This is a genomic window from Shimia sp. R9_2 (genome assembly GCF_017743735.1).
Classification (GTDB): Bacteria; Pseudomonadota; Alphaproteobacteria; order Rhodobacterales; family Rhodobacteraceae; genus Shimia.
Map to the genome: position 1 here is coordinate 1 of NZ_JAGHRO010000014.1, position 46191 is coordinate 46191.

Annotated in this window: 41 protein-coding genes; 17 read left to right on the plus strand and 24 right to left on the minus strand. The window is 53.3% G+C overall.

Annotation, left to right across the window (positions count from 1 at the left end):
* Positions 1-321: 321 nt before the first annotated feature.
* The 11 genes from J7400_RS20395 to J7400_RS20445 form a co-directional block, all read right to left on the minus strand.
* A complete protein-coding gene (locus tag J7400_RS20395) occupies positions 322-2673 on the minus strand; it encodes an acylphosphatase (protein WP_209065969.1) in 2352 nt (783 codons plus the stop codon).
* On the minus strand, positions 2666-4087 hold the full coding sequence (locus J7400_RS20400) for a hypothetical protein (RefSeq protein ID WP_209065971.1): 1422 nt from the start codon (positions 4085-4087) through the stop codon (positions 2666-2668). The genes J7400_RS20395 and J7400_RS20400 overlap by 8 nt, the downstream gene beginning before the upstream one ends.
* A 704-nt stretch (positions 4088-4791) precedes the next feature.
* Positions 4792-5022 (minus strand): hypothetical protein, encoded by a 231-nt coding sequence (locus J7400_RS20405; protein ID WP_209065972.1) that lies wholly within the window; start codon positions 5020-5022, stop codon positions 4792-4794.
* A 460-nt stretch (positions 5023-5482) separates the two neighbouring features.
* Positions 5483-7096 carry a chemotaxis protein CheW gene (locus J7400_RS20410; protein WP_209065974.1) on the minus strand — a complete coding sequence of 538 codons (1614 nt, stop codon included), beginning with the start codon at positions 7094-7096 and terminating at the stop codon, positions 5483-5485.
* Positions 7097-7099: 3 nt separating this feature from the next.
* The gene (locus J7400_RS20415; RefSeq protein ID WP_209065976.1) at positions 7100-7585 is read right to left on the minus strand and encodes a chemotaxis protein CheD; all 486 of its coding nucleotides are present in this window, start codon (positions 7583-7585) and stop codon (positions 7100-7102) included.
* Positions 7582-8430, minus strand: a complete 849-nt coding sequence (locus tag J7400_RS20420) for a protein-glutamate O-methyltransferase CheR (protein ID WP_209065978.1) — start codon at positions 8428-8430, stop codon at positions 7582-7584. Before J7400_RS20420 ends, J7400_RS20415 begins: the two co-directional genes overlap by 4 nt.
* 31 nt (positions 8431-8461) lie before the next feature.
* A complete protein-coding gene (locus tag J7400_RS20425; protein ID WP_209065979.1) occupies positions 8462-10351 on the minus strand; it encodes a PAS domain-containing methyl-accepting chemotaxis protein in 1890 nt (629 codons plus the stop codon).
* A gap of 159 nt (positions 10352-10510) precedes the next feature.
* Entirely contained in the window at positions 10511-11266 is a 756-nt protein-coding gene (locus J7400_RS20430) for an IS5 family transposase (protein WP_209065980.1), read from the minus strand.
* A 199-nt stretch (positions 11267-11465) separates the two neighbouring features.
* Entirely contained in the window at positions 11466-11795 is a 330-nt protein-coding gene (locus J7400_RS20435) for a hypothetical protein (RefSeq protein ID WP_209065981.1), read from the minus strand.
* Between the two features lie 81 nt (positions 11796-11876).
* Positions 11877-12236 carry a nuclear transport factor 2 family protein gene (locus J7400_RS20440; RefSeq protein ID WP_209065982.1) on the minus strand — a complete coding sequence of 120 codons (360 nt, stop codon included), beginning with the start codon at positions 12234-12236 and terminating at the stop codon, positions 11877-11879.
* Positions 12237-12292: 56 nt separating this feature from the next.
* The gene (locus tag J7400_RS20445) at positions 12293-12469 is read right to left on the minus strand and encodes a TetR/AcrR family transcriptional regulator C-terminal domain-containing protein (RefSeq protein WP_209065983.1); all 177 of its coding nucleotides are present in this window, start codon (positions 12467-12469) and stop codon (positions 12293-12295) included.
* A 426-nt stretch (positions 12470-12895) separates the two neighbouring features.
* Here J7400_RS20445 and J7400_RS20455 point away from each other — a divergent pair, with 426 nt between their 5' ends.
* The 4 genes from J7400_RS20455 (at position 12896) to J7400_RS20470 (ending at position 15855) form a co-directional block, all read left to right on the plus strand.
* Complete coding sequence (locus J7400_RS20455; protein ID WP_209065984.1) at positions 12896-13957, plus strand: hypothetical protein; 1062 nt, start codon at positions 12896-12898, stop codon at positions 13955-13957.
* 69 nt (positions 13958-14026) lie between these two features.
* Positions 14027-14539 (plus strand): hypothetical protein, encoded by a 513-nt coding sequence (locus tag J7400_RS20460; protein ID WP_209065986.1) that lies wholly within the window; start codon positions 14027-14029, stop codon positions 14537-14539.
* Positions 14540-14548: 9 nt separating this feature from the next.
* On the plus strand, positions 14549-14866 hold the full coding sequence (locus tag J7400_RS20465) for a hypothetical protein (RefSeq protein ID WP_209065988.1): 318 nt from the start codon (positions 14549-14551) through the stop codon (positions 14864-14866).
* A gap of 23 nt (positions 14867-14889) precedes the next feature.
* Positions 14890-15855, plus strand: a complete 966-nt coding sequence (locus J7400_RS20470; protein ID WP_209065990.1) for an SDR family oxidoreductase — start codon at positions 14890-14892, stop codon at positions 15853-15855.
* 163 nt (positions 15856-16018) lie between these two features.
* On the opposite strand, the gene J7400_RS20475 is transcribed toward J7400_RS20470, so the two are convergent.
* The gene (locus tag J7400_RS20475) at positions 16019-16945 is read right to left on the minus strand and encodes an alpha/beta fold hydrolase (protein WP_209065991.1); all 927 of its coding nucleotides are present in this window, start codon (positions 16943-16945) and stop codon (positions 16019-16021) included.
* A gap of 99 nt (positions 16946-17044) precedes the next feature.
* Positions 17045-18091: an AraC family transcriptional regulator gene (locus tag J7400_RS20480; RefSeq protein WP_209065992.1), complete on the minus strand. Its 1047-nt coding sequence runs from the start codon at positions 18089-18091 to the stop codon at positions 17045-17047.
* A 270-nt stretch (positions 18092-18361) separates the two neighbouring features.
* On the opposite strand from J7400_RS20480, the gene J7400_RS20485 reads away from it, so the two are divergent.
* On the plus strand, positions 18362-18697 hold the full coding sequence (locus tag J7400_RS20485; RefSeq protein WP_209065993.1) for a TetR/AcrR family transcriptional regulator C-terminal domain-containing protein: 336 nt from the start codon (positions 18362-18364) through the stop codon (positions 18695-18697).
* Between the two features lie 149 nt (positions 18698-18846).
* On the opposite strand, the gene J7400_RS20490 is transcribed toward J7400_RS20485, so the two are convergent.
* From J7400_RS20490 to J7400_RS20510, 5 genes are all read right to left on the minus strand, one after another.
* Positions 18847-19356, minus strand: coding sequence for a hypothetical protein (locus tag J7400_RS20490; protein ID WP_209065994.1), 510 nt, complete (start codon positions 19354-19356; stop codon positions 18847-18849).
* A 167-nt stretch (positions 19357-19523) separates the two neighbouring features.
* Positions 19524-19697 carry a TRAP transporter large permease subunit gene (locus J7400_RS20495; RefSeq protein WP_209065995.1) on the minus strand — a complete coding sequence of 58 codons (174 nt, stop codon included), beginning with the start codon at positions 19695-19697 and terminating at the stop codon, positions 19524-19526.
* 296 nt (positions 19698-19993) lie between these two features.
* Complete coding sequence (locus tag J7400_RS20500; protein ID WP_209065996.1) at positions 19994-20389, minus strand: carboxymuconolactone decarboxylase family protein; 396 nt, start codon at positions 20387-20389, stop codon at positions 19994-19996.
* 31 nt (positions 20390-20420) lie between these two features.
* Positions 20421-20708, minus strand: a complete 288-nt coding sequence (locus J7400_RS20505) for a DUF1330 domain-containing protein (protein WP_209065997.1) — start codon at positions 20706-20708, stop codon at positions 20421-20423.
* 2 nt (positions 20709-20710) lie between these two features.
* Complete coding sequence (locus J7400_RS20510; RefSeq protein ID WP_209065998.1) at positions 20711-21397, minus strand: GntR family transcriptional regulator; 687 nt, start codon at positions 21395-21397, stop codon at positions 20711-20713.
* A gap of 104 nt (positions 21398-21501) precedes the next feature.
* Here J7400_RS20510 and J7400_RS20515 point away from each other — a divergent pair, with 104 nt between their 5' ends.
* From J7400_RS20515 to J7400_RS20545, 7 genes are all read left to right on the plus strand, one after another.
* The gene (locus J7400_RS20515; protein WP_209065999.1) at positions 21502-22104 is read left to right on the plus strand and encodes an amino acid synthesis family protein; all 603 of its coding nucleotides are present in this window, start codon (positions 21502-21504) and stop codon (positions 22102-22104) included.
* Entirely contained in the window at positions 22076-22909 is an 834-nt protein-coding gene (locus tag J7400_RS20520) for an alpha/beta hydrolase (RefSeq protein ID WP_209066000.1), read from the plus strand. Before J7400_RS20515 ends, J7400_RS20520 begins: the two co-directional genes overlap by 29 nt.
* Entirely contained in the window at positions 22906-23823 is a 918-nt protein-coding gene (locus J7400_RS20525; protein ID WP_209066001.1) for a flavin reductase, read from the plus strand. Before J7400_RS20520 ends, J7400_RS20525 begins: the two co-directional genes overlap by 4 nt.
* Positions 23824-23828: 5 nt before the next feature.
* Positions 23829-24866, plus strand: a complete 1038-nt coding sequence (locus J7400_RS20530) for an LLM class flavin-dependent oxidoreductase (protein ID WP_209066002.1) — start codon at positions 23829-23831, stop codon at positions 24864-24866.
* 23 nt (positions 24867-24889) lie between these two features.
* Entirely contained in the window at positions 24890-26353 is a 1464-nt protein-coding gene (locus tag J7400_RS20535) for an aldehyde dehydrogenase (RefSeq protein ID WP_209066003.1), read from the plus strand.
* 90 nt (positions 26354-26443) lie between these two features.
* Positions 26444-28114, plus strand: coding sequence for a BCCT family transporter (locus J7400_RS20540; protein ID WP_209066004.1), 1671 nt, complete (start codon positions 26444-26446; stop codon positions 28112-28114).
* Between the two features lie 80 nt (positions 28115-28194).
* Positions 28195-29643, plus strand: a complete 1449-nt coding sequence (locus tag J7400_RS20545; protein ID WP_209066005.1) for an NAD-dependent succinate-semialdehyde dehydrogenase — start codon at positions 28195-28197, stop codon at positions 29641-29643.
* Positions 29644-29928: 285 nt separating this feature from the next.
* Here the strand turns inward: J7400_RS20545 and J7400_RS20550 are convergent, their stop codons facing one another.
* From J7400_RS20550 to J7400_RS20570, 5 genes are all read right to left on the minus strand, one after another.
* The gene (locus J7400_RS20550; protein WP_209066006.1) at positions 29929-31527 is read right to left on the minus strand and encodes a GMC family oxidoreductase; all 1599 of its coding nucleotides are present in this window, start codon (positions 31525-31527) and stop codon (positions 29929-29931) included.
* 42 nt (positions 31528-31569) lie between these two features.
* A complete protein-coding gene (locus J7400_RS20555) occupies positions 31570-32553 on the minus strand; it encodes an enoyl-CoA hydratase/isomerase family protein (protein ID WP_209066007.1) in 984 nt (327 codons plus the stop codon).
* 5 nt (positions 32554-32558) lie between these two features.
* Positions 32559-33332, minus strand: a complete 774-nt coding sequence (locus J7400_RS20560; protein ID WP_209066017.1) for an enoyl-CoA hydratase-related protein — start codon at positions 33330-33332, stop codon at positions 32559-32561.
* 98 nt (positions 33333-33430) lie between these two features.
* Positions 33431-34708, minus strand: coding sequence for a CoA transferase (locus tag J7400_RS20565; protein ID WP_209066008.1), 1278 nt, complete (start codon positions 34706-34708; stop codon positions 33431-33433).
* Between the two features lie 26 nt (positions 34709-34734).
* Positions 34735-36228 carry a CoA-acylating methylmalonate-semialdehyde dehydrogenase gene (locus J7400_RS20570; RefSeq protein ID WP_209066018.1) on the minus strand — a complete coding sequence of 498 codons (1494 nt, stop codon included), beginning with the start codon at positions 36226-36228 and terminating at the stop codon, positions 34735-34737.
* Positions 36229-36330: 102 nt separating this feature from the next.
* Here J7400_RS20570 and J7400_RS20575 point away from each other — a divergent pair, with 102 nt between their 5' ends.
* The 3 genes from J7400_RS20575 to J7400_RS20585 all read left to right on the plus strand — a co-directional run bounded on the left by J7400_RS20575 (position 36331) and on the right by J7400_RS20585 (position 42132).
* Positions 36331-37251: a LysR family transcriptional regulator gene (locus tag J7400_RS20575; protein ID WP_209066009.1), complete on the plus strand. Its 921-nt coding sequence runs from the start codon at positions 36331-36333 to the stop codon at positions 37249-37251.
* 382 nt (positions 37252-37633) lie between these two features.
* On the plus strand, positions 37634-40000 hold the full coding sequence (locus J7400_RS20580; RefSeq protein WP_209066010.1) for an EAL domain-containing protein: 2367 nt from the start codon (positions 37634-37636) through the stop codon (positions 39998-40000).
* 179 nt (positions 40001-40179) lie between these two features.
* Positions 40180-42132 (plus strand): ATP-binding protein, encoded by a 1953-nt coding sequence (locus tag J7400_RS20585; protein ID WP_209066011.1) that lies wholly within the window; start codon positions 40180-40182, stop codon positions 42130-42132.
* Between the two features lie 176 nt (positions 42133-42308).
* On the opposite strand, the gene J7400_RS20590 is transcribed toward J7400_RS20585, so the two are convergent.
* Complete coding sequence (locus tag J7400_RS20590; protein ID WP_209066012.1) at positions 42309-42599, minus strand: hypothetical protein; 291 nt, start codon at positions 42597-42599, stop codon at positions 42309-42311.
* Between J7400_RS20590 and J7400_RS20595 the strand changes: the two genes are divergently transcribed.
* Both J7400_RS20595 and J7400_RS20600 read left to right on the plus strand, forming a co-directional pair.
* Entirely contained in the window at positions 42580-43485 is a 906-nt protein-coding gene (locus J7400_RS20595; RefSeq protein WP_209066014.1) for a MurR/RpiR family transcriptional regulator, read from the plus strand. The two genes, J7400_RS20590 and J7400_RS20595, sit on opposite strands and share 20 nt — an antisense overlap.
* Positions 43486-43720: 235 nt before the next feature.
* Entirely contained in the window at positions 43721-45526 is a 1806-nt protein-coding gene (locus J7400_RS20600) for a hypothetical protein (RefSeq protein ID WP_209066016.1), read from the plus strand.
* Positions 45527-46191 lie beyond the last annotated feature (665 nt).

Genomic DNA, 46191 nt, shown 5'->3' on the forward strand with positions numbered 1-46191 from the left:
TACAACACCAAACGACCGCATAGTGCTCTGGGTTACCGCCCACCAGCGCCGGAAACCGTCGTCCCGATGGATCAGAGGCCAGTCATGCACTAACAATCAAACCGGACCACTTGGGTGGGGCTGATCAAGCAGCTCGGGCCATATAGACGATAAATTCATCGATGCCAGCTAAGTCCAGATCGTGTCATCGGTAGCCGAATGACCGTCAAAATGACAATTCCGAATGGTGCCTTATTTTTAGTGCTCTGTGATGGGCGAGAAGTCTACGTGGCAAATCGATATACCTCTTGTTTCAAACCTGTCGTTTCGAGGCTGGATGAATCAGTGAATTTGTAAGCTTTCTAGTTGGATAGGATAGGTTTGGCACCGCTTGAGCACCAAGCCTGCTTGTATACAAGCCAAATTTATTGGCTCCCCAACATCGGGGATTAGGAATGGTCGCGGATCAATGTCAGGCCTAATCTCGGAAACGCCCCAATCTCCTGTTTCGGTTTCTCGGAACACGACGGTGGCTGTCTGCAGACCAGGTAAAATTCTCAGAATTTTATCACACGCAGACTTAAGATCTTCGGTGAGCTTTACGTCCGCGTTGATGGCACTCAACATACGAGCGTAGGTTCTCGGCTGAGGGAGAAACGTGCCCCTTGGCAGCACGTCGTCAGGAGCCAAAAGCTCCCTTCTGGATTGCCTTTGAGACAAAGAGATCGATCCGCGTCGAAAGAAAAGGGTTCTCTCGAGTTGCTCCAATGTACTTTCTTCGCCGGTCGCACGCACTGGTCGGTATTCAAGTTGCGCAGCGGCGATTGCTGCGCCTCCCATAATGGCGACTTCCAAGGAAGAGGTGGTTTCGAAGGGCTGAAAAATGATTTCCCAATCAGAGTAATTCTTCGTCAGAGATCGAAGACGATTTGAATCTTCAACCCAATGAGTTTTCATCTTATGCCGACGCTTAAGTGTAAATGCTCGGCCAATGGGACTTGCGCGATCATGCCAGGCGATTTCGGTATGATCCAAGGGAAAATGCGATGCCACATTTACGCCATTGGCATCGAGCGCATCGCGGAGAGCCAGCCAACGCCACGGCGCAAGCGCACTTCTAACAGCGCTGGAATTCTGTTGTAGAGAATAGAAATCGGCAGCAGCAGACCTTTGCTTTACAAGGATCTTGGGCGTTAAGAGCTTTGTTCCAGCGCTCGACGCCATGATGGCATCTGCGACTTGTTTATCAAACGCATCATTTACCTCCGGCGCATAGGAAACGCTGACTTCTTTCTCGGTACAGGGAATGGTCTGATCGCCAATGTTGAGCGTTTGGTCAAACACGCTTTCAAAAAAAGGTACATGCGAACCATGTGTCGCGTGTCGGAAAACGCCACCGACGGGTCTGCTGTTCATTTCACATATAGATGCGTTTTTTTCAGTAAGAGGCGCGGCAAAGTCTTCAGAGAGTACGTCTATGCCCCAAAATGCCGTAGGATCGACGGCTCGCGCTGCGTCTTGTGCCATTTGCGCGATATCTGGATGGATTTGGTTTGTGATAGGTACCAGGTCAGCGCCATCAGTAAAATTAGGCGAAACTCCAAGCAAAACCAATTTGCCGCGTTGGGGGACATCATCGGGTTGCAGTCCTTGTAGCGTCAACAGCCGTCGTTGGCTGATGTTGAGCTCGAGCAGGTGCGCATCCTGTGTAGCCGGCAGAGTTGCACGCGCCGCGTTTTTGATTTCAACAAGCTCGGAAATCGTTCGGATCCCATCTCCGACAACATGCGCAGGCAGCCGTAAGTAGGCCGCAACGATTTTGTCACCAATCAATAGAATTCTGATATCGACGCCCTTGACGTACTCTTCAACTATCACCGGCCCGTTTCGCGAAACCGACTTTGCGTATTCAAACGCCTTTTTAAGTCCGTGGTGCGACTTAATGTTTGTTGTCACGCCTTTGGCTTCAGTTCCAAACACAGGCTTCACAACCGCATCACCACGCAACTTGTCAAAGGCGTCATGAGCTTGCGTCAAATCGTTGCAAACCTTTCCGTAGGGAACGGAGATACCCTGCGCGCTCAGAACAGTTTTGGTCAGAAACTTGTTGTTGCTAAATTCTTCGGTGATTGGACTGACCCAAGAAGGGCGAGTAACATCCATCCCGAACAAGTCTCCGTCGGTTTTGCACAAAAAATTTGGGGGCGATTTGGGGCCCAAATAAGTGAGCTCAACGCCGAATTTTTTTGCGGCCGCATCAATTTGCCCAAATCGCCAACGGGTTGGCTTTGATTCATATTTGGTAAATTCGCGGCACTCAGAAGGGAGCGCATCGTAGGCGCGCTGACACGCTTCCAGGTATTCTGGATGGAGCTCGTAAACCAAGTCATTCACTTTCTCAGCGGTCAATGGTCCATCGGCTTTCTCAGTGAACATGCGAAAGCTTTTTGGCCTTGCCTCCTTTACAACCAACCGAGCAACGCGCGCGTTTGCAGGGCCCTCTTCAAGAGCACGGCAGAACGGTTTCAACTGATCTTCGGTACAAGTGACCATTGCCTCTACACGGCCGTCTGGTCGGTTGCGGACCCACCCTTGAATGCCCAAAGTAGCAGCTTTTTGTAACGTCCACTTGCGAAAGCCGACTTTTTGAACTTTGCCGTAGACGAGGAGGTGGTAGCAGTCACGTTCAGACATACGGGATATCATTGAGGCTAGGCACCGTTAGATCCAGCAGTGCGGCATATGCTTTGTCATTCCTGCGTAATTTTAAGGGCAACTGCATAGACAAAGACAAGAGACGCCGGTCAGCGAAGGGATTCATATAGAACTGATTGGGAAAACCATGCCAACGCGCACCCTGGCTATGTGGAAGCGTTATGTCCAGCCATGCGAGGTCATGCACCTTGTTCTTTCCTTGAGGGGGCAGCGTTTCATACCATTCCAGAAAGGCATTAAACCAAAGCTGAAAGTCCCGTTGTGTTTCATCCGGCCCGTAGATTCTAAGCCGTTTGACGGCGTGTTCTAAATTCAAGCTGCCTTCACGTTGCCGAGCCCAATTTGTCGCCCGAAGTATGCCCATAATATTCCCTCTCAGAACAACAAATCCTTTCGGCAGCTGTTCGTGTACAGCGAGAGTCTTCACTTCTGGCCCAAAAGTGGCGTAGCCATTCGATAGAAAATAACGTTGCCGATGTTTGAAAGTCGTCTTCTGAAAGCTGTAGAGTTGGTGGCGGATGCATAAGCGTTCACAAATCTTCTGTGCAATATTTGCGTCTTGGCCAGATTGCTTGTGAAACCGCCATGTAAACGCAAATTCGGCGCTTTGGACATCTTCAATCCCTGCACCAAGCAAACATCTGGAATCCCGCCCACCGGAAAGCGGCAAGATGCACTTATGGTTCCTAAGCAGTGCCCGTAAATTTTGAGATAGCCGCTCATTGATGCTTGCCACAACTTCGTTGACCTGATCTTCAGGCCTCGTTTCAAGATCTGTGTCATGCCGGGGCCAGAAGCGTTTGGGACGAAAATCACGCAGGCCAAGATAGTGGTTCCCGAGCAGCCGTTTCACTCCAAAATCTCTGGTATGGCCCAGCGAATACTGTTTGCGGCGCCCTGTAATTTCCTGCCAGGGAAAAATGGGATTCGGGTGAATTTCTCGATCGAGACAAAGGCACAAAGAGGATGCGACGATGCGAGCATCCGGATCATAGACCACAGCGTAGTCGGCAACCGGATCTGTATAAACTCTTTGAGCGTCGTTGGTTAGAAAGATCGCAACATAGCGGCCAGCGAGCCCTATAACGTAACGCTCAACTACATCCCAGAAATTCACCGAAGTTTCTTCGCAAGGCAGTGTTTGAGTACCGTCGACGCAATGCCCATCACTGTCGACTGCGACTCCTAGGATAAAGCCAATAGGCAAACCCGTGGCAGACACGACTTTTGCTACGGGTAAATCCTGACAGTGCTTAAGGTGCCAGCCGTTGAGGCTTTTCTCCGTCCATTCGGGTACATCTAGAGTTCTGTTCTGGGTAAGAAGGAACTGGTTTCGAAACGTAGCCTCAAACGAAAAACTGTTTTTTTCGCATAGTTTCTGCGCGATTAGCATGACTTGAACCCGATATCGGCTTTTTAAAATTTCGAAAGTGAACCGACAATAGTAGATGTGAGCCCACTTCCAAGTCTAAAAACACTCAAGCCATCTCGGGGACTGCCAACTTGTTGGCACGTGTTCGAGGGGGTAGACGGCTTTGTGAAGACACCGACCTAAATGCCGCGCCTGAGAGGCTTCTGTGTCCCACGCAAGGTTATTTCCTAAGCTGTTTGGACTCACGCCGTTTTGCTCTTTGTGCGGCGGATGCTGAGGATCTGATTGCCAATTTGTCCAAGTCTTTGAACGATCCCGCGACCAAAGCTGAGGCCACGAGGATCATCCAGTCTCTGTTCGAGAACACTGACCTTCTGCCCAATACGCCCGGCGCTTTGGACATTGAGTTGGTTGGCAAACTGGCTGGTCTCTTGTGTTTGGGGGCATCCTAAAACGAACAAAGCCGCCCTGCGGCTGTTTGATGTTCTAGAGCACTGGTTGCGGGGCACGCAATTACTGATAACGAACAAAACGGGACTGCAGAGCATAAAGACTTCGCGCCGAACACCTTCATCCTGCCACGCCAAATCGATAGACAAACAAAGCGCGTATTTTCTATCAGATGCGGCTCATTCAATGCGCACTCCCTGAATCCTGGATACTGCTTTAGAACAATCCATCGTAAAAGGTACCGTCAGCGAAGACGAAACTATCTACCTGCCCATCTAGGAAATCCTGCAGCCGGTCTGCATCGCCATAATTACTTCTGGCTTGTGACGTACCCAAGCGCCAAGGCTTGTGATTTCAACAAAGTCATTGACGCCGTCCAGCACCGCGGCGCTCGGCCCAAATTGAGCGCCACTCCTGGCAAGTGCGGTGTTCCCGGCAATCAGATCCGTGCTATCACCATTGAACTCCCATTGACCAAGCAGATTGCCTGACGGCTCTGGATCCACAGTAATTTTCACTGTCGCGGTAACCAAACCCCCGTTGCCATCTGAGATCGTATAGTCAAACGTCTCGACCGCCGCGGCTGTCGAACTCAGGCCCGCAAAGGCGCCATAGCAGAAGGTGCCTCTGCATTCAGCGTCACGAGCGTACCTGAAGCCAAGACTGTCGCCACACCCAGCGTGGCGCCGGCGGCGCAAAGGTTGGTATCGCGCGGGAAGCGGTGGTGTTTGAATGGCGATCTACGCGGGATTGGCAACTCAAATCACTGAACGTACCCAATGTTGCTATTAACGCAACAGCCACCCTTTTGCAGGGCCAAGACAGCCGAAAGCAGCCCTCTGAAATCGGTGCGCCCTATGAGGCAGACAGAGCCTAAAAAGCCCCCAATTTCGACGGAATTAGAAATTGCAGACCAAGATACCGCTCCGCCGCTTTCCATTCCAAACCACTGAACGAAGAAGCGGCCTACTGCTCCATAGACCTCAAGCAGCGTGTCACGAGGGCATCCGTATCCAAAATCAGCACTGAGTTCAGCGTGCCAAACGTATTGGTGTGCTGTATGCAGCCTGCCACATCTTCTGCAACGCTCCTTTCGGTGTTCTGCTTATCGATGGGTTTGAGTGCAGCAATCTGGTTTTCAGTGGTCATGATGATCTCATCCACGGAGTCCACCAAAATCCCAAACCTCTGCCCATTGTGCTTGAAGATCAAAACCTTTTGGTCGGCTGTCTTGGTGGGAGGCATGCCATAGAGCAGGCGTGGATTGAGCAGGGTGATCAGATCGCCTCTAAGGTTAATGATCCCTTCTACAAATTTCAGGGCAAAGGGAGGCTCCAGCAATTCCGCAGGCCGCTCAATGACTTCGCTGACCTTTGATGTTTCAAGCGCAAAGCGTTTGTCGAAGGTGAACTGAATGAAGGTGCGGCGGGTGTTCCCGCGGAGCTGCGCCGATGTTTCGCTGTCCTCCGTTTCTGGGGGATAGATCTCCTGGCATGCCTTTGCGGCTTCCATAAAGCCTTTGTCTTCTTGGAGCATTTCCGGCTTGATCATCATCACGATGCGATTTTCCTGATCAATCAGACAGCCTTCGACCAGATCCCCACAAGGCAGCGCAAGTTTTGCAAACGGAAGAATCTCATCTTCGTAGTACGGCAGGATGCTGTCGATGGAATACACCATCAGACCAACAGGCCCTTCTGGAGTCTCAATCACCAACATGCGCCGTTCTTGTGGCGGTTGGGTGAATTCGATCACCGGCTCATCGCCGAGAAAGCTACGGAAATCGATCACCGGCAAAATGACTCCGCGCAGATTTGCGGTGCCCAGAATATGGCCATGCGCAAAAAGCGACTGATCCAGCTTTGGCAACTCTCGCACTTCCTTCACGAACCGAAGATCAATGGCACAAGAGGTATGACCGGTCTGGAACGAAATGCAGGAGTGGCGTTTGCCCCGTGAAAATGCCTGACGGCTCGCTTCTGCACCGCTGTTGCTGCGCGGCAGTTTCTCCAGGTTCAGCAGCTCCTGAGGATCAAGGATCTGGACAAGCCGGTCTCCGCCCTCAAACTTTAGAACGCCTTCGATAACGATATCTTTGATGCCGCGATCGTTGGGTTTGAAATCAACCCGCGCTGCATCCTTGCCGTTAAGAACTTCGCTTGTACGATCAAACAACAGGCCAATGCTATGTGCCCCATGTTCGATAATCGCAACTTTGCCAGCCTTGTCCTTGGGTGCATCCGGGTATTCCAACAGCTTGCGCAGATCTACCACCGGCACGATCTTTTCGCGCAGATTAAAGAGCCCGAGCATATAGTCAGGGGACAAAGGGACAGGTGAAATGTCTTTGGGCTCGTTCACCACTTCTTGGACCGATGACACCGGAATGGCGAATTCGGTCTCTCCGATCATGAAGGAGCCGTAGATCGCTTTTTGTTGCTTCTCTTGCCCTCTCCGCGCGGGTTCCGGCGGTGAGGCAAAAGACGTCGGTTCCGTGGCTGGGTTTGGCTCTTGCCCAATCGGAGCCAGACCATCGGAGGTTTTCGGCGCTGTAGATAGCTGATCCAAAGTCAAATCCATATTCTATTCTCCCAGTCGCGGGATGTGTGCGACGGTGAACTCCCCGCTGGTGCAGTCAATCGTCACCTGCCGCCCCTGCAGGCCACCGACGTCCTCATAAATGTTGCGCAGCCCCGCCTGACGAAGAACGCCATAGGCAAATTTGGCGTTGATGCTCCCAACCAATCGAGCGGGATCGGTGTCCGCAGGCATGGTCATATTCGCACCACCAACAATCAGTGCCTTCACCTTGCGAATGTTGGAGGCGTTGAGATCCATCATTGATTGCAACGACCAAAACGCCTGATCAACATGCCGGCCGCTCAGCTTTTCACTTTTGGTCCCGGACTTTGACAGCAGACAATGCGCCAAACCAAAGATGCCCTCTGCCGGGTAAAGTAGGCCCAAGCCAATACAGGATCCGAGGATGGCCGTGAGAGATTGCCCCTCTCGACCGACTTTGACCTGCCCGATCTGGACATGCAGTTTTTCGTTGGCGGCCGTCGTCATTCCGCCCCCACGCGCGCTGTGGGTTGGTAAATGATCGGAGCGATTTGAGAAAAATCGGTGCTCAGGTTGGTCAGTGTTTCGCTCTCTCCAATATAGAGAACACCGTCGGAGCGGATCATGCGTCTGACATGAGCCAGTATTTTCTCCTGATCTTCAGGGGTGAAGTAGATCAGCACATTGCGCAAAAACACCACGTCAAAACCGCCCGCACCGCTCATTTTTTCGAGCAGGTTGTGCAGCTTGAACTTCAGCCGTGATCGAACCTGAGGTACGGCCTTATAGCCTTTGGCGTCATCCCCTTTCATGTGTTTCTGAAACAGCTCGGGCTGCGCGGTACGGAAACGGGCGATTGCGCGCCCGTTGTAAACCCCGGTCTGGGCAATATCCAAAACACGGGACGACACATCCGTGCCTAGTACGCTGTAGTCAAACCCCGAGTGCTGAAGGCGTTGCTGTTCCAGAAACACCCCAACCGTATGCGCTTCCTCACCTGTGGACGCAGCAGCGGACCAGACCCGCATTTTTCGCCCACCGGCTGTCTTGTGGAACTCCGGCAGGAACGTTTCTATGAAATGATCCCAGACCCGGGGCGTGCGATAAAAATAGGTCTCGTTTGTTGTCACCCGATTGGTGAGTTCTTGCATCTCGCCGGGGTCATTGGCGAGCCGGGAGATGTAGGAGGAGAAGCTCGGCTCCTCCACCTCACGCAGGCGTTTGCGCAAGCGACTGATCAGCATCGACCGGCGGTTCTCCGCAATCGTGATGCCTGTCGTCTTATGCACAATTGCGCGCAGTTTTGAGAACTCGCTGTCGCTCATGCTGGTTTCTGCAACATGTGATGTCATCAAAAGCCCTTTCCTTGAGTGGTGCGACGGATCAGCCGCCCAGCTTCGCAACTTCCGATTTGAGCTCTTGAGCCCCGCCGCTCAATTCCACTGTCGCAGCAGCAATCGCATCGGAGGCCACAACGGCTTCCTCAGATGCGTCAACAATGCTCTGAATGGCTTCGGCCACATCCCGTGCAGCAGTCTGCTGTTCATTCGCAGCAACAGATATTTGCGTGATGGAGTCCGTTGTTTCCGAAATCCCCGAGAGGATTTTGGTGAATGCGGCACCGGCCTCTCGGGAGACTTCGCTGCCTTGCGTCACGCGCTTAACAGTGTCGTTGATCAGTTTGCTGATTTCCTTGGTAGATTGCGAAGACCGTTCGGCCAGTTTGCGCACTTCATCCGCCACAACAGAGAAGCCGAGGCCATGTTCGCCTGCGCGGGCCGCTTCGATCGCTGCGTTGAATGCCAACAGGTTGGTTTGGCTGGCAATTTCGCTGATTGTCTTCACAATTTCGCTGATTTCCTCTGAGGAGGAGTTGATCAGATCCATCGCCTCAATGGACCGTTCGATCGCTTTTGCACCCTGATCTGCTTCTTCTTTGGTCTTCTGCGCAATTTCATCAGAGCGGTTGCTGTTTTGGGCAATCGAGTCAATGGAGGCGCTCAATTCCTCTACAGAGGCACTGATTTCTTCCGTGGTGCAGCCAAGGGTTTGCGCCCCGCTGGCCACGGTTTGCGCTTGCTCCGAAATCCCGCTGGATTGATCCGCAAACCGCGTTGCAATGCGGGTGACCTCTTTCTCCACCTGTTTCGCGGCAGTGATGTCAGTGGCGAATTTGACCACTTTCACCGGTTTGCCGTCCGCATCAAACACCGGATTGTAGGAGGCGTTGATCCAAACTTCGGCGCCGTCCTTACCAAAGCGTTTGTATTCCCCTGCAGAGAACTCACCCGCAGCCAGATCTGACCAGAATTTGGTGTAGGCTGGAGAGTTTACATAGGCAGGCTCACAGAACATTCGGTGATGGCGCCCACGGATCTCTTCCATCGAATATCCCACGGTTGCCAGAAAATTCTCGTTGGCAGTCAGGATTGTGCCATCCAGCTCAAACTCGATCATTGCCTGCGCCCGGCTGATGGCCGCCATCTTGCCATCCTGCTCTGCCGTGCGCAGCTTTTCTTCGGTCACGTTGGTAGCAAATTTCACGACTTTGAAAGGCTTGCCATCGGAATCAAAAATCGGGTTGTAGGAGGCGTTGATCCAAACCTCGGCACCGCCTTTACCAAACCGCTTGTATTCGCCGACCGCAAACTCACCAGCGGCAAGGTCTTCCCAAAATTTGCGGTATTCAGCGGTGCTTACATAATATGGGTCGCAGAACATCCGATGATGCTGGCCGCGGATTTCATCCATAGCGTATCCGACCGTAGCCAGGAAATTTTCATTGGCTGACCGAATGGTGCCATCCAGATCAAATTCGATCACAGCCTGCGCTCGGCTGATCGCAGCCATCTTACCGTCCTGCTCTGCAATCCGGCGTTTTTCTTCGGTTACGTTTGTGGCGAACTTCACAACTTTGGTGGGTTTGCCGTCCGCGTCGAAAATTGGGTTGTAGGACGCATTGATCCAGACTTCGGCACCGTTTTTGCCAAGCCGCTTGTACTCACCCGCGAAGAATTCTCCGGTCGCAAGGCGCATCCAAAAATCACGGTAATCCTCCGAAGCTGCGTAAGCTGGCTCACAGAACATACGATGATGCTTGCCTTGTATCTCGTTCAACTCATACCCGACAGTTGTCAGGAAATTCTCATTCGCGTTGATAATGGTCCCATCGAGTTCGAACTCGATCACCGCCTGCACGCGATTGATCGCATCCACAACCCCCTGCAGATCGACATTTGTATCCGTTGCCCCAGTCGCTGTACGCGCACCCATGATTTGGCCCTTTCAGAAATAATCCCGGAGCCGAAAATGACGGGAGACAGGTTAAGATTTGGCTATTTGAGGTTGTTTTGCGGGGAGGCGTATTCTTAAAATAATCCGCAAATGCCCGTGCGTTTTTCATTGTTTCTGAGAGGGTTTTAGGGTCAGGACTCATAACCAATAGATAACGAACGCTACCAGGGCGATTGCTGACAGGAAGACCTTCGGGCACCTGTTATAGCGGATTGCCACACGCTGCCAATGTTTCAACCTGCCGAACATGCTTTCGATCCGGTTTCGCCGTTTGTAACGACGCTTGTCGTACTTAACCGGCTTCTTTCGCTGCTGCAGGCCAGGGATGCAGGCGCGTATCTCTTTGCCTCTCAATGCTTCCCAGAACCAATCGGCGTCATGGCCTCGATCCCCGAACAGCCAACTGACATCGGGCAGGCCGCTCAGCAGTACCCGCGCACCAATGTAATCGCCGACCTGACCGGCGATGATGATCAGGTTGAGAGGATGCCCCCGGCTGTCGCAGATGGCGCGCAGCTTGGTGTTCATGCCGCCCTTGGTGTGACCGATCAAGCGTCCACGTCCCCTTCTTACGCCCGAACTGGTCGCGGTACGGTGGGCCTTTAGGTAGGTTGCATCGATCATCGCGATCTTCTCTTCACCGTGTTCGGCAGCCAGATCAGCCATCATCTGGGCAAAGATGCCTTTGTCGTTCCACCGCTTCCAACGGTTATTGAGCGCTTTGTATGGGCCATAAACCGAAGGGGCACCGCGCCATCTCAACCCACTACGATTAATGAAGATAATGCCGCTCAACACACGTCGATCATCAACGCGTGGTTTGCCGTGGGACTTGGGGAAGAAAGGCTCAAGACGTGCCAACTGCGCATCCGTCAACCAAAAAAGGTCAGACATGGTCACCGCGTGATTTTCGAATCGTAAATCACGCAACCAAGCAGAAATCAAAGGGTCCTGACGCTAGCGCGAAGTTCCAAACCGTTCTTTCTGCACATTCGAAATGTTGAACTCATGCAGTATGTGCGGAAAATCGTGTTCGCTGCGGTTCGCGAGAGTGTCTGCTGTTTGCACAATGCATAAGGGGCAGCTGCGAACTTTAGCCGTCGTCAGTCAAGGCGCCCGTCGCTACTACGGTTTCGAAGTACTCGACTTTCAAATCGAACGATTTTAGGAGCTTTTGGGTGCTTGGTTTGACCACTGCGTCATCAAAATCGCCTTTCTCGAAGTGCCCTGCAGAAGCGAGGTCAGACCAAAGGCTCGTAACCACAAGTTCGTTGTGTTGACCGTTCACTTTGACCGCAAGGGCAGCCCCTAAATGTCCTGGAAGCTGTGCCATTTCAACGAACGTCGTTCGTTTTAGATGATCAGCATATTGCTCCAATACGTCATCAGTTCCTGCCACTGCTCGCCACCAACGGATAATCATGTTGTCCTCGCTTTAATTTACTTTCTGTCGCCGCCAAAGCCGCCGTTGTTTTAAGCCGATGCGTACTTGTCGCCTACGTCATTACGCACGGGATGTGTCATAAAAGATCGGTAAAGACGCAAACCTGCCACTCTCAGAGAAGTTGAAATAGTCTACGCCCTGAAAAACGATCTGATCGCCGTTCTTCAATGTCCAGTCATACTCAAAATGTGTGGTAGCACTATCTCCGTATTCGCCGACAAGAACATCAAATACTGTGAGTTTGCTCGCAGAGGAGGTGTCGCCCAGCTTCTTGAAGAAGTCAGCTAGGTTCATCTGGCCAATAAACGGGGACACCACGTGTGCTTCCGTGTCAAAAAGCGATATGATGCAATCGATGACCGATGCCGTGAGAAGCTCGAAATATCTACGCACGTGCGCGGTCTTTTCCGCTGATGTCACTATAGATCTCCTTTTTCATTGGTCATGCGAACAAATGGACTTTGCTTTTTCTTCTTTCAGCCGCCTGCTTTGTAATGCGACATGAACATCGCAATACAGTCGTCGCGTACTTCTTTTTGCGTCGAGTTTTCACCAAGAAAGAACTCAGGCCAGAAATAGAAGTTTTTGACAATAGCAAGCAGTTGGTTGGTCGCGAATGCCGGATCCGCCTTGCGAAGCGCGCCCGCGTCCATGCTTCGCTGATCAGTAGCGTGACGGGATAGTCGTGTGTTTCGCTTTCACTAAAAAACGAACGAGAGCGGTCAAAATCCCGGATCAACTCTGACAGAACCATGCGGTTCAAACCGATTGCGGTCTCGTCAGTTATGACTGTGATGTACCGCCACAGCGCCTCCTTGCTCTCGAAGTGATTGTAGAACGTGCGACTCGAAACCTGCGCTTTTCTGGCGATTGAGGTGGTCTTGGCCCCTAGAAATCCCTGCTCTCGGAACTCATCGATCGCCGCATCGATAATATCTTTTCTTTTCAGTGCGTTTCACGATTTTCGACCTCAAAAGTAAAATTATCTGTTTACAAGGGAAGCTCACTCCACCTAAGTAAACACAACGATTTACTTTAGCAAGGTGAAACACGATCCTGGAAACCAGTGGACCACGACAATGACCAACCTCTCAAGACGCCACCTCATCCAAACCGCCTCGCTTGCCTCCCTGATGTCCTTCGCGGGCTGGGGCGCAGGCGCGAAACAGACATCCCTTCCCATCAACGCAGGAGCCTCTGAAATGTCCTTCAAACCCGGAACAAACCCCGTCACATTCAAATCCTTCGGCCTCGATCTTGTGGGCGATCTGTATCTGCCCGAAGACTTCGATCCGGCCAAGACGTACAAGGCCATTGTCGGTGCCAGCCCCTTCCCGCAGGTCAAGGACCAGATCCCAGCGACCTACGGCCCCGAAATGGCCGCGCGCGGTTTTATCTATCTTGGCTTTGACTACATGGGCATGGGCTCCTCTCCGGCGCTTCCCGGCGAACATATGAAATCACGCTACATGTTCCGGCTGATCGAAAATACCTGGGATGCTGTCTCCTATCTCGGTACACTTTCATTCGTAGACGAGATCTATGGTCTTGGCGTATGTCAGGGTGGTTCGATCATTGCCTCTGCATCAGTGACAGATCATCGGATCAAGAAGATCGTCACAGTTTCCGGCATGATGGCAGCTGACGCTTTCCAATGGGGTGATCGTGGCATGGCCGATCAAGTGATCGCTGCAGCAAATGCCTCCAAGCAAAGAATGTATGAAACCGGCGCAGCGGATTACTCTTGGCCAAATGTCCTGGACGACAGCATGACGCGGGAAGAATTCAATGCGTTGGGGATTCCAATGTCGAACGACACCTACAACTACTATGGAAAGGATGGCGTTGCAGGCCCTGGAAAGGTCAAGAACTTCACCAATGAACACATTGGCGACCAGTCCATGCAGTCTTTGATTTCGATTGGTGAGCATTACGCAGACAAGATCACCCAACCGACGATGGTGATCTACGGGCCGAACGCGGCGACAGCAATCTGTTCAACCAATTTCATTGATCGGCTGACAAACAACCCAGAGGTTCGTGCTTTCGATGAGTTCAGCCACGTTGACTTCTATTGGAAGCCAGAGGCCGTCAAAGCGTCGTGCGACGCAGCGGCGGAATTCTTCAACAAATTAAGTTGAATAGCCAAGGGACTAAGGATCTGGCGCCCGTTGTCGCCAGGTTCACGTGTCAAGAGAAAGGCCCGGAAGATGGCAAAGGCATCCCTGTGGAACGTGGTGAGTGGCATTCCAAAACTCATAATCGGAACCGCCATTCATCCATTATTGCGCACCTTGAGAGGTCCAATGGAAGAACCTCAAACACAATCCGAGCTGGCTAATTTGGTCAATCAGACCCGTTTTCATGAAATCCGTGCCGGGTATACCCACCGTTTCATCCGCTTGATGTTTGTGACCGTAGATGATCGCGTTTTCTGCCGCCGCTACCAGTATGGCGAGCGTTCATGGCACAGCGTGTTCCTCTCTGATCCAGGCGGACAGCTCAGATTGGACGGTGTTGTTGCAAACATCGATGCTGCCCCGCCGAAGGACATGGATGAGATCATCCCTGCAGTGGATCAGGCCTATGCCGATGCTCTGAAAAAGCTTGGAGCCAGCTTCATGCTGTCTGGCGCCATCGAGAAACGGGCGCAAGACAGTACCATGGAGATCTTTCTGACTGACGCCCCCGTTGTCACTGCAAAGACGCTTAGCAGAAGGTAGGCAAAACCGATGAAATGGTATCACTATCTGGCCGCTTTTGCCGTCGGCTTCTTCTTTGGAAATGCAGTGCCACATTTGGTGGCTGGGGTTATGGGCAGTGCTTTTCCATCCCCATTTGCCACACCACCCGGAGTGGGTTTGTCTTCACCACTCGTCAACGTCCTTTGGGGGCTGACGAACATCTTGATCGGCTACGTGATGCTGCGCCTAAGCAGGGCTCAGATGTCGCACGCCGGTTCGATGGTTGCCATGTTCATGGGATTAGCGGTCGTCAGCGTCATGACCAGCATTCTGTTTGGGAATGCAATGGGCAGCCCAAGTTTCTGAAAAAAACTACAAGGATATCTCCAATGACCCATCCAAACCCTTTCGGCCCCAAGGGCTGGACCCCCGAACGTGTTGGCGATCTGACCGGCAAGAATATCGTCATTACTGGCGCCAACGCGGGTGCAGGATACGAGGCGACCCGGATTTTCCTGTCCAAGGGCGCAAGCGTCGTCATGCTGAACCGAAGCGCACCCAAATCTGAGGCTGCAATCGCCACGTTGAAACAAGAGTTCGGCACCCAGGCCGATGTTCGATTTATCCCTATGGATCTGGCCGACCTGGCCTCGGTTCGCGCCGCAGCCGATCAGGTATTGGCTAAGGTGCCGCAAATTGACGTTCTGATTGAAAATGCCGCCATCGCTCAGGTTGCGACGCAACAGTTCACCAGGGATGGGTTCGAAAGCCAGCTCGGCACGAACCACTACGGCCACTTCTTGTTAACTCGGTTGCTGTTTGACCGGCTGGTGGACAGTCATGCGCGCATTGTCGTCGTTGGCAGCAACGGCCACAAGATGGGGCTTAAGCGGGTGCAATTCGAAGACATGAACTTTGACGGCAATTACAATCCGCATATCACTTATTGCCATTCGAAATTCGTGCAGATGATGTTCGCGTACGAACTGGAAAGACGTATTGCCAAAGCAGGCATTCCGGTCTCCATCCACGTCTGCCACCCAGGCGCGGCACGCACAACTCTGTCCAAGGAAGAGGCGAACCGGATGACCAAATTCTTGTTCATCCTGCTGTCTCCATTGGCTCAATCCGCCGAGAGGGGCGCTTGGCCCGAAGTGTTGTGTGCGACTGAAGAGAACCTCAAACCCGCCGCATACTACGGCCCGACCAAACGCGCCGAAATGGTTGGTCCGGTTGGCGAAAGCAAGTTGGAAAAGAGCGTGCTTGATCCAGTGCAGGCCGTGCAGCTTTGGGAGCTTTCCGAAACGGAGACCGGCACCAGCTGGGCGATCCAGAAACAAGAAACCGTCGCATAAGGAAAGTATACAGTTTCGACTCCTTGTTTCTGTAGCGTAACAAAACGAACGGTTGATCAATCGTAACGAACGCTGGATTGATTTCAAATGAATCACCATGCAGAAGTTGGCGAGACTATCCTCGAGGAAGATACGGGAGGCCGCGCCTACCTCAATGTTAGTTTCAGCTCATATGCTTGTCGAAGAACCTGATCATCGTTTCGGGGTGCTCACCGAAGAAGTTGTAGCCGATGAAGCGGCGCGTATCGCCGTCTTCGATCCAATGCAGCTTTTTGTTCGGGTTCGGCAGCAGGTCAAAGGTGGTCTGCACGTCCTCCGAGACCGTCCAGACATCATCTTTGTTCTGCACAATATAAGTCGGCATCTTGATGTTCTTGGCGAACAGATGGGGCGTCATCTCATTCAGGTTCAGTCCCCTCACGTTTTCGACTTCTTGCACAAACGTGTCGTAGAACTCAACGAGCCCCATGCCCTTCAATGCTACCTTCGACATGATGTTAATCGACGCGGGTTGGGCGCAAACAAACGCTTTCACGTCTTCGAAGTACTCCGGGCGCTCGGACATGGCGTGGATCGCTGCGCCACCACCAGCACAGGGGTTGAACAGGCCAACTTTCATATCTCGCAAGTATTCCCGCGACTTGACGTAGTCAAAGGCCGCGATGACATCTTTGTACTCGTCGGAGAATCCCTGTCCCCAAGCATTGTCCGGGGCGGAGTCGCTTTCGCCGTGGTTGCGAAGATCATAGGCTAGGACGTTGTAGCCCGCGTCGTGCAATGCCTTGTGCACCTTGCCGAACTTCACCTCGACATTCTGAAAATTGCTCCAAGGCTCTAGATGACCCGGAAAACCATAACGATTGAGGGTGGCCGGATGGTTGCAAATGATCAGCTTGTCGGACCCTTCAGCAGGGATGAACCAGGCTGCTAGTTTGATACCGTCATCGGCAATGAACGTAACATCTTCGTATTTCATCCCATAGTCTTTGGGTGTTTCCAAGATGGGTGCACGTTCGCCATCGATCGACACATAGCCGCGCGCGACCGCTTTGAGGGTTGCAAGCTGATCTGGGGTTGGTTGAGCAGTCATTTCTGTTCTCCTTGGATTGGCGTGTTTGATTGTTCGGGGCCGGTCGTCCGAGCCCGCTGGAAGTGGTTCGTGGTGAAGGTCGTTTGTGAGAAGCGGACCCTAGGTGCGGATTGGTACCTTGTCCGGGCTGTCCGAGAGGCGTGAACGCCACTCTGCCGGGGTTTGGCACTCCCACTTCAGGAAGGCTCGATAGAACGATCCCTGGTCCTCGTATCCGAGCAGGTATGCGATCTCGCTGATGTCGAAATCGGGCTCGTCGAGGTACTCGCAGGCCAGTTGATGTCGCGTGTCTGACAACAGCGACTTAAAGCTGTGACCTTCGCTCCTTAGATGGCGCTGCAAGGAGCGTTCACTGATGGCCATGTCACGCGCGATGCTGCGCAGTTCTGGACGACCGGCGGTCAGAGCGCGACGTAGATGCCAACGGACTTGATCGGTTAGTGATGTCGTGTTCTCGACCTTGTTCAAATCGGCTTCGAGAGCAGCGTCTAACATCTTCAGAAGCTCGCTGTTGTAGCTTGTGAAGGGTAACTCCAAATCTTCTTTGTTGAAGGTAATTCTGGCGTGCGGAGCGTTCCATGTGATCGCGCAACCGAACCAGGTCTCAAGCCTTTCGCTTAGGCCACGCCTAAGTTCGACGGATTTGGGCGTGATCCTTTCCCCAGTTCCTGCCCGCACCATGTTCACGAGGAACGTGAACGTCGCATCCGTGAGCGCGTCGGGTTCTAATTGATTGGCATATGTCCAAGCTGTCGTCACGACGCACCCGTCATCCTCTACGGCCATCCGAAACTCTTCAGGTGCGCATAGCGCCTTGAATCGCGCGAGACGGTGTAAGGCTTCACCAACATTCTTGGCGTGGAATGCGACAAGAAAGGACGGCGGCAAGGTTGCTTCGTGCATAGTTTCCGTTAGTGCGAGGCCAATATCATCACCTCCCAGAGTTTGGAGGGCCTCCCACATTGCGAAGAGTTGCTTCGTTGTCATACGCCCTTCTGACGAAAACACGCTTGAGGGCAGTTTTGCATCTCGCAAGAGCGCAGCGCGGCTGATCGACAGGCTCTCAATCGCTTTCCAGAAAGTGTCGGGCGTCTTTATTCGGTCGGGCGTCGGCATCATTTTGTCCTCGGTGTCGAAGTAGAACATAGCCTCCGACACCGAGATAGTTTATAGCACCACCCGCCAAACTCGTCGCATAACGCGCCAAAAAATATGGTTCACAGATTACGAATAAGCGGTCATCTGTCTGTCATGCTTTGGCTCGAAGGCAGGTGGGCTCACATAGGAACGCAACCGTTTATTTTTCAGCCAATTTTGGTGGGTAGTGGTTCCATCATTTGCTGGCTTGACGGGCGCGCGGCCATCATCTCACGCCAGCGCTGAACACTCTCCAGATCAGGACGAGTCAGCCATGGAATGACAAAGGACATCGGCGTCATGAACGCATTCATGAATGGGTCAAGAGTGCTGATTGGAGAACTGATGCGGAGCCCAGATTTTGCCAGCCGGGTCAACAAGGAGTTCGCATTTATCGATGCGCCGCTCGCGGAGTTTTTGACAGGCGCCATGGCCTGCGGCCAGTTGAAGAAAAGCGATCCTAACGTCGCGTCTGATCGCCTATTGGCACTCTTCAAGGCGACGATATTTGTTCCTCTTTTGACGCACGAAACTTCCGTCACCGCGCCTGAAAACTTGCAAAGCGTTGCCAGTGAGAGCGTCGACATTTTCTTGCGGCAGTTTGCGGTTGGCTAGCATGCCGTGCTTCTGCCTATGGACGCAAAATGATCAGTCACAAAATCATCTATAACCTTTGCGCCGTAAACTCTTGGAGAGGCCAGATAAGATCGGTCTCACTCTTGCTCAATCTTCGGCGGAGCGGAAATGGGTATTGGACGCAGCATTCATAACTTTGGGCTCATAGGGGTAGTTTGCTGAAAGCGGTGGAGATGTCTGCTTAGGGTCGAAAGATGGAGGACAAAGGTAATGCGAGTGAATATAAGCGGCCGGTAAAAATGGTTCGGTATCGTTGGCTGCGTGCTCCCGCAACCATCGATCAGAACGGCCCGAAGCAAACGCTCCGAGCCCGTTTTTGTTTGGCCTAATGCAATCAAACCAGCCAGCTCCCCAACAAGCTCTATCTCCATGGCATTTGTGTGAGAGGTAAGCTGGATCTCCTCCAACAAAGACCGGATGATCGTCGTCGCTTCGGCTTTGGTCGCAGGATTGTTCAGCGCCTCCGTCAGATTGGCGACCTTGCTACGGTAGACCTCGGAGATGTTAGGGTGAAGTAATACAAGTGACAGGTCGACATTGGAGGAAAAAAGGGCACAAAATGCATTTGTACGGTACCAATTTGCGCTGTTCCATCTCTCAACAACATCTATTCCATCCAGCAAATTCAGACGGACCAAAGACTCTCATATTCAATCGATTGCCCCGCCGAGGTAAATCACTGCATGGCCCTTGGTCCTTGTACCAACCGAATGTGAAACACTACGGCGGTAACGAAGTCCAAAGCTGAATAGTGGTAACTTAGAACGCTGACTCTGGTATGAGTAGCGCAACTTCGTGATATGCCTCATCCATAGAGCAGTTCAGGTAGCCAAAGCACCAGTTGCGGAATGAAAATGAGCAATAGGAGCGCGCCAATCAGCGGAACTAAGAAGAGCAGAGTGGCTCCTACACACTGCACAAATAGCACTTTGCAAACGCTAGACAGTACAAAAAACACCATGCCAACAGGTTGCGTCATAAGCCGATACCGCCGCCCTGGGGCATTTTAAGCCCTATCTAAACGTGCTGAATTGCGCCTGGTTATTAATGTTCTTTGATGGTTAGGAGGTTGATGTGACTATGCCTGTGATCTGATCGGGCGACTTTATAAGCGCAGGATGCGCGCCAATAGCCCCCGCGCGCCGAGATGTGCTGTAGCATACACGCTCATCACTACAGATCCGTTCCTTGTCACCTCGATTTGGAGACGTTGCAGAAACTTCCGACGAGGAACAAATAGAGGGTGGTGGATTAGGGTAGGCTATCGTCTATTTGTCAGGCGTGGGCTTCAGAGGGTAGGAGATTGCGCTCTTCCAGAACTTTTCGCGCAACACGGAAGCACTCCACTCCTTGTGGCACACCGCAATAGATGGCGATCACATGGATTGCAGCGCGGATTTCTTCGAATGTGACGCCGTTGTTGATCGCGCCGTTCAGGTGTAGCTCCCATTCGTGCATCTTGCCCAATGCGCCGATCATCGACAGATTCATGAGTGATCGTGTGCGGGCGTCAATGGCCTCGTCACCCCAGCCAAACCCCCAGCACCATTCGGTCATTGCCTCTTGGAAGGGACGGGTAAATTCATCCGCTGCGGCAAGGTTATTTTCCACATAGTCAGCGCCCAGTGTTGCCTTGCGTTGTTTCAGGCCGGTCTCGAACAGATCGGTCATGTCTTATCCTTTCAAAGAGCAAATCTGGAGCTCAGTCGAGCCCTTCAATAATTGCGATATCGGCTTCGCAGGCCTCGGCGCGGCTGGCGCGGGCAGCGCGGTATTCAGCGCTGTCGTAGCATGCTCGGGCGGCATGGATGCTGTCGAATTCTATTACAACGCGACGCTGCCAGTCTCTGCCTTCCAGCGTTTCAGCCTCCCCGCGCGCCAGAAAGCGCGCGCTGTGGGCGGCAAAGGCAGCGGGGGCCAGCGCCTGATATCCGGCATAGTTTTCCGGGTCGGTCACGGTGACATTTGCAATCCAATAGGCCTTGGGCATGGTCAAGTCTCTTTGTCCTGTTCCGCCAAAAGCCGTTCGGCAATGGCTCGGGTGTCGCTGAGGTGATGGCTGACTGCAGTACAGGCGGCGTCTGGATTGCCGGACGTGATGGCGTCGCAGATGGCCTGCATATGTTCCGCGCCTGAGCGTTCACGGTCGTTCGAAGACAGAGTCATCATACGAAGTCGGCTGATACGGCCATTGAGACGTTGCACGATCTCCCATGCAATATGATGGCCGGCCCCTTCGAAAATCTCGGAATAGAAATCGGCTGAGGCGCGAAATAGCTCGCCCGGGGTGGCACCGTCGCGTTCCCGTTGCAGCCGGTTCAGCGCCGCCTGCAATCGCTCGGCGCGTTCGGGCGTTATGTTGCGGGCACAGCTTTCGGCGGCCGAGGTTTCCAGCATTAGGCGGATGTCATAGATTTGTCGCGCGTCGTCCCGGCTCATTGGGGCCACAATCGGGCCGCGACCGGGGAGGATGTCGACCAATCCCTCTGCCTCAAGATAGCGGATGGTTTCGCGAATGACGGTACGGCTGACCCCAAGCTGTTCGCATAGCGGGCGTTCGACCAGACGTTCCCCCGGTTTGAAGTGACCTTCGATAATTGCCTCGCGCATACGCTCTTGCACCATGTCGCGCAGAGTCGCCGGGGGCTGTTCGATCGGGGAAAGTTTCGTTTTGCTCATAATGGTTTGGTTATCAGGGCAGGGGGGTGGTCGCAAGATATTATTGACTAACAGTCTTATGGTATACCATGTTGTGCTCAACGAATCACAACGAAGGTGCTCTCATGCCTGCTGAAATCCGCAAAACGCTCTTGCATGTCGAAGAAACCCTGATCGAAGGGGGGAAAGCCGCAGAGACCCCGTTGAAGATGATTGCTGCTATTGCCGTGATTAAAAATCCCTGGGCCGGTCAGGGCTTTGTCGAAGATCTGCGTCCAGAAATTCACGACTGTGCTCCGGGTCTGGGTGAATTGCTTACCAAAATGGTACTGGATGCCGCCGGCGGCGGCGACAAGGTCGAAGGTTATGGTAAGTCAGCCATCGTTGGTGTGAATGGCGAAGTCGAGCATGCGTCAGCTTTGATCCATACGCTGCGCTTCGGAAATCACTACCGCGAGGCGGTTGGCGCGAAATCTTATCTTGCGTTTACCAACACACGTGGACCAGCGAACGCGCCGCTGCAAATCCCGTTGATGGATAAAAATGATGGCGGCAAACGCAGCCATTACCTCACCATCGCGCTGCAGGTGGCTGATGCCCCTGGTCCCGATGAGATCGTTGTGGCTCTGGGCGCTTCGATTGGCGGGCGCCCACATCACCGTATTGGCGACCGGTATCAGGATCTCAAGGAACTGGGTCATGACGTTGACAATCCTGCCGCCCTATAAGACCTGCGATCTGCCAGCTGGCACGTTGGCCTGGCGTGAGACCGGATCCGGCACGCCGGTTGTGCTGATCCATGGGGTCGGTATGCAGTCCGCCGCATGGGGTCCGCAATTCGCAGCGCTGTCGGCAAACCACCGCGTGATTTCACTGGATATGCCTGGGCATGGTAAATCTTCCGCATTGCCCGAAGGTGCGCAACTGCCTGATTTCGTCGAGTGGCTGCGTGGGGCGCTGGATGTTCTGGAATTGGATGATGTAAGCCTTGCAGGTCACTCTATGGGGGCGCTGATTTCTGGTGGGTTCGCTGCGACCTATCCAGAGCGACTTGAACGGGTGGCTTTGCTGAACGGCGTATATCGTCGCAGCGAGCAGGCCCGCGAAGCTGTCATTGCCCGTGCCGACGTGATCCGCGCGGGCGGGTTTGATCTGGAAACGCCATTGGCCCGCTGGTTTGGGGATGGCGCTGAAGATCAGGCAGCGCGTGTACATGTCTCAGACTGGCTGGGTCAGGTTAATCTGGACGGATATGCCACGGCCTATGGGGCTTTCGCGCGTGGCGACGAAACCTATTCGGATCGCCTTGGCAACATTACCTGTCCGCTTTTTGCAATCACTGGCGACGGAGACCTGAATTCTTCACCTGCCATGGCAGAGGCAATGGCCAACGCCGCTCAGCTTGGGCGCGCTATTGTCATCAAAGGCCATCGTCACATGGTCAATTTGACTGCGCCAGACGCTGTCAACGCCGTTTTGCTCGACTGGCTTGCCACAACAGCCGTCGCAACAGCCCAAGGAGAGACATCATGAGCGAGATCGATCCCCGCGCCCTGCGCAACGCGTTTGGCGCTTTCATGACCGGTGTGACGGTTATCACCACCAAAGATGCAGACAGAAATCCTGTGGGCTTCACCGCGAACTCTTTTACGTCTGTGTCGCTGGACCCGCCGCTGGTGCTGGTTTGCCTGGCCAATTCGTCATCCAACTACACCACGTTTTCTGAGGCAGAGGGATTTGCAGTCAACATTCTGTCCGAAGGGCAGATCGACGTGTCCAACACTTTCGCCCGTCCTGTAGAAGACCGGTTCGCAGCCGTTGATTGGCGAGCGGGTCCGCATGGGTCTCCGGTCTTTGACGGCACATCGGCATGGTTTGATTGTTCTATGTTCAAAACCGTGGACGCGGGCGATCACTTGATCCTGATCGGTAAAGTTGAGGCATTCGAGAACGAGACAGCCCCCGGTCTTGGATATGCCCGCGGTGCTTACGTTACCCCAGCCGCCGAAGTAGAAGCCCTGAGCAATCAGGCCGATCTGATGGTTTCGGCTCTGATTGAACATGAAGGCAAGGTACTGCTGGTCGACAACGGCGCGGGCCGTCTCACGCTGCCCGAGGTTGCGGTTCGCAAGGACGGTGCATCTGCTGCCCTGATCCGGTTGATTGATGATCTCGGAATTACCGCCGAACCTGGGTTCATCTACTCTGTTTATGAAGATGCAGCGCGCGAACATCAGCACATCTCATTCCTCTGTCAAACCGCCGAAGGTACGCCTTCGCGCGGGGTCTTTACCGAGCTGACCGTCTCGACCCTGATGGACATCGCGGATCCTGCCATGTGCACCATGCTCGAACGGTTCGCCGAAGAGAGCCGCATGGGCAATTTCGGTGTGTATTACGGCAACCAAGTGAGCGGCGAAGTACGACCGCTTTCGCAAGGGAGTTAACCCCAATGAAGTTTTCGCTTTTTGTGCACATGGAGCGCATTTCTCCTGATCAGGATCAGAAGCAGCTGTATGACGAGTTCATTGAGTTGTGCAAAATCGCCGATCAGGGCGGTATGCATGCTGTCTGGACGGGCGAGCATCACGGTATGAATTTTACCATCGCTCCCAACCCGATGCTCAATCTGGTAGATGTGGCGCGTCATACGAAAAACGTACGCCTTGGCACCGGCACGGTGATTGCGCCGTTCTGGCATCCGATCCGCTTGGCCGGCGAGGCGGCGATGACCGACATTATCGTCGATGGTCGCCTGGAGCTGGGTATCGCGCGTGGTGCGTACTCTTTTGAATACGAACGGATGATGCCGGGTATGGACGCCTGGGAGGCCGGTCAACGCATGCGTGAGCTGGTGCCCGCCGTTCAGGCGCTTTGGAAGGGCGATTACGAACATCAGGGCGAGTTCCACCAATTTCCGAAGACCACTTCGGCTCCGCAGCCGTTGCAGCAGGACGGCCCGCCGATCTGGGTTGCCGCGCGTGATCCCAACAGCCATGAGTTCGCTGTGGCCAACGGCTGTAACGTGCAGGTGACGCCGCTGTGGAATGGAGATGGAGAGATTGCTGACCTGATGGGCAAGTTCAATGCGGCCTGCGAGAAACATTCGGACCAACCTCGCCCCAAGATCATGCTTCTGCAGCACACCTATGTGGCCGACAGCGACGAAGATGCCAAACTGGGCGCGGTCGAGCTGAATCGCTTCTACTGCTACTTTGGCGCGTGGTTTATGAACAAGCGTGACATTACTCAGGGTTTGATCGAGCCACTGAGCGATGCTGAAATCGCCGCACATCCGATCTATTCGCCAGAAGCGATAGAGCGCGATTTGGTTATCGGCACATCGGACAAGGTCATTGAACGGCTGAAAGGCTATGAAAAGCTGGGCTATGACGAATACTCGTTCTGGATCGACAGCTCGATGACCTTTGAGCGCAAGAAGGCGTCGCTTGAACGGTTCATCAACGACGTAATGCCAGCGTTTCGGTAAAGCGCCCTGAAAGGACAAGAAGAATGCAGCAATTTCAGCACTATATCGGCGGCGCGTTCGAAGATGCCTCGGCACAGTTCGACAGTCTTGATCCGGCCACTGGCAAGGTTTGGGCCAAGATGCCAGCGGCCACACCCGAGGATGTGAGCCGCGCCGTTGATGCGGCTGAGGCTGCGTTCTTCTCTGCCGAATGGGCGGACATGACAGCTACCGCGCGGGGCAAATTGCTCACGCGGTTGGCGGATTTGATCGCCGAGGCAGCACCACGTCTGGCGGAGCTGGAAACCCGCGACACCGGAAAGATTATCCGCGAGACCAGCGCACAGAGCGCCTATGTGGCGGAGTATTATCGCTACTACGCTGGTCTGGCAGATAAGATCGAGGGCGCACACCTGCCCATAGACAAACCCGACATGGAGGTGTGGCTGCGTCGCGAGCCGGTGGGTGTGGTTGCCGCTGTGGTGCCGTGGAATTCGCAACTGTTCTTGTCAGCGGTCAAGATCGGTCCCGCTTTGGCGGCGGGGTGTACGGTTGTCCTGAAAGCCTCCGAAGAGGGCCCTGCGCCAATGCTGGAGTTCGCGCGCATCTTTGATCAGGCGGGTTTCCCCAAGGGTGTACTGAGCGTTATCACTGGCGGACCCGATGTGGGCGCAACCCTGACCAGCCATCAAAAGGTGGCGCATGTCGCCTTTACCGGCGGACCGGACACGGCGCGTCACATTGTGCGTAACTCGGCTGAGAATCTTGCCTCGACCTCTTTGGAGTTGGGCGGAAAATCACCGTTCATTGTGTTCGAGGACGCTGATCTTGAAAGCGCTGTAAATGCTCAGGTCTCGGGTATTTTTGCGGCCACTGGTCAAAGTTGCGTTGCCGGATCACGGCTGGTGGTCCAAGAAAGCATCAAGGACGCGTTCCTGGCCCGGCTAAAGGAAAGGGCTGAGGCAGTGGTGATTGGTGCACCGGATGACGTTGCCACCGAAGTCGGGCCGCTTTGTACAAAACGTCAGCGCGACATGGCGCTCGATCTGATCGCGCGTTCGGTCGGGCAGGGGGCCAAGGTGGTTACGGGAGGTGATGTGCTGGATCGTGAAGGCTTCTATTTCCCGCCAACGATCCTTGATTGTGACGACGCACGTGAGGCGGACAGTCTGACCAATGAATTCTTCGGTCCAGTCCTGTCGGTTGTCAGCTTCAAGGATGAGGCAGAGGCCATCGAGATTGCCAATAATACGCGCTTTGGTCTGGCATCCGGTCTGTTTACCCAGAACCTGACCCGCGCCCATCGGATGATCCGGGCGATCCGGTCAGGTATTGTCTGGGTCAACACCTATCGCGCAGTCAGCCCGATTGCGCCTTTCGGAGGGCATGGCCTGTCCGGACACGGGCGTGAAGGCGGCATTGAGGCCGCGCTGGAATACACCAAGACCAAATCTGTCTGGTTGCGTACATCCGACGATCCGATCCCGGACCCCTTCGTGATGCGCTGATCCATCCGACAATTCGATTTTTTTTGCAGCCTGCCGCATATGTGTCAGTGGGCTGCCTCATCCTGTCCATCCAAAGGGAGGAAACGCGACATGGCACAGGAGCCAATACCTAATAACCAAGGCCATTTGGTCTCGGACAAAGGGTTCTTCAAAGGCCTACATAATGGCATGAGCATTGCCTCAAAGGCGATGGTTGCAGCCTTTGTAGTCTTTACTATTCTTAACGTGGACTTTGCCGGCCAAATTTATGGCGGCGTCCGGTCATGGGTCGAAGGGGCGCTAAGCTGGTACTATATCAGTTCAGTTATCGTGATACTTTTCGCCTGTCTCTACCTGATGTTTAGCCGCTTCGGCTCAATTCGTTTGGGTGATGATGACGCCAAGCCAGAGTTCTCGAACTTTGCATGGTTCGCGATGTTATTCTCGGCCTCAGTGTCCATCGGTATCATGTTCTTTGGCGTGGCAGAACCGCTGTTCTACTTCGACAACTCTGCGGGTTGGGGCTACCCCAACAACCCGTTTGCGGACATGGCAGGTCATGCCGAAATGGACATGGCGCGGGCGGTGGATGCAGTGCGTGTTACCAATTTTCACTGGGGTCTGCATGGCTGGGCAATTTACACTCTGACCGGTTTGGCGCTGGGGTATTTTGCATTCCGAAAAAAACTGCCGCTTACCTTCCGTTCGGCACTGTACCCCATTTTAGGCGAGCGGATTTATGGTCCCGCTGGGCACGCGGTTGACCTGTTGGCCGTGTTCGGAACAGTCTTTGGGATTGCAACCTCTATGGGTCTCGGCGTGACGCAGATGGCTCAGGGGATGAACGTGCTGTTTGGAGTTGATCCGGGAACTGCGACGCAAGTTGTGCTGGTGCTGGTGATCTCGGTCATTGCGACGCTGTCGGCTGTGTCCGGTATCGGCAAGGGCATCAAGATCCTTTCGGAGTGGAACATCGTTCTGACCATCCTTTTGATCTTGTTCTTCTTCGTCGCAGGGCCGTCGCAATGGCTTGCCGGTTTTTTCCTGAACTCTGTGGGTGACTACGCGACCCAGTTCCTGTCTATGGGCTTCTGGACCGCAACAGACGCCGGCGATGTCAAATGGCAGGGTGGCTGGACCATCTTCTACTGGGGTTGGTGGCTGAGCTGGGCGCCCTTTGTAGGTATGTTCATCGCCCGTATCTCGAAGGGCCGAACCATCCGCGAGTTTATGTTCGGCGCGATGCTGGTCCCGACCACAATGGCGTTCATTTGGATATCGATCTTTGGCGGCAACGCGCTGTTCATGGAACTGAATGCGGAGGGCGGTGTTGGCACAGCTGGTCTGATCGACATGGTCAACAACTGGAACCTTGGTGGCACTCTGTTTGGCACGATTGATCGGCTGACCGACGGCGGAACACTGGCGTGGATCATTTCGGCGTTGACCACCTTCCTGCTGGCCACTTGGTTCATTACCAGTTCGGACAGTGGCACATTGGTTGTCACCACGATCCTGTCGATGGGCAATGCTCATCCGCCGAAACAGCACCGGATCATCTGGGGTCTGGCCCAAGGTCTTGTTGCTGCTGTGTTGCTGATTGCCGGAGGTCTGTCTGCCCTGCAAACCGCAGCCATTGCCGCTGCGCTGCCGATTTCGGTTCTGGTGGTGATGATGGCATGGGGGGTGATCAAGTCGCTAATGGAAGATCCCTCTGCGGTTGATGCTGTTGCCGCAGCCGCGCCGGATGGTACGGCGCTGGATGGAGACCTGCACGCCTGATCCGACACAAATCTTCAAAACGGGCGGGGATAGCTCTGCCCGTTTTCCTTGCCGATTGATACAACCGAAGGAGAGAAACCATGCTTACCCTCAACCGCTCCGACCTGCTGATCGAAGACGCCTATCTGGATGGAGGCTGGTATCAGACTGAAAATCGTTTTGCTGTGACCAACCCTTCGACACACGAAACTCTCGCCAACGTGTCCGATTGCACCGTAGCGGATGTGGATACGGCAATCGTCGCTGCCGGACACGCGCAGGTCAATTGGGCTGCGCGTACTGGTAAGGAACGCGCAGCCATATTGCGCCGCTGGTATGAGTTGATGGTGGAGCACGCGGATGATCTTGCCACGATCCTGACCGCAGAAATGGGCAAACCACTGGCCGAAGCCAAGGGCGAAATTATTTATGGTGCGTCCTTCATTGAGTGGTTCTCCGAGGAGGCGAAGCGGATCTACGGGGATACCATCCCTGGCCATCAGCGCGACAAGCGTATTCTCGTGCTAAAACAGCCCGTCGGAGTGGTTGGCGCGATCACGCCTTGGAATTTTCCCAACGCAATGATCACCCGCAAGGCCGCTCCGGCCCTGGCGGCCGGTTGTGCCATGGTCGTACGCCCCGCTTCAGAAACACCGTTGTCCGCGCTGGCCATGGCCAAGCTGGGCGAAGAAGCGGGCATTCCCGCGGGCGTTCTGTCGGTGCTACCTTCGACCGACAGTGTTGGCGTGGGCAAGGCCTTTTGCGCACACCCACTGATGCGCAAGATCAGCTTTACCGGATCAACTCGCGTAGGCAAAATCCTGATGCAGCAGGGCGCGGAACAGCTCAAGAAACTGTCTTTAGAGCTGGGCGGCAACGCGCCATTTATCGTGTTCGACGATGCCGATCTGGAAGCCGCTATTGAAGGCGCAATCCTATCTAAATTCCGCAACGCCGGACAGACTTGTGTCTGTACCAACCGGATTTATGTGCAGGACGGCCTGTACGATGCCTTTGTTGAAAAACTGACGACTGCGGTTTCTGCTTTGCCTGTAGGGGATGGTTTTGCTGAGGGTACTGCAATCGGGCCGCTGATCTCTGAAAACGCCGTCGCCAAGGTACGCCAACATATTGCCGATGCCACCGCCAAAGGTGCCACCGTTACCCTTGGCGGTGCGGATCACGCATTGGGAGGTACCTATTTTCAGCCTACTGTGATTTCCGGTATCACGCAGGACATGGCGGTTGCGCGCGAAGAGACCTTTGGTCCGCTGGCACCGGTCTTTCGTTTCTCGACTGCCGAAGAGGTTCTGTCCATGGCCAACGATACCGAGTTCGGTCTGGCATCCTATGTCTATACCCAGAACCTGTCTCAGGTCTGGCAAATGATGGAGGGGCTGGAATACGGCATGGTCGGTGTCAACACCGGCCTGATATCGACCGAGGTGGCGCCGTTTGGTGGTGTCAAGGAAAGTGGCTCAGGCCGCGAAGGCTCAAAATACGGGATCGAGGATTACCTTGAACTAAAATACTGCTGCTTGAGTGTATAAAACGGTATCGCCAAATGGTCGCTCGATCCAGCAGCAAGCAGATTTGTCTTGTTGTCATGCGGCCATTTGACGTTTCTAAGCAATGACAGGGTAATTGATCTGGCGCCTGCCCCCTTTGAGACCACGTGGTGAATTGTAAGACTGCAGCTGTTTCGAAGGGGGTGGCGGTCGAAAAATTCCCGCTTTTGACTGAATTTAAATGCGAGCTCTACGTTTCAGGTTTCTGTCTAATTCGTCAAATACAATAACCTAGCAATGCCATCAGGCCCCTTAGGCCGAAGCTCTCTACCCAGCTATGAGGCTAGCTGCCTTCTCCGCAATCATAATTGTTGGAGAGTTGGTGTTGCCCGAGGTGATTGTCGGCATGACAGATGCATCGACAACCCGCAAACCTGCTATCCCCTTCACGCGCAGTTCAGGATCGACCACAGCCTTGTCGTCCGGCCCCATTCGGCAAGTGCCGGTCGGATGGAAAATTGTTGTTCCAATATCGCCCGCTACCTTGGCCAGATCTTCGTCTGACTGGTAGGCCGCGCCGGGTTTGATCTCCGCAGGATTGTATTTCTTCATTGTATCTTGCCCAGCTATCTGCCGTGCCAAGCGGATTGCGCGCACCGCCACTTGCTTGTCAAATTCGGTGGAAAGGTAGTTCGGATCGATCGTTGGCTGAACTTTGTGGTCTGGCGAACTGATATGCACTGTCCCACGGCTTGATGGACGAAGCGGTACGACGCTTGCGGTAAAGGCCGGGAAGGCATGCAAAGGATCTCCGAATTTCTCAAGAGACAAGGGCTGAACATGAAATTCTAAATCCGCTGTGCCGACTTCTGGACTAGATTTTGCAAATATACCAAGCTGGCTGGGAGCCATCGACATCGGCCCCGAACGTCTCAAGAGATATTCCAGGCCAATCCCCATACGTCCGAGGAACGATCCCGCACGCTGATTAAGGGTTTTGACACCCTCAACACGAAATGCGCAACGGATCTGTAGGTGGTCCTGCAAGTTTTCGCCGACGCTATTGTTCCGGTGAAGTACTTCTATTCCCTGAGCTTTGAGGTAGTCTGGATGCCCGACCCCTGACAATTCAAGCAATTGAGGGGAGCCTATCGCACCGGCCGACAGAACCACTTCACCCTTTGCCACAAAGCGCGTGATCTTTCCGTTCACATCGGCCTCTACTCCGACAGCGCGCTTCCCGTTAAACAAAACCCGCCGGGCCTGCGCATCCGTGACGACCCTGAGGTTCCCGCGTTTCAGAGCTGGGCGCAAAAAACCTTTGGACGTATTCCATCGCAAGCCCCCACGCTGATTGACTTTGAAGTAGGCTGAGCCCTCATTATCACCCCGATTGAAATCTTCGACTTTGGCAATGCCTGCTTCTTCAGCCGCATCACGGTAGGCATCTAGAATTTTCCAACTCAAGCGTTGATTTTCGACGCGCCACTCTCCACCAGCACCATGCATATCATCGGCGCCGGCATGGTAATCCTCTGATTTTTTGAAAAACGGCAACACATCATTCCAGCCCCAGCCAGCGTTGCCCATCTGCCGCCAAGTGTCGTAATCTTGCGCTTGGCCACGCATATAGATCATTCCGTTGATCGAGGAGCAGCCTCCAAGCACTCGGCCGCGAGGATACGCAAGCGCGCGACCATTCAGACCCGGCTGTTTGGTCGTTTGAAACCCCCAATCCGTGCGTGGATTACCCATGCAATAAAGGTAACCGACCGGGATATGGATCCAGATGTAGTTGTCTTTGCCACCCGCTTCTAAAAGCAGAACTTTGTTTCGCGGGTTCTCAGACAGACGATTGGCCAGAACGCATCCCGCTGAACCACCACCCACGATCACATAATCGTATTCTTCTGAGTTCGTGGACATGTTCTTCCTTTCGCGTTGCTTTTGGCCGCGCCGACCCAAGTGTTACTTCCCGCGCGAATGCCAACTCGGACTGTGATCCTTGTCGACCAATACGGCGCGAATTCCCTCGACCAAATCTGGGTGGCGCAACGCCCGTTGCATGGCTTCAAACTCATGTTCAAGACATTCAGAGAGCGATCGTTCCCTCCCGTTTCTCACAAGCGTCAGCGTCTCCTGAAGGCTGCGTGGGGAGGCTTGTTTCAAAGCCGACAGAGCGCGCTCTTTTGGTTTGGTCTGATAGCGCTCAAGACAATCAAAAATTGTACATAGCGTTGGCTGATCGAAACACATCGTCGTGTCTGACAGCATCAATACGCTGGGCTGATATCCTAACGTTGCGCATAGCTCAGAAAGAATATTCTCAATATCCCGCACGCCATAGCTCAGTTCTTCGAGCAATCTGGGTAGGGATTCTGCGACCGTCAAATGGGTCGAAATCCCAAGCCCATGCGCATCAAACCCCCGGACAGAGGCGCCGGTCAACCCCATCCAAATACCTGATTGGTTGGGCATCCTGGAAAGAAAATGGCTGCCCCCAACATCAGGAAAGAACCCAATCATGGTTTCAGGCATCGCAAACAATGCACGTTCGGTGGCTATGCGATAGTTGCCATGGACGCTCAGGCCCATGCCTCCGCCCATACACACCCCATCTATCAACGAAATATAGGGTTTCGAATACTCCGAAATCCGTTCAATCAGCGCGTATTCTTCTTTGAAGAATTGCTCAGCCTCATCGAAGGCCCCCGCCAACACAAGTTCGCGAATGCGCCGCATATCGCCCCCTGCACAAAACGCGCGCTCTGTACAGGAGGTCAGGATGACACAGAAAATATCTGGATCATCCTGAAACTGTGTCAGAGCCTTGTCTATCAGACGGATCATTTCGAGTGTCAGTGCGTTCATCGCTTCAGGGCGGTTTAGGCTGATAATGCCTGCGCGTCCCTGCTTTTTGACGTTTACTTGTGACACTTCGAAATCTCCCATCGGGTTCAGCGATTGCGGAACACCGGTGCCCGCTTTGCGATAAAGGCCGCCATGCCTTCTTTTTGACCATCAGTGGCGAATGCAGCTTGGAACAGTCGACGCTCATGCAGCACACCAGGTGTCAGGCCGGTTTCCAGAGCGTGGTTCACCGCTTCCTTGGCCATGGTCACGGCAGGTGCATTATGTCCCGAAATCTGATGCGCAGCTTCCAATGCGGTTTGCAGGAGGTCCTCGCCAGGCACAACACGGGCCACGATGCCGGATTCCTTGGCTTCAGCAGCGCCAATTGTCCGGCCGGTCAGGATCAGATCCATCGCAAGAGCCTTGCCGATCGATTTGGTCAGTCGCTGAGAGCCACCGATACCTGGCAAGATGCCCAATCTGATTTCAGGTAGACCAAATTGAGCGTCGGTGCTTGCGATGATAAAGTCGCACATCAAGGCAAGTTCAAAACCGCCACCAAGGGCAAAGCCACTTACAGCTGCGATCACCGGCTTCTTAATAAACCGCATCTGGTCCCAGTCGGCAAAGATGTCGCTGGCCAGCAAATCGACCAAATGCTTTTCCGCCATTTCTTCGATATCGGCGCCTGCCGCGAATGCACGCGGGCTGCCAGTGATTACAATGGCGCCAATGCGGTCATCCTTGTCGAATTCTTTCAGAGTTTGCATCACCTCAGCAGCCAACTGCAGGTTCAAAGCGTTCAAGCTCTTGGGGCGATTGAGTGTGATCAAGCCGACGCTTTCGCGGCGCTCAACGATGATTTCTTCAAGGGCCACGCGAGGCGTCTCGCTCGATTTGGCTTCGGCATTCTGTTCGGTTGCGCCCTTGGATTTGGCTTTGCTGTTGGTCATGGGGTTCCTCCCGAAATCTTATTTCAGCTTTTCAGACCAAAATCGGTCCAGATCGTGCCCTCTGCGGGCGCTTCCGTTTCTTGCTTCGCCTGCGCTGAAACGTTGTGATCATAGGCTTCGAAATCTGCCATCTTCTCGGCTAGTATGGCCTCGCGATGTTCATTTAGGCCCGGTGCCGCAAGCGGCGTATTGGGGTCAATTTCCTTGTAGGCGGACAATTTGATCGGATTGCCAGCTGTCCGGAATGGCTTCTTGCCCTGTCCCTCAACCTGCACAATCATGCTACGGGACAGCAGTTGCGGGTGGTCGAGCAATCTATCGATCGTATTGATTGGACCGCAGGGCACACCCGCCTCATTGAGCGCGTCCAGCCAATGCTGAACAGGCTTTTGAGACGTTACCGCATCAATCGCCTTAACCATCTTGGGCCGATTTCGAACGCGTAGATCGTTGCTGGCGAAATCAGGATCCAAAGCCAGCTCAGGCGCATTCAACGCGTCTGCCATCAACAGGAAAAGCTGGTCATTGCCTGCCGCAATCACAAAACGCTCATCCTCTGCCTGGAATGTCTCGAAGGGGGCAAGTGATGGGTGACAATCCCCTGTACGGGTTGGAACAATGCCTTCGACATCATAACGTGCGAGCGCAGTTTCCATGAGTGCGGCCTGGCAATCGAGCATTCCGATATCGACCCGCTCACCCTGCGCGTTTTTAGTGCGTTTGTAGAGCGCTGACAAAATACCGATAACGCCAAACAGCGCTGCACCGAGGTCCCCAAAGCTTGTGCCGACACGGGCGGGCTGCTCTCCGGGCCAGCCCGTCAGGCTCATGACACCGCCCATAGCCTGCACAACCATGTCATATCCCGGCAGATCAGTCATCGGGCCGGAATGCCCGAACCCTGAAATGGATGCATAAATCAGGTGGGGATGGGTTTTGGCCAGACGTTCAGCACCGTATCCCAGCCGATCCATAACACCTGGACGGAAGTTTTCCACCAGAACATCTGAGGTGTTCAGGAGCCGCTCCAGCAACTCGCGATCTCGAGGAGATTTGACATCCAATACGATGCTTTCTTTGCGCCGATTAAAGCACATAAAGTATGCGCTTTCTGCATCCACAAAGGGTGGGAAGGCGCGCGTGTCGTCGCCTATCCCAAATTTTTCCACTTTAATAACCCGCGCGCCCAGATCGGCCAGCACCATGGTGCAGTATGGCCCCGCCAGAACGCGTGAGAAATCAAGGACCGTAATGCCGGAGAGAGGCCCTCCCTCCAGTTTTTCGTCTTCGGGTTTTTGCATGGTTCTCCCTCCTATTTACGGCTGGATTACTTAGCGACCGGCATTGTAAATTCTGCACCTTTGGAGATGCTTTCAGGCCAACGCTGCATGATCGACTTTTGTTTGGTGTAGAAGCGCACACCTTCTTCGCCGTAGGCGTGCATGTCGCCAAAGAGGCTCTTTTTCCAGCCGCCAAAGCCATGCCAAGCCATTGGGACTGGGATCGGAACGTTGACGCCGACCATGCCAACCTGAATTTGTCGACCAAACTCGCGTGCGGCGTTGCCGTCGCGGGTGAAGATCGAAACGCCGTTGCCATATTCGTGGTCGTTGATCAGCTGGACACCTTCGGCGAAGCTGTCGACGCGGACACAGGAAAGGACGGGGCCAAAGATCTCTTCTTTGTAGATCGTCATCTCCGGGGTCACATTGTCAAACAGAGTGCCACCTAGCCAGTATCCTCCTTCGTGACCTTCAACGGTGTAGCCACGGCCATCTACGACCAGATCGGCACCTTCTTCGACACCTTTGGCGATATAGCTCGTGATGCGTTCCTGCGCTGCTTTGGTGACGATTGGACCCATCTCTGCGTCGAGCTCAACGCCATTCTTGACCTTGAGGTCTTTCAAACGCTCTTTGATCATAGGAACAATTTTGTCAGCCACATCGCCAACCAAAGTCGCAACGGAAATGGCCATGCAGCGCTCCCCAGCAGAACCGTAGGCCGCGCCCATAAGCGCATCTACCGCTTTGTCCAGATCGGCATCTGGCATCACCAGCATGTGGTTCTTCGCGCCACCAAGTGCCTGAACACGCTTGCCGTGGCGCGCGCCCACTTCGTAGATGTAATTCGCAATCGGGGTGGACCCCACAAACGAGACAGCTTTTACATCCTCATGTTCAAGAAGTGCATCCACCGCAACTTTGTCGCCCTGCACAACGTTGAACACGCCATCAGGGAAGCCTGCTTCCTTCATAAGTTCTGCATATAGCAAAGACGGCGTTGGATCGGTTGGTGATGGTTTGAGAACAAAGGTGTTGCCCGCAGCGATCGCAACGGGGAACATCCACATCGGGACCATTACCGGGAAGTTGAACGGCGTTACCCCTGCCACAACACCCAGTGGCTGACGCAAGGTCCAGTTGTCGATGCCGGTGGAAACCTGATCCGTGAAATCACCTTTCAACAGCTGCGGGATACCGCAAGCAAACTCAACAATGTCGATCCCGCGTTCAACTTCGCCACAGGCGTCGGTGAACACTTTTCCGTGCTCAGCCGTTATTGCGTGAGCGAGCTCTTCCTTGCGTTCATTTAACAATTGCAGGAACTTATTCATCAACCGCGCCCTGCGGATTGGCGGGACATTCGACCATGCAGGGAACGCCGCTTTTGCTGCGGCAACGGCTTTATCCACATCGGCAGCAGAGGCAAGGTCGACCGTGCCAGTCAACGCACCGGTAGCAGGGTTAAATACATCTTGGGTGTTAACGCGTGCGCCGGTATACACCGCGCCATCGATGTAATGGCCGATTTCGCTCATCGTCATAGGGGTGCCTCCTCCTTGGCTTTCCGGCCAGCATCGGTGAACTGTCCCCCATAAATCCAATGACTAATCGAGTCTCATATTATAAATAGCATTAATATGAGGCCCATATCTGATATTCGCATCCTGAACGCTTTTGTCGCGGTTGCCCAAGAGGGCAATATATCCCGCGCGGCAAAACGTTTGCATCTCACCCAGCCCGCTGTGAGCCTTCAACTCAAAAGGTTGGCACAGGACACAGGGCTGAACCTGTTTGTGCGTACTTCCAAAGGTGTTGAACTGACACGTGATGGGGAAACGCTCGTCGCCAAAGCAGAAAAGGTCCAGGCTGCCCTTGATGAGTTTGGGCAAACTGCGCGGCGTATTAACGGGAATGTCCGGGGCACACTTAGGCTCGGGACAATTGTGGATCCTGACTTTATTCGGCTTGGGGCCTTTTTGGCTGCTCTCGTTGATGGATATCCAGATCTACGGACGAAATTGCTGCATGGTATCAGCGGCGATGTCGTACATCGCCTGATTGACGGCCAAATTGATATTGGCTTCTTTCTGGGAGACCTAGATGGCTTTGAACCCGAAGTAGCAGGGGATGGCGCTGACTCTCTCTTCTTTCAACGTGAACTAACCAGATTCACATATCGTGTTATCGCCCCTGCGGGTTGGGGTAAGCGTATAGCTGGAAAATCATGGCAGGAATTGGCAGCTATGCCTTGGATAGGCACACCCAAAAACTCTGTACACAACCGATTGCTAAAACGTATCTATCCAAACAAGGAGGAGGCGCCGGACCCGGTGTGTTTGGTGGATCAGGAACCCTCCATGCTTGCCATGGTGCGCTCCGGTATCGGCCTCAGTCTCTGTAGAGAGTCGATCGCATTGGAGGAAATGCAATCTCGCGGGTTGGTCATTTCTGACACGGCCAAAGTCGATACATCACTTCGATTTGTAACTCTCGCCTCCAATAAATCCGATCCCAATATCCTTGCAGCATTCGATGCACTAGAATCCGCTTGGATTTAGTATCCTCTCATTGTTCAAAGGCTCCGACTTGCGTAGTCAGATTCTTGAAGCCGTTTTGCCAATATAGCGCGACGTTTCGGAACCATGTCTGGTCGTATCAGGTCGAATTTTAGTGATGCGCGGTCAAAACACTTCAGTTAGCGAAAAACTGTGTACGATTGGTCACCTTCAAAATTTGTAGGCTGACGGTTTTTCGTTTTCTGCCACCGGTAGCGGTTGTCTCTATGGCATACGTTTTTTTGTGGGGGGTAATGTATCTGGCAGCCCAATTTTCTAAGCTTCAAAAATATAAGTGCAGTTTTACTAAATACCGGCTGTTTTCGAGCCGGCGACCGGCCAGGTCCTTTACCCAATATTTCCGTGTTTCAAAGACAAAAGCGATATGATGTACCATGTTGCTTTGAGACCGGCTTTGATTGCCATTGGGTTGTTTCTGCTCGCACTCTTTATCTCAGTGTGGATGGCGTTTTTTACGTATCGCCAAAATTCAGAAACCGTATTTGCTGAATTTGATGCACGGGCCGATAGTTTGGCCGCACAAATCTCTCGAGAACTCGACATTACGGTGGCGACAATAGAAGCCAGCGCCTCTGCATTGAGTCTGGGCGGAAGTGTGGACGGTAGCGTGCTCAAAGAACAGCTCTATACTTACTTGGAAAAAGGGAACATTCTTGCGAGTTCACCTGCGATCAAAAATATCGGGTTGGTGATGAATGGTGGGTTTAAGGATGTCTCTACGCCCAGTCCTAGTTTTCCTCTCATCGGTGTTTATCCTGATACAAGCAGCAAAGCCATCGGTGCTGATCTTTCTTTTAGCCCGGAACGGATTGCCGCGATCCATTTTGCCCAAGACACTGGCCGTGCGGGGGTTGGCGACCGGATCGTTCTCCTAACGGGTGTGCCCGGTGTGTTCTTTGCTTTTCCAATCTACGCTACGGAGATAAGCTCGGTCGATTCAGGTGCGCGCCGAAAAGAAACCGTTGGATTGATTGTAGCGGTTCTTGCAACAGACAGCTTCATGCTAAATGCCTTGAGCGACATCGACTTAAAGGGAGTCGATTTTGAGGTACATGATCTGGGCTCTGATACCAGCGCTTCACCCGTCCTAGGTGCTCAAACAGTGCTCGCAAGCAGTCGTTTAGAAGCAATCGATTACTCAGATTCCTCGAGCGACGAATTGCTTATCTCATCTGCGTCAGACGTGATTACACGTGACGTTGAGGTCGGTGGGCACGTTTGGCGGATTTTACTTGCTCCTAAGCCAAACGCGACCAATTCTTTCGCGGTCCAGGTGTCGTGGGCAATTGCGCTGGTCGGGCTGCTTATCTCGGCTTTGGTGGGCTTCGCGACCTATCAGCAATTAATTCAATCGGTCTCGTTAAAACGGCGGGTTCTAGAACGAACACACGCCCTTCAGACCGCCAATTCTCTGATCAGCAAACGCGCAAACGAAGATGATTTGACCGGCTTGGGAAATCGCAGGTCTCTTGCAAATGCGATCGATCAAATGATCGAAGAGCACGCGCCGGCCGAACTTTATAGTATCGCTGCAATCCATATCGATTTGGATCGCTTCAAGCAGATCAATGATACGATGGGGCATGCAGGGGGCGACTTTGTACTACGCCATGTCGCGAAATTGATTACTTCTTCTTTCCCCGATGAAGCCTTTTGTGCGCGTGTCGGCGGAGACGAATTCACAGCAGCCTTGATCATTGAAAGCGGCAACGAAATTGCGCTTCAAGATGCTGCGTATGGCTTGATAGAAGCCTGCTCTCTGCCGGTCGCCTTCGAAGGGCGTCCATGCCGCTTTGGCGCGAGCGTAGGGATCGCTGTGCAGTCGCTCCCTGAAGTCGATCCTAAGGCATTGTTGGTTGACGCTGACTTAGCGCTCTATCGTGCAAAGGAAGACGGTCGGGGACGTGTGCAACTATTCTCTCCCGAAATCCATGCCCAAGTGATCGCCTACAAACATCGTTCAGACGATATCTTGCGCGCAATTGAGGCCGGAAATGAGTTTATTCCCTACTTACAACCTCAAATATCTTTTAGCGACGGGCAGCTCTATGGGGTCGAAGCTCTTGCTCGCTGGAAACATCCTGAATTGGGAGTTTTGCCACCCTCCGAGTTTCTTTCAATTGCGGAGGATCTTGACGTAGTTGCACAAATCGATCGCAGCATTCTGGAAGGGTCCATCGATATCGTTAACCGATGCCAGGAGTTGGGGTATTCTGTGCCGCATTTAAGCACGAACTTGAGTTTCTCGCGATTGATGGAGGAGGAGTTTGTCGCCTCGATATCAAACCTGCCAGCATGTGACAGTTCGATTAGTTTCGAAATTCTTGAGTCTATTTTCCTTGATGAAGAAACAGGTCCAGCGATGTGGAACATAGACAAAATTCGGAGCGCGGGTTTTGATGTCCAGATCGACGACTTTGGCAGTGGGCGTGCTTCGGTAGTTGCTTTGACCCGCGTCGCCCCGAGCAGAATGAAAATCGACCGAGAACTCGTTGCTCCTATTGCTGATCACGACGAGCGTCTCCAACTGGTGAAGTCCATAGTCGAGATCGGCAAAGTACTTGGCATTGGCGTTACAGCTGAGGGCGTGGAAACACAAAAACAAGCTCAATTGCTAGGGCAAATGGGCTGTGATGTCTTGCAAGGCTACCTTTTTGCAAAGCCACTCAGCGAAGGCGATCTCTTGAAGTTTCTTCGTTCTTTTCCAATCAGTGGGAAACTGGCCTCTTAGTAGATGGCCAGTTTAACTGGCTTCCTCGAAGATACATCTAGCCGAATGTTGATACGTCTGTTCTAGACGCGATCTTGCTATTGGATCTTCCAGCCTATCGCGTCTGTTAAGCATTTCGTAACATTAACTTGCGTACTTAAATAAAACTAAGGGTGCTATTATCAAAAGGCTGTGGGTTGATGGATCTAGCGTTTGCCGGTGTCCAGCTGGGCGTGAGAAAAAAGATCACTATTTGGAAAAATTTTGCCCAATCCTACAACAACCAAAATAGGTCTCTACCTTTTGTTTTGTTGATCGGACTCTCTCTTATTATCAGCGTTGTTGTCGGAGCGTTGAGCTATCAAAGCGGTCAAGAGAGCTTCAAGCAGCGGAAAGAAGAGGAAAAGGCGGCGATTTGGAAAGTTACAGCCGCGTTCTTTGAGAGCTATGCGAACCATCTAGACACGCAAGGCGCTCCAGAAATGCCGTCCCCACAAAAGCTTCGCGCCGAAGCGCTACATTTGTTTAGCGAATTGCAATCGGAAGAGGATGGCTCAGTTGCCATCGCCGTGGGGCGACAAGGTAGAGAGATTGGTGTGTCTCCCGATGCTCAAGCCGAAGAGACGATGTCGATGTTAGCCGCAGATCCGACGATTGAGACCTGGTCAGAATACCACAATAAAGACGGCGAACTTAGTTTGCGCATCATCAAGCCGATCTTCGCCAATCAACAAAATTGCGTGAGCTGTCACAACAGGATCCAATCGCTCGAACCCGCTTGGGAGGTTGGAGATTTGATGGGAGCGTTTGTAGTAGATGCGCCCACAAAAACGGCTTTCTCTGCTTTGCGCAACGAAGCTTTTATGGTCGGGGTTGCGATTTTCTTAACCGTGTCTTTGATGGGAAGTTTGCTGCTGAAACTTCAAATAAATCTGGTTACCGCGCGCAATGACGCCAAACATCAACGCGACAGAAAAGAAATGCTCAGGGAGATGAAAGAACTCGCGGAGTCTGCGAATAATGCTAAATCTGCATTTTTGGCGAATGTCAGCCATGAAATCCGCACGCCGATGACGGGCGTTATTGGGATGTGTGATCTCTTAGGTGAAACAGATCTCACCGAGGAGCAGAAGCAGTATACGAGTACTATAGCGACCTCTGCGAACGCTCTGCTTTCTATTATCAACAGCATTTTAGATTTTTCTAAGATGGAAGCGGGTAAGTTCACCATTAAGCGCCAATCGTTTAGTCTCTACGATGTGGTGTACGATGTAACGCACCTCTTGACGCCAATTGCTCGGCAAAAAGATCTCGTGCTGTCGGTGGTCTATTCTCAAAATACGCCGACGCAATTCTATGGCGATGAAGGGCGTATGCGGCAGATACTTATGAATCTGGTGGGCAATGCCATCAAGTTCACAGATGCAGGTTCTGTGACGCTTTCGTTAAACGCCGATCTTCCTGGCGATTGCTTGAATATTCAGGTGAAAGATACAGGTGTTGGCATCCCGCCCGACCGTATCGATACAATCTTCTCTGCCTTCGAGCAGGTGGACAATAAGGCAACGCGCTCGTTTGAGGGCACAGGGCTGGGCCTTGCAATCACACAACGTCTAGTGAAGCTGATGGATGGGCAAATCAGGGTGTCATCGCAGTTAGGTAAGGGTTCAATATTTTCGTTGGAGCTGCCAATCTCAGCCTCAGAGAAATCAGTGAAAGCACGATCTGGTCCAGAGGTGGTTTCTTTCGACGATCAGAAGACGGATCATGTTTGTTTCGAAAATCAAAAGATATTGATTGCAGAAGACAATCAGACAAACCAAATGATGCTTCGAAAGATGCTGCAGCGGACCCAAGCAAAATTGGTGTTTGTGCCCACGGGCAAAGACGCCCTAGAAGCTGTCGAAACAACTGTGTTTGATCTCATACTGATGGATGTTTCGATGCCCGAAATGGACGGGTTAGAAGCAACATCGCATATTCGAGCCAGAGAACAGCAAAACGGCCTGGAACCATGTCCAATCATCGCTCTCACCGCCAATGTCCAAGACAGTGATAGGGACTTGTGCCTCAACGCGGGTATGTCCGACTTTATTGGTAAGCCTCTGCGTAAAAAGCACTTAATCTCGGTAATTTCACGCTGGCTGGCCTGAGAGGGATGAGACCCATTCAAGTTTGGCAAATGAGCATTCCAAATGCATTCCAAGACCTCAGATTTGCTGCCAGGCGATGATCCCCATGGTGGCGGCCACCAACCCGGACACCGTCAAGCCTCCAATGCTATCCACGTCAGCTTCTGGCATGATCTCAACAAAATCGACGGCAGCAATCAGGCTAGAGGCGCGTGATGCCTACCTTCGATCCTCCGCTTCCTATCCATAACTATGAGTTCAAACCTCTCCAGCGGCCAAGCATCATCACAACGCATTCCTTCAAAACGGCAACGGCCGTTTGATAAAGTGACCGATCCAAAAATTTCAGCCTTGCAGTTAGGACGAAATTCATGTTTCAGATCTGGCCAGATCGGAGTGCCGCTGCTTAGCCATTGCTCGTTCCTGTCATGATTTTGCATGAGCGCGCTAAAATGAAGGAGGATGCCGTTGATAAGTTCAAAAGACACATCGCAGCTCCCAGAGCGTGACACGCAAAAAACACAACAAAGTAAAAAGCTTAGCTTTCTAAAGCGCCTGCGTGAAAAATACTCAGAGCTTCCAGGCAGCGAACAGAAGATTGCTGATATTATTCTGGATACCCCAAGTGATATCGCAACCTATTCAGCAACCGAATTGGCGGAACGCGCTGGCGGTTCCAAAGCGGCGATCACGCGTTTGATTCAGCGCCTTGGGTATGAAAATTACGAAAGTGCCCGGCGTGACGTACGCGATTCTCAGGCGTGGGGATCGCCCGTCTCACTGGCACGACGGCAAGATGAAGATGGGGATTTCGCAAGCCGGTTGCGCAGCCAAATTGATCAGGACATAGGCTGTATACACGACGCATTTGGTGACCTGACGGAAGAGGATGCAACTGAGATCAGCGACGCTTTGATCCAAGCGAGGAAAGTTTGGATCATTGGATACCGCAGCAATCAATTCCTAGCGGGCTACTTTCGCTGGCAATTGATTCAGGCAAGGCCAGACGTGCACTTGCTGCCAAAGGCGGGTGAGACACTTGGGGAGTCTTTGGCCGACATTGGAAAAAAGGATCTGCTGGTCGTGATGGGATTGCGCCGGCGCACGCCCCTTATTGACACCGTTCTAAACTGGTCGGAGCGCAATAAGGTGCGCAGTTTTCTGATTACGGATCCAACCTCTCGCGCCACTGGCTCACCGACATGGACGCACCGCTGTGATGTGCGCGGTCGGGAGGTGTTGGATCGCTACCAAGGAGTCATGTCGCTTCTGCACTTTTTTAGCATGTCTGTCTTGGATCGTGCGGGGGCGCAGGGACGAAAGCGTTTAACACAACTTGAGGAAATTCATGGCGATCTCGACCAGTTTGTCTGAGGCCTCCAACGGAGCGCTGATGAGCCGGTCGGATGCGGTGGGTCGCCTCTGGATGCTGTTGAAATAGAAGAGAAAAACGATTGCATGTTGGGTGTCGTGGCAAGCGTTGCTTTGGTCGATCTACTGAACAAAGAGACTATTAGCCACCATTCCCGGCGTGTGATTGGAAATTTAAATGTGTCTCTAGGGGCACAACATGGGGAACAGAATGCGTATTGCGGCAAGTGTAATGTCAATGGCTCTCTCCGGAGTGGCCTTTCCAGGGTTTGCAGACGAGTTTACCGTCACCGGGTCAACCACCGTCACCAATGGCGGTAATACCATTGATGGCGATGACACTCTTACAGTCGATGATGGGGCTTCCATTGTGACCGCCGGAAGTTCAGCGATTGTCACGACTGGTGACAATAACATCATTATTAACCGAGGGCTGGTCTCCAGCGACGTGAACGCCGTTGATCCCAATGGGGACGACATCACCATCACAATCGTCAACCACGGCACGATCAGAAGCAATGCAGATGCGATCGATGTCCAGAACGACGACTCTGTCGATATCACAAACTACGGCACAATCTCCGCCCGGACCTACCCCATCGATGTGTTCAATAGCCCCTCGGTTGTCGTGCGCAACTTTGGCACCATTCTCAACGATGAGACCTCTTCTGCGCGGCACGTCCTGGACTTGGACGGCGACAACAGCGCTGGTAGCTCAGCCTATGTCTATAACGCCGGAACGCTCACAAACGGTGCCGTCGATGCGGCTATATATCTGCGAGATTTCGATGAAGTTGCTGTGGTCAACAGCGGCACGCTTACCCGCGTGGGCACACCTACAAACAATCAGGGTCTCATCGAAGTGGTTGATGCTGCGGATGGGCTGACACTACACAACTCGGGCAGGATTTTGGCGCTGGGAGGCGGTGTCGCGCTCGAATTGGTAAACGATGGTCGGTCAGACATCTATTTTCATGATGGATCGGTGATCAGCGGCTCCACCTATTTTAATGGAAGGATCGAAGAGGCGCATTTACACTTCGGCACAGGAGTGTCTGGCCGCTACCAATTTGGCGGGTTCTCCAGCACAGGCTTCGTAAGCACCCCCGGAAACCAACCGGGTGATCTGGCCTCGATTGACGTGGAAAACGGTGTTTACGTGATCGACGGTGACTATCTGAATGTTGTCGATCTGAGCCTGAAAAATGCGACCACCCGAAATCTGGTGGGTCTGCTGGAAGGATTGCAGCATGGAGGGGTGTCCGCTGGGCGCGGCAGCACCAGCTCCGAAAGTACCGCTGACAATGGGAAATGGTTTAGCGCCTTTGGGTATCATACCGACGGTTCCGCAACAGAATTCTACCACGATTTCCGCGGAAACGGTGTTGGCGTTCAGCAAGGTGGCCAACTGAGCAATGGTTTGGACTACTATCTGGGCGTCACGGCGTCGGATATCGAAAGCGACGCGGACGTTGGTTTTGACAGCACCGGTTACGGTGTGATCGCGGGCATCGCTCAGACAAACACATCCGGGATCGGCTGGAGCCTTGATTTCGGTGTGATGCATCTGAATTCTGAGCGTACCATAAATGACACCATCGTTGCAGCCACAGGTTTGGACAGCGCAGAAGAGGATTATCTGGTTGGCTATATCTCCCCAGCTCTGCGGTTTCACAACAAGCTCAACTTCGGGGAGACCATTTCGCTTCGCTACGCAGCGATTGTGCAAGCGTCACAGGACTATGCATTTACCTCGACGACCCAGAGCGTTGGATCCTCTGTCGCGCACTATGTCTCCGCTGAGTTCGTGAAAGCAACAGAGCTGAAAAACGGCATGATCCTCGACTACGGCTTCAATGTTGGATCCGTTAACAACAATGGCACGGATATTCGCGTCGACGGTTTCACCAGCGAAGCCAGAGGCCGCTCATGGGTCGAAGGAGAGGCGATGGTTGGTCTCACGATCGGCCAACTCCGCTCCGAGCTGCGTCGATCAAGTGAAGGTAGAACCGCACTGAGCTGTGATTGGCGGCGGACTTTCTAGCGTGACGACTTAGGGCTGTGATGTTGCGGGCTGGGCTGGAGGCCTCAAAGGCCGATTTGTTCGCAATGCTGTAGTGCGCTGCAGGCGTGGCGTACTGCTTCTTTCAGTTTCCGGCGTTTGCCTTAGGGTCGCGAGCGATTGAGAAGTTTAGACATTAAAGCGCAGTATCGGTTGTGTCGTACGATGAACTCATCGATGGCACATTATTCCAGATCGTGTCATCGCCAATCGAGTGATCGTTAACGCAACAACTCCATGCAATGCACCGCCTCCGAAATTTCCAATGCTACCGACTTGTTTCCCGAATTTTCCAAGGCAGACCCGCGCTTACCAGCTCGGTGTGTGTTCTAAGGCGACGGCTCGTAGCGCAAACAGACTTTCCGGATCCACTGCGCTTTATTTTTGACCAATCCGAAACCCTTTCATCTGCTTCGCGCTAAGTTAGATTCGCTGGCCACCACGTTTGCCAGGCGCGCTTCAAATTGCGGTGCGGCGGCGAGAACTTTCCCACCCCGCTCCAAAAACGTTGGGACTTGGGCGTGATCAGCCCCACCCAAGTGGTCCGGTTTGATTGTTAGTGCATGACTGGCCTCTGATCCATCGGGACGACGGTTTCCGGCGCTGGTGGGCGGTAACCCAGAGCACTATGCGGTCGTTTGGTGTTG

What these genes read in the sequence shown, in the direction of transcription:
- J7400_RS20395 (WP_209065969.1), bottom strand. Translation starts at nt 2,673, where the DNA reads ATGTCTGAACGTGACTGCTACCACCTCCTCGTCTACGGCAAAGTTCAA.
- J7400_RS20400 (WP_209065971.1), bottom strand. Translation starts at nt 4,087, where the DNA reads ATGCTAATCGCGCAGAAACTATGCGAAAAAAACAGTTTTTCGTTTGAG.
- J7400_RS20410 (WP_209065974.1), bottom strand. Translation starts at nt 7,096, where the DNA reads ATGGATTTGACTTTGGATCAGCTATCTACAGCGCCGAAAACCTCCGAT.
- J7400_RS20415 (WP_209065976.1), bottom strand. Translation starts at nt 7,585, where the DNA reads ATGACGACGGCCGCCAACGAAAAACTGCATGTCCAGATCGGGCAGGTC.
- J7400_RS20420 (WP_209065978.1), bottom strand. Translation starts at nt 8,430, where the DNA reads ATGACATCACATGTTGCAGAAACCAGCATGAGCGACAGCGAGTTCTCA.
- J7400_RS20425 (WP_209065979.1), bottom strand. Translation starts at nt 10,351, where the DNA reads ATGGGTGCGCGTACAGCGACTGGGGCAACGGATACAAATGTCGATCTG.
- J7400_RS20430 (WP_209065980.1), bottom strand. Translation starts at nt 11,266, where the DNA reads ATGTCTGACCTTTTTTGGTTGACGGATGCGCAGTTGGCACGTCTTGAG.
- J7400_RS20435 (WP_209065981.1), bottom strand. Translation starts at nt 11,795, where the DNA reads ATGATTATCCGTTGGTGGCGAGCAGTGGCAGGAACTGATGACGTATTG.
- J7400_RS20445 (WP_209065983.1), bottom strand. Translation starts at nt 12,469, where the DNA reads ATGGACGCGGGCGCGCTTCGCAAGGCGGATCCGGCATTCGCGACCAAC.
- J7400_RS20455 (WP_209065984.1), top strand. Translation starts at nt 12,896, where the DNA reads ATGACCAACCTCTCAAGACGCCACCTCATCCAAACCGCCTCGCTTGCC.
- J7400_RS20460 (WP_209065986.1), top strand. Translation starts at nt 14,027, where the DNA reads ATGGCAAAGGCATCCCTGTGGAACGTGGTGAGTGGCATTCCAAAACTC.
- J7400_RS20465 (WP_209065988.1), top strand. Translation starts at nt 14,549, where the DNA reads ATGAAATGGTATCACTATCTGGCCGCTTTTGCCGTCGGCTTCTTCTTT.
- J7400_RS20470 (WP_209065990.1), top strand. Translation starts at nt 14,890, where the DNA reads ATGACCCATCCAAACCCTTTCGGCCCCAAGGGCTGGACCCCCGAACGT.
- J7400_RS20475 (WP_209065991.1), bottom strand. Translation starts at nt 16,945, where the DNA reads ATGACTGCTCAACCAACCCCAGATCAGCTTGCAACCCTCAAAGCGGTC.
- J7400_RS20480 (WP_209065992.1), bottom strand. Translation starts at nt 18,091, where the DNA reads ATGTTCTACTTCGACACCGAGGACAAAATGATGCCGACGCCCGACCGA.
- J7400_RS20485 (WP_209065993.1), top strand. Translation starts at nt 18,362, where the DNA reads ATGACAAAGGACATCGGCGTCATGAACGCATTCATGAATGGGTCAAGA.
- J7400_RS20495 (WP_209065995.1), bottom strand. Translation starts at nt 19,697, where the DNA reads ATGACGCAACCTGTTGGCATGGTGTTTTTTGTACTGTCTAGCGTTTGC.
- J7400_RS20500 (WP_209065996.1), bottom strand. Translation starts at nt 20,389, where the DNA reads ATGACCGATCTGTTCGAGACCGGCCTGAAACAACGCAAGGCAACACTG.
- J7400_RS20505 (WP_209065997.1), bottom strand. Translation starts at nt 20,708, where the DNA reads ATGCCCAAGGCCTATTGGATTGCAAATGTCACCGTGACCGACCCGGAA.
- J7400_RS20510 (WP_209065998.1), bottom strand. Translation starts at nt 21,397, where the DNA reads ATGAGCAAAACGAAACTTTCCCCGATCGAACAGCCCCCGGCGACTCTG.
- J7400_RS20515 (WP_209065999.1), top strand. Translation starts at nt 21,502, where the DNA reads ATGCCTGCTGAAATCCGCAAAACGCTCTTGCATGTCGAAGAAACCCTG.
- J7400_RS20520 (WP_209066000.1), top strand. Translation starts at nt 22,076, where the DNA reads ATGACGTTGACAATCCTGCCGCCCTATAAGACCTGCGATCTGCCAGCT.
- J7400_RS20525 (WP_209066001.1), top strand. Translation starts at nt 22,906, where the DNA reads ATGAGCGAGATCGATCCCCGCGCCCTGCGCAACGCGTTTGGCGCTTTC.
- J7400_RS20530 (WP_209066002.1), top strand. Translation starts at nt 23,829, where the DNA reads ATGAAGTTTTCGCTTTTTGTGCACATGGAGCGCATTTCTCCTGATCAG.
- J7400_RS20535 (WP_209066003.1), top strand. Translation starts at nt 24,890, where the DNA reads ATGCAGCAATTTCAGCACTATATCGGCGGCGCGTTCGAAGATGCCTCG.
- J7400_RS20540 (WP_209066004.1), top strand. Translation starts at nt 26,444, where the DNA reads ATGGCACAGGAGCCAATACCTAATAACCAAGGCCATTTGGTCTCGGAC.
- J7400_RS20545 (WP_209066005.1), top strand. Translation starts at nt 28,195, where the DNA reads ATGCTTACCCTCAACCGCTCCGACCTGCTGATCGAAGACGCCTATCTG.
- J7400_RS20550 (WP_209066006.1), bottom strand. Translation starts at nt 31,527, where the DNA reads ATGTCCACGAACTCAGAAGAATACGATTATGTGATCGTGGGTGGTGGT.
- J7400_RS20555 (WP_209066007.1), bottom strand. Translation starts at nt 32,553, where the DNA reads ATGGGAGATTTCGAAGTGTCACAAGTAAACGTCAAAAAGCAGGGACGC.
- J7400_RS20565 (WP_209066008.1), bottom strand. Translation starts at nt 34,708, where the DNA reads ATGCAAAAACCCGAAGACGAAAAACTGGAGGGAGGGCCTCTCTCCGGC.
- J7400_RS20570 (WP_209066018.1), bottom strand. Translation starts at nt 36,228, where the DNA reads ATGAGCGAAATCGGCCATTACATCGATGGCGCGGTGTATACCGGCGCA.
- J7400_RS20575 (WP_209066009.1), top strand. Translation starts at nt 36,331, where the DNA reads ATGAGGCCCATATCTGATATTCGCATCCTGAACGCTTTTGTCGCGGTT.
- J7400_RS20580 (WP_209066010.1), top strand. Translation starts at nt 37,634, where the DNA reads ATGATGTACCATGTTGCTTTGAGACCGGCTTTGATTGCCATTGGGTTG.
- J7400_RS20585 (WP_209066011.1), top strand. Translation starts at nt 40,180, where the DNA reads ATGGATCTAGCGTTTGCCGGTGTCCAGCTGGGCGTGAGAAAAAAGATC.
- J7400_RS20600 (WP_209066016.1), top strand. Translation starts at nt 43,721, where the DNA reads ATGGCTCTCTCCGGAGTGGCCTTTCCAGGGTTTGCAGACGAGTTTACC.